The sequence below is a fragment of the Streptomyces sp. H39-C1 genome, from assembly GCF_027158125.1.
Lineage (GTDB): Bacteria > Actinomycetota > Actinomycetes > Streptomycetales > Streptomycetaceae > Actinacidiphila > Actinacidiphila fildesensis.
The window spans coordinates 1644-58269 of the sequence record NZ_JAPVLS010000058.1; the positions used below are offsets into that span (position 1 = coordinate 1644).

Sequence of the window (56626 nt, forward strand, 5' to 3'; positions counted from 1 at the left end):
GGACGAGGATACTCTAGCTCGGCGACGCCGTGTGCATGGTGACGACCACCCAGCAACTCTGGGTTCCGCCAATAACCTAGCTGTCGATCTGGCAGCGCTCGGTGAAATGGAAGCAGCACGGGAACTCGCTGAAGACACGCTGGCTCGACGACGCCGGACCCTGGGACCAGATCACCCCGCCACCCTAGATTCAGCACACAACCTCGCCGCTAGCCTCGGCTTGGAAAGTGGACCGCTGGACTCTAGTCGCCCAATGCATACTGCGCCGCGTTGGAGTCCGCGTCAGGGCCAAGCCGGTGGATCGCTTGGGAAGGTTTGATCTCGCTGCAGGAATTAGACTATTTCGTTCGGATCATCTGATCGTTGGTCCGGGTGTGCCGTTGACTGACGCGGCAGTGGGCGCGGATCGAGTCGTTGTTACCGGACCGGACGCCCAGGCGGGGCGGCGAGTGGCGGGACTCGGGCATGAGTATTGGCCGTACAGCGGTTAACCTCGGGCTTTCGCGACGAGGGATGTCAGGAGAACGATCGATGCGGGTGGAGGGCTTGTGACCTGGGTTGCTGTGTTTCGGTGCCCGAGTTGGGGACAGGAACCGCGGGGCACTTGGTAGGTGCTACGCGGAGGAGCCTCAGTCGTCGGTCTCTCGCATCCGTCGGTCCTCCTCGCGCCAGGATTCGAAGGTGGGCGGGTCGATCGTGAGCTGGGCGTTGAGGGGCGGCGTGATATGCCCGCTGACCAGGTGGACGAGGAAGTCGACCATGCTGAGGTCGTAGTCGTGCCAGCTTTGGGACCGAGTAAGGACAGCCACGGTCCAGTGGTTCGGATCGGCGTCCGTGCAGCGCCAGAGGAAGTCATCACCTCCCTCGTTTGTACCCCAGCGCAAGAGGTTGTCCGAGGGCGGATAGGAGCGTTCGTAGACCAAATGGTCAACGCAGGGGTAGCCGGCAAACGGCGGAGTCGCGATGCCCAGCGAGTCGCTGATCGCGCCCATCCCATAGACGGCAACGAAGTCCCGGTAGTCGTTCGGGAGACGCCATCCGAAGTTCGCGTGCACCTGGTCCCAGTCCACCATGTCGCCGCCCTCTGGCGGCGGAGGCAGGAACTGAAGCAGCCGCTGGACCGTGTGATGCATCACAACCTCCATGAAAGCTCCTGGCGTGCGGCACGGCCCTAGCCCAAGGACTGCCCGATCCGACAGACCGCTGAGCTGGGACAATAAGGCTTGTCAAGGATCGCCGCATAGGTTGCTCAGCATGAAGCAGCACGCAGTGTCTCGGCCGCATGGGTCAGCCGCTCAACGATCTCTCGACACAGCCCGCCGTGTTCGACGTTGACCGAACCGGAGAGGGCGGCTGTACGGATGTCCTCGTCGATGGCGATAACCCGGGCAAGGATGCTCTGCATCACCTTCTCCGAAGCGAGATCGCCCAAGAAGCCACTCGTGGCTTCGATTTGATCGCGAGCGGCTCCTGCCATCGAACCAGCAGGCCGAGCCGTTACCTCCTCGTGACTATCTGCAAATTTTTGCACAGGTGGTGAGGGTGGCTGCGGCGGCTCCGTCGCGCTCGTGGCGAGGGCGCGGGGTTCTGTACGGGCGCCCGTCGTGAGAGCAAAGGCGTCAGCGGTCATGAGTTGGCGGGTCGCTGCCTGGAGCTGGGGTTCCTCGGCCGGCCAACCTGCAGTTTTCAGGACTGCTTTGACTATCTGGCCAGTGATGGTGGCGGTGAGTCGGCGGTCCTCCGCCGCGGCGCGTGCGCGTATCTGCTGGTAGAGGTCGGTTGCGGCGGTGAGTCCGAATCGTCTGACGACGGGCAGTAGGGCGCGGGTGTGAGAGGCCACTGGGGGTTCTCCCATCGTCTGTGAGAGGCGTTCGGCCAGGGGCCATTCCTCGATCATTTGGTAGGCGGCGCGTGCGCTGATTTCCCAGCGTTCCTCGACGTACGTGTCGAATCGAGTGTGGGTGCGGCGGTAGAGCTTGCGGTTGCAGATGGCGTGGAGAGCTTTGCCGGCCAGCCAGGTGGCCGTGGCGAGGTTCTCGACAGCGCGCTCGCAGACGCCGAGCTGATGGCTCTCGTCAGGAGAGAGGTCTCCGGAAACGTCGACTCTCACCGGTGCGGCGATCATGTCGGCGGTGATGACCAGGTCGGCAGGGCGCCCGGTCGTCCGGTGCGGCGTTGGGCTGTTGCCGCCTCCCAGATGCTGCTCCTCGCGTCGGGTACGCAGTGCGGCTGCCCGGTCGTGGCCGCTCATCGCAACTCTTCCGTCTGGGGGAGGAGCAGCCCGCGGTCGATCATTTCGGTGACGAGCTCGTCGTAGGCGGATCCGCGGGCGGTGACGGGTTCGAGCATGGACTGCGCGTAGATCTGGCGGTTGGGGATGGTGGTGGTGAAGACGTTCCAGCCGTCTTCGCGGAGGTAGTTGCGGTACTGGCCGGTGGCCTTGGCGCTGGCAGTGGTGCGGTTCAGAAGCACCCAGGTAGGGGGCGGGTTGCCATCGGGGCGCAGAACGTCCACGTCGTCGATCAGTTCGCGCATCGGCAGGCGCTCTATGCGGTCGATGTCCGCCGTGGTCGGAGCGGTGCTGAGGATGGCGAGGTCGGTGACGCGCAGTACCGACTGGACGATGTTGCGATGGTCCTCGGCGTGTCCGCAGTCGACAACGCCGATCTGCTCGGGGCGCATGGCCGGAGGTACGTTCTTGTGGAACAAGGGGGAGGCCTGCTGCTGCACGGGGAAGGGGAATCCGCCGGAGCGCACGTCCCACTCCGCGAGCTGACGGCTGTAGTCGGCCTCGAACGCGACGACCGGATATCCGCGCTCGTGCAGGGCATGGGCGTGCCATCCGGCTGAGGTGGTCTTACCGCTGGTACGGGGGCTGATGTAGGCGATGATCACTGATGCTCCTGGGGTGCTGTGTGGATTGAACGGCCAGTTGGTGCGCGCGCCGTGGGCCACCGGCGGCGATCGCCGCGGGGTGAGTCGCAAGCGCGGGGCAGCTTCCATCGACGCTTTAGGGTGGACGATCAGCCCGTCGCCCTGGCGGACCTGGGCGTTGTGAGGGCCGCATTGGCGTGCTGGCCGTGCGGAGCAGGCGGTAGATCGTGGTCAGGGAGCAGCCGTGGTCGGCGGCCAGTGCGGGGACCGACTGCCCTGCCTCGTAGCGACTTCGGAGTGTGGCTATCAGCTGCTGGCGGGCGGCTGTGGCGGTGACCTTCCGCAGGTGGCGTGCTTGGAGCGGCGTCCGAAGGGTGGTGCCGGCTTCCTGCAGCAGGCGGCGGACCGTTCGGGCGGATCGACCGCATTGGGTCACGAGACCGGTGAGAGTCGCCCCCTGCTCGTAGCGGGTACGCAGTCCAGCGGCGAGAAGTGCGCGCCTCGCAGCGGCACCACGATGGCGGCGGGCTTCTTGCGGCGTGCGCATGACGGTTCCCGCGGTCCGCAAGCGGTTCACCACCGTGCCGTGGGACAGGCCCGTGTCCTCGACGAGCTCGCGGATGGTGGCGCCCGCGTCGTAGCGCGTGCGTAGATCGAGTCCTTCTTGACGCCGTTCTTCCTGGTATTGGGACAGGGGTGGGTTCATGCTGCGGATTCCCATTCGTTGACGGCTTCGGCGTGTGCGGCGACCAACTCGTCGTAACTGCGCTGATCGGCAGGGCTGATGAGGATGAGATGGCCGTCGGTGGCGACCCGCCACTCCGGGGCGACGCGGCCGGTGGTCGGGTTGAGGACCGCACCACCCGGGAGCTGCCAGTCGGGCGGGATCTCGTCGCCGCGTGGCGTGGGCACCAGGATCTGGCGGCCGTCGCGGACGATGACCAAAACCTTGCTGCGGTGCTCCGAGAGCTGTTCGAGTGCTTGCCGATAGGCCACGCGTTCGGCGGCGTGGAGGGCTTTGCGCTGTGCCGCGATGCCTGCGGTGGCGTAGTGCTGGGCGATGCCGTCCCATGCCCACGCCACCTGCACATCCGAGGCGGGGGCTGCGGTACGGGACTGGTCGATGCCGTCCAGGGCATGGGTTGCCAAGGTCCACGTCGCACCGGTTCGATGGACCACGCCGTGGGTTGACAGGCGTTGCAGGGTCCGGTAGGCGGTAGCGCGGGACACCGAGGCCGTGGTGATCAGTTCCTTGGCGGTCTGGCCGGGCCTGAGGTGAAGTGCACCGATGACCATCAGACTGGGACTACCGAGACCGCGGTGGGCGAATGCGTTGTGGCCCATGAGGCGGCTGATGACGGTGGAGTCGATGTCGGCCGTCACGGTTGTCTCAGGGGTGGACCACTCCTCAAGGTCCCGGTCGGGGGGGAACTGAGTGGTCCTGTGATGAGACTGCGAACGGACCGGCAGGTCCTTAGGTCCGGTGCCGAGGTACCAGGTGGAGCCTTCGGTGCCGTGACCTACACGTATGCGGCGGAGCCACCCGCCCGGCTTCAGTACGCCTTCGTAGGCTCTGCGCAGGGTCTGTCGGGATATCCCCGCTTCTTCCGCTGCCTGTCGTTCACTGGCGGCATGCTGGCGGCCGCCTGCGGCTTCGGCGAAGTTCAGATGGGCCCGCAGGACCCGTAGAGCGGTACGGCCACGTTCGCCGCGCCATGGGGTGGTCTCGATCCGGTCGCGCAAGAACGCGAGGTCTTCCTGAGCCTGTTGACGAGACTCCACCGCCACAGTGCTGTTGATCGCTGAGCAGGCGTTGTCCCATACGCGGTGGACGTAGTCGCGAGCCCGAGCGTGACCAGAGCGCAGCTCAATGGTCCGGGCGTGGTGGCCGCCCTGGTGGTCGGGCGGCATCAGCAGGTGCATCAGCTGGTCGAAGGTCCCGCCGATGCGAGCGACATGGCAGGCGATGGCCGCGGTGATCCGGTGGCCGTGATCGGCCTCGCTCTGCCGGTCCGGACGCAGCACGACGCTTCGCCTGTCGGCGCTGAGTTTGCTGTAGCTGCCCACCGCGTACTTGCCGGTGAGATCCCCGTGCAGGACCAGGTCAGCAGCAGCCTGGGGCAACTGATGGAGTCCGAGGGGGTGATCGAGCGGTGGACGTGTGCCGTGTGGCATGTGGGTCTGTCCCGCAAGGACGAGGATGCTCACCCAGGCCGGCTAAACCAGGGGTGGCATCCAGAACCGACCTCCGAACGGTGCCAGCGAAGCCTCCAGGATTGCCGTCCTGGAAGGGCTTCGGTGTGTCTGGCACCATGGGAGGTAGACGTCGCCAACGCGGCTCGACCGAGGGCGACGCTCAGGGCCAAGCAGAGTGACTGCCTCTGATTTCCTCTGAGCGGCGGGGTCGAATCGGGGTCGAATCAGAGCGATTGCCTCCGATTGCCTCCGATTGCCTCTGCAACCCGTCCTAGCAGGTCACAACCGGTTCTAACTCCATAGGTGCAGGTCAGAACGGTGTGGCCGATGAACCCGGCGTACAGGCCGACTCGTCCGCCGCCTGTACCGCCCGCGGGTCGGAGCACGCCTCTTCGAGGCGGATGCATTTCGGCGGGATCGGCGGGATCGAATCCGCTCTTTCGCACACGGGGATCGCGTTGGAGTCGGTGCGCGCGGTGCGAGAACGTGCGATCCCACAGTGGTGCTTACGATCGCACTTCTGACAATTTCCTTTCTGTATATGCGAGAAATTGACACCAATCGGGGCTGGCGGGGTCGTGTCTCGATTCCTGCCCGGTTTGCTGAAAGGTCATCACTGAGGCCGTGCCGGTCACTACGTTGTCTGTCGTGTGACGTTGTGGCCGTCGGGGGATGGCGGTCTTCCAGTTGGGGGTGGCGCATGTTCAAGTGGGCGCGGAACAAGGCATTGGCGGATCCCATTCCAGTGCCGTCCGATGCGGAAGGAGCCGACGGCTTGGGAAGCTGGGAGGTCTTCACGCATTTCGGCCGGGAGGTTTTCGCGGTGGCGCATGCGGACGACCAGGATGTGTTCGAGAACACGCTGGCCGAATTCCGTAGGAATCCGCAACGGGTGCGCCGGACGCGGGAGCTCGAGCCTGCTGTGGGCACGGGCGTGGCGCTGGTCTCCGCCGTCCCTATCTGCTGCCGGTGGTGTCGATGCTGTTGGGGGTCGTGGGGGAGCGGGTTTCGAACCGTGCGATCGACCTCATCGAGAGCACCACCCGCCGGAAGATCGCGCGCCTGCTCGAGAACCACCGCCGGGACCCGGCCGATCCCACCGACGCGGAGGGCGAGCCGGAACAGCTGGGCGCGGATGAGGAGCGTCAGCTCCATGCCGTGTTGCTGGGCTGGGGAGTCGGGATGCGCATGGAGGCGGACGCGGCCGGGCAGCTGGCGGACTCGGTGATCGAGGCGCTGCGCCGGCGGGGGAGTGAGGACCGGTGAAGGACCCGGCCGGCGCTGTCGCACCCGCGCCGCCACCCGGTTCCGGGGCCGGATCGCCGGCTCCCGAGGGCGAGGCGCCGACAGCCCCGTTACCCGAGCACATGTCAGGGCTCTTCTCGCCGACCCGGGCGCGGTACCTGCTGCTCGTGGCCGTGCTGCTGCTTGCCGGTGCCTTCGCGGGACAGATCATGCACAACGTGCTCCTGGGGAGCTCGTGGGGCGCCGCGATGTCCCGCTGCCTGGGGGAAGCGCCGACCGCCGGTACGCCGGCGGAATTCAGCGACTATCTGCAGAACTGCACCGGTCCGGCGGAGCAGCGTCGTGCGCTGGTGTCGCTGGCGGGGGCGTCGGTGGTGATGGCGCTGGGGGTGGCGTGTCTGTGGGTGCTGCCGCTGCGGCTGCTGCGCCGGGCGGGACCGATGAGCGTGGCCTCCGCGCAGTGGCAGGAGCACGCGGCGTCGGTGGCGGCGGAGATGAGGGTCAAGCGGGTGCCCGAGGTGATGTGGGGATCGGCGTGGCTCAACCAGCCCTTCACCGCGGGCCGCCCGGGCCGGATCAGGATCGTCCTGCCGCTCGGGGTGCGCGCTCTGCCACCGGCGCAGGCGGACGCGATCCTGCGGCACGAGGTCGCGCATGTCGCCGCGGGCGATGTGACGCTGGTCTGGCTGACCCGCGGGGTGTGGTGGGCCCTTCCGCCGGTGCTGCTGGTGCCGGCGGCCGGCATCGTGCTCCAAGTCTGGCTGCAGACACGAAGGAACCCGCTCGTCCCCACGTTCAGCCACGGCTTCCTCTGGGAGTACGCGCTGCGCGCGGGCTTGCTGCTGGCGGTCGCCGCCCTGGTGTCGCAGCTCGTACTGCGCTCACGGGAACACGAGGCCGATCTGCGGTCCGTACGAGGACGGCCCACCGCGGGACTGGAGGCGCTGCTGGCCGGGCAGCCACCGCGAACCCGGACATGGCTGCAGCGGGGCCTGGCCAACCACCCCGCGACGGAGAGCCGGCTCGCCGTTCTGCGACGCGCACATCTGCCGCTGCGCGTCTCACTGCTCGACGCCGCGGTGATCGGACTGCTCAGCGCCATGGCCATGGACGCGGTGACGAACATGGCAGAGACCGGGTTCACCGGCACCCCCCTGATTCCGTACGCCCGCCTGACCGGCGCGCTGGTCGCCGGATCGCTGCTGGCCGTCGGCTGGGGCGTCGCGGTCTGGCGCGGCATCCTGGCCGACCGGGCGGCGGCGCCGCTGCCGCGACTGGCCCTTCTGGTACTCGGCATCAGCATGGCGGCGGGACTGCTGGTGCAGCTCGAGCGGACCGGCACGGCTGCGAGAGGGTCGTTGTTCGGCTGGAGCCTGGTGGGCACGGTGCCGTTGCTGACACTGGGTGCGGGGACATTGAGCGTGGCGCTCGCCCGGCTGTGGGGGTGGCGGCGTGGGGGCCCGCACGGGTCTTCGTGGGGATGGGGGGCCGCTGTCGGCGCCAATGTCGCGCTGTTCGTCGGCGCGTTGCGGATCGGGCAGGACGGTGCCCTGTTCTTCGCGGCGCTGGGGTGGAGCCACGTGATCGACGTGATCGAGCTCAGCGGCCTTTACTCGGTGTCGGCGGCCTCGACGGCGCTGGGTCTCGGCGGTGTCGCCCTGCTCGCTCTCCGGTCGGCTCTGCGCCCCGATCACGCGATCGGTCCGCCCGCCCTCCCCGGACAGATGCCCGCACTGCCCGGACAGATGCCCGGCCTGCCCGGACGGATACCCGCACTGCCCGGACAGGAGCAGCGGATCAACCTGTACGCGGTCACGCTGGGCGGGGTCGCCGCCGCTGCGGCCGTGGCGACCCGCTGGGCCGTGGAACCACCGCTCGCCCGGCACAACGCCGTGTACAGCACCCAGTTCGACTGGTGGACCGCGGTATGTGCGGGGCTCGTCTGCCTGGTGGTGCTGCTGACCCTGCACGGTGCCGGCGGGCTCGGCGACGCCCTGTACGCGGCGCCGCTGGCAACGATCCTCGCGGCGGGCCCCTTGTGGGCGCGCCACGCCACTTCGTGGCATCACCCCTGGGGGGCGGCCGAGCACTACGCGATCGGGCCGTTGGCACAACTCGCCCTGTTCCTGCTCGTTCTGGCGGTCCCGGCCGCGCTCCTGCCGACCTACAGGATCCGGCAGCGCCGGGCGACCCTCCTGGGCGCCCTGCTGACCGCCGCCCTCACCACTGCCGCGGTCCTCGCGCTGCTCCACTCCGGGACCGGGCTGCTGGAGCTGACGTAGCCGTCCGGGCCGGGCGGCATAAAAACCGCGTGAATCCACGGCGGTTGGTCATTAGAGTCGGGCATGTCCAGGTGCGCAGGCCGGGGTTACTTCCAATGGTAATGGTGGTGTCGCGGGTTCGAGTCCCGTCGCCGGTTGTGAGACCGGTGTAGCTCAGTTGGTAGAGCACATTGTCACCTCAGCCGACTCTGATCTCTGGACGCTTGTTCTCTGCACCTCCCGGTGCGAAGGCGACGGTTACTTCTCTGGTTGAAACGCGTTCGCGCGTGGGGTTCACATCCCCTCGACCGCCGCCAGGACTGATCTCGGGAGGCAACAACACCGGCATGTCCGGTGTGTGGCGCCTCCCCTCCTTTGTGAGGGGTTTCTTCATGTCCCGTTTCAATACCCGTACGGCCAAGCCGTCCGTTGTCTCGCCCGTGACCAGCTCGGGGGAGCGGAGTGTCACGCATCAGGGTGGAGCCGGATATCTGCGTGATGCCAAGAGCGAGCTGTTCCTGCTCGCGGTCGCGAACTTCGTTGCGCAGGAGTCCTTCTACGAGACGGGCGGGCAGCGCGACGACCGTTTCAGCGCTCTGGTCCGGCAGCTCGCTGTCGAGGACCCGCTGTGGACGGCCGGGCTGCTCGGGTGGCTGCGGGGGGACGGCAACATGCGGACGGCGGCGATTGTCGGGGCCGCGGAATTCGTCAAGGCGCGGCTCGAGGACGGGAAGGGCGAGACGGCCGTTCCGGGTGTTTCCAACCGGGCTGTCGTCGATTCCGTGCTGCGGCGTCCTGACGAGCCCGGTGAGCTGCTCGCGTACTGGACCGCTCGGTACGGCCGTAATGTGCCCAAGCCGGTCAAGCGCGGTATCGCGGATTCGGTGCAGCGGCTCTACAGCGGGAAGTCGCTGCTGAAGTACGACACGGCGTCGAAGGGTTACCGGTTCGGCGACATCCTCAATCTGGTGCACGCCGCGCCGGACGCCGGAAAGGCGTGGCAGGGCGAGCTGTTCCGCTATGCGCTCGACCGCCGGCACAACCCCGACACGGCGGTGCCGCCGGCGTCCAATCGGACGCTGACCGCGCACCGCGCGCTGATGGCGGTGCCGGTCGCGGAGCGGCGGGCGCTGGTGACCGGGCCCGAGGGGGCGGCGCGACTGGCGGACGCGGGGATGACGTGGGAGGCGCTGGCGGGGTGGCTGCAGGGGCCGATGGACGCCGCCGCGTGGGAGGCCGTGATCCCGTCCATGGGATACATGGCGCTGCTGCGCAATCTCCGGAACTTCGACGAGGCCGGGGTGAGTGACGAGGTCGCCGAGGGGGTCGCGAAGCGGCTCGCCGACCCGGAGCAGGTGGCGCGGTCGCGTCAGCTGCCGATGCGGTTCTACTCGGCGTACAACGCGGCGCCGTCGCTGCGCTGGGGCTACGCGCTGGAGAAGGCGCTCACCGCGTCGCTGGCCAACATCCCGGTGCTGGGCGGCCGGACGCTGGTCATGGTGGACACCAGCTCGTCCATGGAGGCCGGTTTCTCCCGGGACGGCACGCTGATGCGCTGGGACGCGGCCGCGCTCTTCGGGATCGCGCTGGGCCAGCGGTGTGCCGGCGGCGATGTCGTGTCGTTCTCCAGCGCCCGCTACTACGTCAGCGACAAGCCGGGAGCGCGCACGAAGGCGTTCCCGCAGCCGCGGGGCGAGTCGCTGCTCAAGGCCGTCGGCCGGTGGAAGGACGGCGGCTGGTTCCTGGGCGGCGGCACGGACACCGCCGCCGCGCTGCGACTGGAGTTCAAGGGGCACGACCGGGTGGTGATCGTCACCGACGAGCAGGCCGGTACGGACACCCAGGAGGTCACCGCGGCGATCCCGGCCACGGTGCCGATGTACACCTGGAACCTCGCGGGCTACCGCGCCGGCCACGCGCCGTCCGGCAGCGCGAACCGCCACACGTTCGGCGGGCTCACCGACGCGGCGTTCCGCACGGTTCCGCTGCTGGAAGCCGGGCATGACGCCAAGTGGCCCTGGGAGAACAAGGCCTGACGAGACATCAGGCCTGGATGACGGCCCCCGTTCCGCTGACGCGGATGCGGGGGTCGTCCGCCCGCAGTTCGACGGTGAGGACGCCCGGGCGGCCGAGGTCGTCGCCCTGGTGGAGGGTGAGGACGGCGGGCGCGGTGACCAGCTTCCGGTCGCGGAGGTACGCGCCCAGTGCCAGGGCGGCCGCGCCCGTGGCCGGGTCCTCGACGACGCCGCCGACCGGGAACGGGTCCCGGACGTGGAAGACGGAGTCCGAGGCGCGCCACACCAGTTGGACGGTGGTCAGGTCGAGGCTGAGCATGAAGGCGGCCAGCCGCTCGAAGTCGTAGTCGAGCGCGGCCAGCCGCTCACGGGTCGCGGCGGCGAGCACGAGGTGGCGGGCGCCGGCGTAGGCGATCCGGGGTGCGAAGGCGGGATCGAGGTCGGCGGCCGGCCAGCCGAGGGCTTCGAGCGCCTCGGTGACGGCCGCGTCCGGGATCTCCTCGACCTTCGGCTCGACACTGGTGAGCGTGGCGCGCAGCGCGCCGGAGGCGTCTGCGGCGACCGTGACCGGAACCTCACCGGCGGCTGTCGAGAACAGCAGGTCACCGACACCGATCCGCTCGCCGAGGGCGACCGCCGTGGCGACCGTGGCATGGCCGCAGAACGGCACTTCGGCCTTCGGGCTGAAGTAGCGGACGGTGAGGGAGCGCCCCTGCGAGGCGGTGATGAAGGCCGTCTCCGAGTAGCCGACCTCGGCGGCGACGGCGAGCATCTCCGTCTCGCCGAGGCCGGCGGCGTCCAGGACGACACCGGCCGGGTTGCCCCCGGCCGGGTCGTCGGAGAAAGCGGTGTAGCGAAGCACCTCGGTGCCGTGAATCGACGTCATGACCTGCACCAACGACGACCACCGCCGCGATGTTCCCGCGCCCGTACAAGGACTTCGTCCGCACTTCGTGGGGGCCTTCGCGGGTCAGGCGACCAGCCGCAGGCGCAGCCGTACGAGCGTCGACGGGTCCAGGCCGAGGCCGTCGGTCAGGAAGCGGCCGAAGGATCCGTAGTCGTGCTCCGCCTGGTCCCGGAAGGCCGCGAGGTACTCCGTCCTGACCTCCTGGAGCGGGATGAGGAGGTCAGGGTTCCGCATCAGGCCCAGCTGCTTGACCTGGTCGCGCACGGCCCGGTCGGCGGCGGCGCGCAGGTCGTTGGAGAGCAGGTAGTCGGCGGTGGTCGTGGACTGCGGTACGCCGACGGCCCGCAGGACCGTGTCGATCAGTACGCCCGTACGGTCCTTGCCCGCGGTGCAGTGGACCACCACCGGGCCCGTGGAGTCCGCGATCCGGCGGATCGCGGCGCCGAGGGCGGCGCGGTTCGCCGCGGACGTGACGAAGCCGCGGTAGGCGGTCCGCATCCGCTGCGCCGCCCGGTCGCCGCCGAGGGCCGCTTCCTGGGCGGCCGGGTCGGCACTGCCGACGACCTGCGCGATGAACAGGTAGAGGCCGGTGTCGTCGACGGGCAGCGCGACCGGTACCGGTCCGGCCGGCAGCCGGTCGGCGCCGTCGACCCGGACCTCCGAGGGGCTGCGCAGGTCGATGACGGCGCGCAGTCCGAGCCCGGCGAGCGCGGTGACGCCGGCCGGCGGGAGCTTGGCCAGGCTCTCGGTCCGGTAGAGGGTGTTCCACCGGGTGGTGGCGCCGTCGTAGGTGCGGTAGCCGCCGGTGTCCCGGGCGTTGACGGTGCCGGGGACGGTGAGCACCCGGCTGTGCGCCGTGGCCGGTGAGGGTGCCTGGGATTTTCGGGCTGCCGGAGGGCTCGTCCCCGCCGCTTGGGCGGCGGGGACGAGCGGTCCTGCGAGGACGAGTGCGAGGGCGAGCGCGGTGGCGGCGCGTGCTCCGGTCCGCATACGGGGGTCCCTTCCTGGTCGGGAGCGGGACCGTAGCGCGAGGATCTTGAGAGCGGAACAGCCTTGCTGACGAATAGTCAACAAACCGCCGTCCGGCGGAGTCGGGCCGGTCAGCCGCGCCCGATGTACGGCATCGCCGTCGCCATCACCGTCGCGAACTGCACGTTCGCCTCCAGCGGCAGCCCGGCCATGTGCAGCACCGTGCGCGCGACGTCGGTCACGTCCATCACCGGTTCCACCGCCGTCGTGCCGTTGGCCTGCTGGACCCCGGTCGTCATCCGGGCGGTCATCTCGGTCGCCGCGTTGCCGATGTCGATCTGGCCGCAGGCGATCCGGTACGCGCGGCCGTCCAGGGACAGCGACTTCGTCAGACCGGTCATCGCGTGCTTGGTGGACGTGTACGCGACGCTGTTCGGGCGCGGCACATGCGCCGAGATCGAGCCGTTGTTGATGATCCGGCCGCCCTGCGGGTCCTGCTCCTTCATCGCTCGGAACGCCCCCTGCGCGCACAGGAACGCGCCGGTGAGGTTGACGTCGACGACCGAGCGCCACTGCTCGTATGTGAGGTCCTCCAGCGGCACCGGCGGCCCGAACATCCCGGCGTTGTTGAACAGCAGGCCGAGCGGCCCGAAGCCGCTCCGCACCGACGCGAAGAGCCGGTCGACGTCCTCGGGCCGGGTCACGTCCGCGGGCACGACGAGGGTGCGGCCGCCCGGCGGCGCCCCGGTGTCCCCGGCTGCCCCCGCGTCCCCGTCCGGCCGAGCCGCCGCCAGCCGGGCCGTCTCCTCCAGCGCTTCCTGACGGCGGCCCGCGAGCGCCACCGACCAGCCGGCCCCGGTCAGCGCCAGCGCCACCGCGCGCCCCACGCCGGATCCGGCGCCCGTCACCACTGCCACCTTCTGGATCTCACTCATGGCATCGCAGGGTATGCGGTGCGAGGATGGAGATCAGCGCAGCCCCGAAGGTGACCGCAGCCCCGAAGGTGACCACCGTCCCGCAGGAGGCCCTATGCCGATCGTCGACCCGCTGTCCGACAAGGAGATCGCCGACCGTCTCGCGGAACTCCCGGGCTGGGAACTCTCCGCGGACGGTACCGCTCTCGTCCGTACGTACCGGCTGGCGCACCTGGCCGCCGCGATCCTCGCGGTGCACATCGCTCAGGTGCAGGCGGAGCTGGACCACCACTCGGATCTCACCCTCGGGTACGACACGCTCGGCGTGTCGATCACCACGCATTCGGCCGGCAGCCGGCTGACGGCGAAGGACTTCGGTCTGGCCGCCCGCATCGCGGCCATCGCCCCGGCCCACGGAGCGCAGTAGCCGGCCCTCAGGGCGCAGAAGGCGACGGTCAGCCGAACCGGCGCAGCAGGGCGGACTCGGCGGCGGTGAACGCCTCGTCCGTCAGTATCCCGTCGCGCTTGAGGTCGCCCAGTTCGCGCAGCCGCCGCAGCAGCGCGTCCGGGTCCTCGGCGCGGTCGGAGACCTGCGCCGGGACGGCGTCCTCGGGCGACGGCACCGGCGGCTCGGCCCCCGGTCACGGCCCGGGACGATACGGATGACCTTGTCGTCGAACGTCCAGGTCCCGTCGTGCGTCAGCAACTCAGCCATGGACCCGATCCTCATTCTCCGGGCGCCGCGCACCGGGTCCTCCGGAGGATCCCGACGACCCTCACCGACCCGTCACTCGCCCGGGTACCGCACCCCGATCCGCTCGCGGACCGCGTCCAGGGTGCGCATGACGGCGAGCGTCCCCGCCAGCGGCACGAGCGGCGACTGGGTCTCGCCGGCCCGCAGGCACCGCATGACCTCGGCGGCCTCGTGCCGCAGGCTGTCGCGCTCCGGGACGTCGGTGACCTCGGAGAGCAGGTACTCCCGGGGCTCGTGGCCGTCGCGGTGGAGGGTGAAGCGGTCGGGGTGGAAGTAGCCGTGCGGGATCTCGATGCGTCCCGTGGAGCCGGTCACCGAGGCGGTGACGGGAGTGCCGGAGGTGATGGAGCAGCTGAGGAGGGCGACCGCGCCGCTGTCCCAGCCCAGGACGATGCCGGTGTTGTCGTCGACGCCCTCGGGCGTGAGGTGGGCGGTGGCCCGGACGGTGTCGGGCTCGCCGAGCAGCAGGTGCGCGAAGGAGACGGGGTAGACGCCGAGGTCGAGGAGCGCGCCGCCGGCCTGGGCGGGGTCCCGGAGCCGGTGGTCGGCGGCGAACGGGCCGGCGATCCCGAAGTCGGCGTGGACGGTGGTGATCTCGCCGATGGCGCCGTCCCGTACGAGCTCGGCCATGCGCAGGATCAGCGGGTTGCAGTACATCCACATGGCCTCCATGAGGAAGCTGCCGTGGTCGGCGGCGAGGGCGGTCAGCTCCGCGGCCTCGCGGACGTTGACCGTGAACGCCTTCTCGCACAGCACGGCGCGGCCGGCCTCCAGGCACAGCCCGGCGGCGGCGCGGTGCGCGGAGTGCGGGGTCGCGACGTAGACGACGTCGAGGCTGTCGTCCTGGGCGAGCTCGGCCCAGCTGCCGTAGGCGCGGTCGATGCCGTAGCGGTCGGCGAAGGTCTTGGCGGAGCCGATGCTGCGGGAGCCGACCGCGGCGACCTCGGCGTCCGGCAGGGTCAGCAGGGCCTCGGTGAAGGTGGCGGCGATGCCGCCGGTCGCCAGGATCCCCCACCGGATCGGCCGGCCCGCGCCTTCCGCGCCTTCCGCGCCGCCCACAGCGCCACCCGCGGGTCCGGACGAGCCGGAAACGCCTTCTATGCCGTGTCCGCCGTCTGCGCCATGCTCGTCGTGCCCGCTGTGCACCATGCGTCCGCCCCATCAGGTCTCGACCACGTGTGTATGCCTGAAAGGATAGGCAAGGATTCAACGATTATCGGGGGTGCCCCATGCAGGAAGCCGGTCCGAGCGCCGACGCGCGCATATCCGACGCGCAACGGCTCACCGCGCAGCGCCGTACCGGGTGGCTCGTCACGCTGGTGCTGGGCGGGCTGACCGCGCTGGCACCGCTCTCGATGGACATGTACCTGCCGGCCCTGCCGAAGGTCACCGACGCGCTGCACAGCCCCGCCGCGACCATCCAGCTCACCCTCACCGCCTGCCTGGCCGGCATGGCGCTCGGGCAGCTGGTCGTCGGGCCGATGAGCGACAAGTGGGGGCGCCGCCGGCCGCTCCTCGCCGGCATGGTGGTCTACGTCATCGCCACCGCCGTCTGCGCCTTCGCGCCCAGCGCCGAGCTGCTGATCGCCTTCCGGCTGTTCCAGGGCCTGGCGGGCGCCGCGGGCATCGTCATCGCCCGGGCCGTCGTCCGCGATCTGTACGACGGCGTCGAGATGGCCCGGTTCTTCTCCACCCTCATGCTGGTCTCCGGGGTCGCCCCGGTCATCGCGCCCGTCATCGGCGGCCAGGTGCTGCGGCTCACCGACTGGCGCGGCGTCTTCGGCGTTCTGACGGTGATCGGGGTGCTGCTCACCCTGCTGGTCTGGCGGCAGCTGGACGAGACCCTGGCCCCGGCGGACCGGCACAGCGGCGGCCTCGGCCAGACGCTCTCCGCGATGCGCGGGCTGCTCGCCGACCGGGTCTTCACCGGCTACATGCTCGCGGGCGGCTTCGCCTTCGCCGCGCTCTTCGCGTACATCTCCGCCTCGGCCTTCGTCGTGCAGGACATCTACGGCGCCTCCCCGCAGACCTTCAGCCTGCTCTTCGGCCTGAACTCGGTCGGTCTGGTCGCGGTCGGTCAGCTCAACGGCAAGGTGCTGATCGGCCGGTTCAGCCTCGACAAGGCGCTCGGCGTGGGCCTCGCGGTCATCACGCTGGCCGCCGTGGCGCTACTGGTCATGGCCTCCGGGATGTTCGGCCGGGTGGGACTGGTCCCGATGGCGGCGGGCCTGTTCGTCCTGATGTCGGCCATGGGCCTGGCGCTGCCGAACACGAACGCGCTGGCGCTGATGCGCACCAAGCACGCGGCCGGCTCCGCGTCCGCCCTGCTCGGCACGACCTCGTTCCTCATCGGCGCGGTCGTCTCGCCGCTGGTCGGGATCGCGGGGGAGCACACGGCGGTCCCGATGGCGGTGGTCCAGCTGGCCTGCGCGCTGATCGCCGTCGGATGCTTCGCCGGGCTGTGCCGCCCGTGGCGTCGTAGGGTGGATGCACCGTAGTCATCTGGAGGCAGGAATGTCCGAGCCGATCGACGGGAACCGCTGGGCGTTCAAGACCGCCGACAGCGTGCTGCACACCGGGTCCGAGAACGCGGTGGATCCGGAGGACCTGGTGATGCTCTCCGGCCGCGAACCCACTCCCGCCCGGATCGAGAGGGCCCGCAAGGAGCTGGAGGAGCATGGCGCCGCCGCTGTCGAGAGGTACCTGCCCTGAGGCCGGCCTCGACGCCGGGGAACTGCGGCGGCTCGTCCCCGGGCTGAGGACGGCCCTGGAGCCGTCGCCCGTCCACCCCTGGTGCGCGGGCGCGGTCGTGCTCGCCGGGCGCGGCCAGGTCGTCGCGCTGCACGAGGCGGTCGGCTGGGCGGTGCGGTACGCGGGCTACGACGCGGCCGCCGACCGCGGTGTGGAGCTGCCGCCGGAGCGGTGGGTGCCGATGCGGCCCGACACGGTCTTCGACCTGGCGTCCGTCAGCAAGCTCTGCACAGCCGTCGTCGCGGCGCGGCTCCTGGACCTCGACCGGCCGGTGGCCTCGTACGTGCCGGAGTTCGCCGCCGCGGGCACGGCGGACATCACCGTACGGCAGCTGCTCGACCACACCTCCGGCTTCCGCCCCGAGCTGCCGTTCTACGACCTGCCCACCCCGGCGGCCCGGCTGCGGCTGCTGTGGGACGAGCGGCCGCTGCACCCGCCCGGCACCGTCCGGATCTACTCCGACCTCAATCTGATCGCCCTCCAGCAGGTACTGGAACGGGCCACAGGAACGCCGCTGGACGTCCTGGTCAGGGACGGGATCACCGGGCCGCTCGGCATGAAGGACACCGGCTACAACCCGCCCGCCGCCCTGCTGCCCCGGATCGCCGCGACCGAGGACCAGCGGCGGCCCTGGGGCAAGCTCGACCGCGGCATGGTGCACGGCGTCGTCCATGACGAGAACGCCTACGCGGCGGGCGGGGTCAGCGGGCACGCCGGGCTCTTCTCCACCGCGTGGGACCTCGCCCTGTTCTGCCGGTCGCTGCTCGACGCCGGCGGGCCCTACCCCGGCTTCGAGACCGACCAGCCGGGCCTGATGGGCGAGCTGGCCGGCCACGGCGCCGTCGGGCACAGCGGTTTCACCGGTACGAGCCTGGTGATCGATCCCGCCACCGACACGTTCCTGGTGCTGCTCACCAACTCGGTGCATCCCAGCCGTACCTGGCGGGAGGGCAGCGCGCCCCGGGCCGCGGCCGCCACCTGCCTGGCCCGGAGCGTCCTGAAGGCCTCGGGGACCCCGGGGTCCTAGCGGAAGATCCCGGTGTGGCCCAGCGAGTAGCGGCCGGGCTGCGGGTAGACGGCCAGGCCGTGCGGGCCCGAGCCGACCGGGATCTTGGCGATCGTGTGGCCGTCGCTGGTGTCGATCGCGTAGACCTCGGCGTTGTAGCGCCCCGACAGCCACAGCACCTTGCCGTCCGCGGACACCCCGCCCATGTCGGGGCTGCCGCCGCCCGGGATCTCCCACTTGTGGATGAGCTTGTTGGTGGCGAAGTCCAGCACCGACACCGACCCCTCGCCGCGGTTGGAGATGTACATCGACTTGGAGTCACGGCTGACGTAGAGGCCGTGGCAGCCCTTGCCGGTGGGCATCAGATACGGCTTGGAGAACGTGTCGCCGTGCAGCACCCACATGCCGTCGGCCATCATGTCGGCGATGTACCAGGTCTTGCCGTCGGGGGACATCTTCACGTCCTGCGGCATCGCGCCGTCGAACGGCAGCCGCTGCTGGCCGACGATCTCCATCTTCTCGGTGTCGACCTTGAGCAGCTCCGCGGAGAACTCGCAGGAGACGATGAAGTACCGGCCGTCGGGCGAGAAGTCCGCGTGGTTGACGCCGTAGCAGGACACCGGGACGGTCTTCTTGACCTTCATGCTGTGCGCGTCGCGGAAGACCAGCTCGCGGTCGAGGGAGGCCATCACCACCGCGTACTTGCCGTTCGGGGTGAAGTACAGGTTGTAGGGGTCGTGCACCTGGACGGTGGAGCCGGCCCGGCCGGTCGCCGGGTCGATCGGGGTCAGCGAGTTGCCGACGTCGTTGTTGACCCAGAGCGTCTTGAGGTCCCAGGACGGGACGACGTGCTGCGGCTGCTCACCGACCGGGATCGTCTCGATGACCTTGTACGTCGCCGGGTCGATCACCGACACCGTGTTGGAGTTGGTGTTCGGCACGTACACCCGGGACGGGAAGTTCTTCACCACCGGGGAGAGCGCGTTGGGGCGGTCCGCCGCGTAGACGTCCTTCGGGTCGAGCACCGGCGGCATACCCGGCAGCCCCTGGGGCAGGATCTTGGCCGGGGCCGACCTGACGGCGGCCTTGGTGGCCGCCGGGGAGGGCGCGTGCTGTTCGGTGCCGTCCTTCCCGCAGCCGGCGGTGGCGGTCACGAGGGCGATGGTGGCGGCCAGCAGGACGGCGGGGCGCACACGGTTCACAGGACGCATCAGGTCAGTAGCTCCGTCGTGGTCACGGCGCGCAGCCCGCGCCGTTTCAGGTCGTCGAGGATCCCGGGCAGTGCGGCGATCGTGCCGGCGTACCCGAAGTGCAGGCTCACCACGGATCCGGGGCCGACGTCCTTGGCCACCTTGGCCCGGACGGCCCCGGTTCCGGGTTCGGTGAAGTCGAGGGAGTCCACGTCGTACGCGAGGACGTGCTCGTATCCCGCCTGCCGGGCGAGGCGTTCGACGAGCGGGGTGGCCAGCCGGGCCTGGGACGGCCGGAACCAGCGGCCGGGCGAACCGGTGAGCTTGCGCAGCCGGTCCGCGCAGCCGGTGATCTCGGCGGTCGCGGCGGCCGCGCCCATCGCGCAGATGTTGCCGTGGGTCTGGGTGTGGTTGCCCAGCTCATGACCGCCGTCGAGGATCCGGCGGGCGAGTTGCGGGTACTGGTCCAGCCACTCGCCGACGGCCAGCACCGTCAGCCGCGCCCCGGCCCGCTCCGCCTCGGTCAGCAGGGCGGTGGCGATGGCCGGTTCGCCCCGGCCGTGGAAGGTGAGCGCGACCTGGGGGCGGTTTCTGGGCCCGTGCTCGATCTGCGCGGGCAGGCCGGGCGGCAGCGGTGGCAGTGCGGGGTGAGCGGAGGAGGGTGCGGCGGGCGGGTGCTCGGGGGGCGCCTGGCTGGCCGCGGGGTCCGGGGAGGCCCCGGCGGCGGAGGGCCGGCCGTCCGCACAGCCGGTGAGCAGGGCTCCGGCGGCGGCGACCTGCAGCACGGTACGGCGGGTCATGGACATTGAGGACCACTTTAGGGCGCAATGCCCGATCTTTTGATGTTATTGGGGCGGCGCGGCGCGTGGCGGAGTCGGCTGACATGATGTGGACCCGCGGTACGCGAGCGGCCATTGGTGTGCCAGGGGTATGCCGCAGACAGGACGACGTGGGGGGCTACGTGGCGGGAACAACGGCAGTTCGGGAGGCCGGTTTCGGCACCGCGCTGCGAGAACTGCGCACCGCGCAGAAGTCGGCGAAGGGCGTGTCGCTCTACTCGCGCTACATCAACCGGCCCGCCGGCCGGGTGCTCGCCGCGGCTGCCTACCGGGTCGGACTCACACCCAATCAGGTGACTCTGGTCAGCATGGCCTTCACCTACGGCGCCATCGCGGCGGTCGCGCTGGTGCGTCCGTCCTGGACGCTGTCGGTCGCTGTCTACCTCGCGCTGGTGATCGGCTTCGCCTTCGACTCGGCCGACGGCCAGCTGGCACGGCTGCTGCGCCGTGGCAGTCCGGCGGGGGAGTGGCTGGACCATGTGGTGGACTGCGGGAAGATCACCGGCGTGCACGCCGCGGTGCTGATCTCGTTCTACCGCTTCTTCGATCTGCCGGGCGAGGGCTGGCTGCTGCTGCCGCTCGGCTTCCAGTTCGCCGCCGTGATGATCTACGTCGGCGGGCTGCTGACCGAAAAGCTCAAGCCGAAATCCGCGCCCGGATCCGTGCCGGCCGCCCCGTCGCGGATCAGGGCCGTGGGCCTGCTGCCCGTCGACTACGGGGTCTTCTGCGTGGTCTTCCTGGCGCTGGGCGGCGGACGGGCGTTCCTGTACGCCTACGCGTTCCTGGGCGGGGTGTACGTGCTGTTCCTGGGCGCGTTCCTGGCGAAGTGGTTCCGCGAACTGAAGGCCGTGGGCGCCCCGGCCGCCTGATCCCCCGCCGTCCGATCCCCGGCTCCGGGGAGTCGGGCCGTTCAACCGTGGCGCTCGGCGCCTTCCGGGGTGACGGGCTCGGTGAGTACGTCCAGCGCCCGGCGCAGCTGGGTGCTGGACGTGTGCACGGTGTACGGGAAGTACACGACCTCGACGCCGACCGCCGCGAAGTCCCGCTCCAGGCGGGCGCCCTTCTCGGTGCCGCGCCAGTCGTCGCCCTTGAAGATGACGTCGAAGCGCACCTGCTGCCAGGTCTCCACCTTGTCGGGGACGGTCTCGACGAAGGCCGCGTCCACGAAGCGCACGCTGCGGACGATCTCCAGCCGCTCGATCAGCGGAACCATGGGCCGGCGCCCCTTGGCCAATTCGGCCATTTCGTCGGAGACGACGCCCGCGACGAGATAGTCGCACTGGCTGCGGGCATGCCGAAGGATGTTGAGATGCCCCACGTGGAAGAGGTCGTAGACCCCTGGCGCGTAGCCGACACGGTGTGCCACGAAACGACCCCCAGCCGTACTGCCCCGCCCGGTAATGCCCAAGGCGATGGTGAGTCTCCGACGATAGCCGGACGTCGCAGATACTAAGCGACGATTTGCGAAACGAAGACCGGCTGGAATCGTCAACATGTAGCACCGGTGAACAGTTAGGGTGGACGCTTGGTCACTTCTGGGGGGAACGGGGCGCGCCGTGTCGGCTCTTGACAGCTTTCGCCACAAACGGCTGTTCTTGGTTTCAACCAATTACGCGCCGGAACACACCGGTATCGGGCCGTACGCCACGCAGATCGCCGAACACTGGGCCGCGGGCGGGGCCGACGTGGCGGTGCTCGCCGGTATGCCGCACTACCCCGCCTGGGAGACCGACCCCGCCTACCGGGGTGTCTGGCGGACCGAGGAGGAGCGCGGCGGGGTGCGGGTGTACCGTCGCCGGCACACCGTGCCACCGCGCCAGACCGCGGTGCGCCGCGCCCTGTTCGAAGCGTCGGTGCTCGTGCACGGACTGCTCGCGCCGCCGCGCGTCCGGCCCGACGTGGTCGTCGCGCAGCTGCCCAGCCTGGCCGGCGGCGTCCTCGCGGCGCGCACCGCCCGGCGGCACGGTGTCCCCTATGTCCCCATCGTGCAGGACCTGATGGGTGCCGCCGCCAAGCAGAGCGGCATCAGCGGCGGGGACCGGGCGGCCGCCGCCGCCAGCGCCGTCGAGGCGTACGTGCTCAAGCGCGCGACGCTGGTCGGCGTCATCCACGAGAGCTTCACCGACAAGGTCGCCGCGCTCGGCGTACCGCGTGAGCGGATACGCGTGGTCCCCAACTGGTCGCATGTGGCGCGCCCCTCGCGGCCCCGCGCCGAGATGCGCGCCCGGCTGGGCTGGCGGGAGGGCCAGACCGTCGTCCTGCACTCCGGCAACATGGGACTCAAGCAGGGCCTGGAGGTGCTGGTCGAGACCGCCCGGCTGGACCCGGCCGTCCGCGTCGTCCTCATGGGGGACGGCAACCAGCGCGAGCAGCTGCGCGCACTGGCCGGCGGAATGCCCAACCTGGAGTTCATGCAACCGGTCGACGACGCGGACTTCCCCGACGTCCTCGCCGCGGCCGACGTCCTCGCCGTCACCCAGCGCGCGTCCGTCCTCGACATGAGCATCCCCTCCAAGCTCACCTCGTACTTCGCCACCGGCCGGCCGGTCGTCGCCTCGGTGGCCGCCGAGGGCGGCACGGCGGAGGAGGTGCTGCGCTCCGGCGCGGGCGTCCTGGTGGCGCCCGAGGACCCGCACGCGCTGCTGAAAGCGGTGCTGACACTCGCCGAGGACCCGGAGTCGGCCGACGCGCTGGGGTCCAACGGACCGCGCTACGCCGACGCGCACCTCAGCCGCACCGCGGGCCTGGACCGGATCGACGCCCTCGTGGCCGAGGCCCTGGACACCGCCCCGCGGGCCCCGTCGGCGCCACCAGTACCATTCGCGGAATCCGCGCAGGCCGCGGAGCCCGCACATTCGGACACCTGATCCGGTGACGAACGCGCATAATGAGCGAGCGCATGGGGAGCGCGCGCCTGAGGGGGTTTCACGCACGTGATCGAGCAACATGACGAACCGGACCTGTTGCGCGACCAGTTCCGCCAGCTGATCCGCTACCGGGCACTGATCGTGGCCGGAGTGCTGATCGGGCTGCTCGGCGGCGCCGCGCTGGCGCTGTCGGGTGCGGACAAGTACGTCGCGACGAGCGAGATCACCGTCCGGGCCGCCTCCGTGAACCCGTTCGCCACCGGTGCCACCCCCGACAAGATCCTGAACATGGGCTCGGAGCGGCAGACCGCCGCCAGCGGCGTCGTCGCGGAGCGCGCGGCCAAGGCGCTGGGACAGCCGGAAGCGGCCACCGAACTGCTCGCCAACCTGCAGGTGACCAACCCCCCGCAGACCACGGCACTGGACTTCGCGTACACCGGCCACAGCCCTCAGGAGGCGGCGGCCCGGGCCAACGCCCTCACCCAGGCCTACCTGGACAACCGGCAGCAGCAGACCGCGTCGAGCATCACGATCATGGTCAACGGCTACAAGACCCAGCTGGACCCGCTGGTGAAGCAGTCCGAGGCGCTGCGCAAGTCGATCGAGAAGCAGAAGGACCCGTCGAGCGTCGCCACCAACACCAACGCGCAGACCAACCTGCTGGGCCGGATCTCCGAGCTCAACGGCAAGATCAGCGAACTGAAGGCCCTCGACACCACCTCGGGCAACGTGATCCGCACGGCCGTCCCGCCGACCTCGCCCGCCGGGCTCGGCCTGCCGATCTCCCTCGGCCTGGGCCTGGGCGTCGGTATCGCCATCGGCCTGCTCGCCGCCTGGGTGCGGCTGGTCTTCGACCCGGCGGCCCGCTCCGACAGCGATGTGGTGCGCGCGCTGCGGGCCCCCGTCCTCGGGACGCTGCCGCGGGTCCGCGACAGCCGTGAACCGGCTCCGCTGCTCGCCCTCGACAACACCGAGAGCCGGCTCGCCGAGGCGTACCGCTCGGTGGCCTTCCGGCTCGCGTACGACCAGCGGTTCGCCGACCGCCGGCGGCTGCTGGTGGTCGCGCCGCGCGGCTCCAGCGAGACCGCCACCGCCGTCTCGGTCAACCTGGCCGCCTCCTTCGCCGAGACCGGCATGGAGGTCCTGCTCATCGAGGCCGACCTGCGCACCCCGACGCTGGCCGACCGGCTGCGCTCCGGCGACGGCTCCCGCCCGGCCTGGGCCCGTACGCCCTCGGTGGGCGACGGCGGCTGGCCGGCCGGGCACCAGATCTCCATCGACGCCGGTGAGTCCGGCTCCTTCGACCTGGTGCCGGGCCGCCGGGTCCGCAACGTCGCCCGCGCGCTGACCTCGGTACCGGCCACAAGGCTCATCTCCGAGGCCGACGCCCCGAAGTCCGCGGTCATCGTCCACGCGCCCGCCGTGCTCGCCTACGCCGACGCCCTCGCACTCGTCGACCGGGTGGACGGCGTCCTGGTGGTCTGCGACCCGCGCGAGGTGCACCGGGCCGACCTGGAGCGGGTCCGCGAACTCATCAGCGGCGCCGGCGGCACCGTGCTCGGCGCGGTGCTGCACTCGTCGGGCAGCACCGGATTCACCCTGCCGTGGCGCCGCAACGAGGACCGTACGGCCCCCCTCCCCGTGGCGCCCGCGGAGGACACCGGCAGCGCCCCCGCGTCCACGGCGACGGACCTGCTGGAAGCCGTCCTCCCGGAACCCGAACGGTCGCCGGTGTCATGAGAGTCCCGGGGGCGAAAGCCTCCATAGCGTGCTCCGTCGCGGACCAGGGAGTGTCGGCGCTCACCAACATCCTGGTGCTGGTGGTCGCCGCGCGGCTGTCCAGCGCCGCCGGGTTCGCCGTCTTCTCCATGGTCTACATGGTCTTCACCATCCTGCTCGGCGTCGGCGTCAGCTACGTCGGCCAGGCGCTGGTGCTGGTCCGCGGCGAGGACCGGGTGATCCGGGCCGCCTGCCGCTCCGCGGCGGTCTTCACCGTCGTCGCGTCCACCGTCATCGGGTTCACGGCCGCGGCCGTGCTGGCCTTCGTGCCCGGCGACACCGCCGCCGCGCTCGCCGTGCTCGGGCTCATCCTGCCCATCGCCCTGACCCAGGACGGGATCCGCTACTGCTTCTCGGCGCTGCGGCTGCCGCACTACGCGCTGGCCGCCGACCTCGTACGGCTCGCCGTCGCGCTGCCCGCGCTGGCGGTGCAGCCGCACGGAGCCGGCCCCGCCCGGCTGGTGGCCGTCTGGGGCCTGTCGGCGCTGCCCGCGCTGCTCACCGCCATCGCCCTGCTCGCCCCGCTGCTCCGCGGCCTGCCCGCGGACCTGCGGACGTATGTGCGCCGCGGCCACCTCGGGCAGCGCTTCGTCGTGGAGTTCGGCGTCGGCAACGGATCCAGCCAGTTGGCGATCCTCGGCCTCGGGCTGTTCGCCACCCCGCTGGCGGTCGGCGCGCTGCGCGGCGCGACCACCCTCTTCGGACCGCTGAACGTCCTGTTCAACGCCTCGACGGCCTTCGGCCCGCCGCTGCTGAACCGGACGGAGAGCGTACGCGGCCAGGTCCGCGCCACCGCGGTGCTCGCCGCCGTACTGGCCACCGTCGCCGCGAGCTGGGCGACCGTGCTGTACCTGCTGCCGGACCGGATCGGCAGACAACTCCTCGGCGACACCTGGCCCAACGCCGCCCATCTGCTGCCGGCCAGCGGCAGCCAGTACACCGCGATGGCGGTCGGCACCTGCGGACTGCTGACGCTGCGGGTGCTGCGCCCGCGCACCACACTGCCGATCCAGGTGGTCTTCTCCCTGGCGGCGGTGGCGTTCATGCTCACCGGCTACGCGCTGGGCGGGGTCCTCGGCGCGGCCTGGGGCCTGGGTCTCGGCTCCGTCGCCAAGGCGGTCGCCACCTGGCTGCGGATCGGCTCGGTCAGCGCCTCGGCGGCGTCAGCGCAGGAGCTTGCGCGGGTCGGTGCGGAAGGAAGCGACCATGGCCAGGCACAGCACGGCGATCCCGATCCGGCCGGAGGCCTGGAGAAGTGAACCGCGCAGCAGGATGAAGGAGTAGCCGGCGATCAGCGGCACGATGATGGCCGTCATGTCGCCCGGCCGTCCGCCGTCCGCGGTGCGCAGCGCGTACCGCCGGTCGCCGCGCGCCGCCAGGTAGCCGACCCCCAGGAAGCCGCCGGTCATCCCGAGCGGTCCGAAATCCAGCCACAGTTCGGACCACAGCGGTGAGGAGAGGTTGGTGTTCTTGTTGCCCATCCACTCGCCGAGCATGATGCCGGTGTCCAGTGCCTTGTCGGGCCAGGCGGAGCGGGGCACGTAGAAGAAGACCGCGGCGGCGAGCTGGCGGCCGTAGGTGTGGCCCGCGCCGGAGTGCACCTCGGTGATCGCGTTGGCGAACATCACCGTCTGGTCGTAGTCCTTGCGCGCCAGCGGTTCGAGGACCGAATTGGTCTCCATGGGCTTGTAGTCGGCCGCGTCGTAGCGGAACCGGTCCATGAAGGGGAACACCAGCAGCGCCGCGACGACGCCCAGGGCCAGCGCGGAGCGGTACATCACGGGGCTGCGCGGGAACGCCGTGAACAGGAAGGAGAACAGCACGGTCAGGAACCAGAACCGGGCGTTGGATATCGGGTTGTTGACGACGATGTTCAGCCCGGCGGTGGCGATCCACAGCAGGATCGGCAGCGGCCGCCGGCGCGCGATGCGCGAGGTCACCAGCCAGCGGGTGAGGAAGAGCAGCGCCAGCAGCGCCGGTACCGTCCCGAAGCCGCGCAGCGTCGCGGAGCCCGCGTGCGAACCGGCGGTGGCCACCCCGGTCTCCGCGAGGGTGTCGCTGATCTCCTGGCGGCTGCTGAACAGCACCGCGGGCCCGCCGAGTTTCATGACGTAGTAGCTGCTGGCCACGAACGCCAGCAGCACCAGCAGATACAGCCGGCGCGGGCTCACGGAGGCCGCCGGGCGCTCCTTGCGGCCGGTGCGCACCGGGCGGTGCCGGGCCAGCAGGACGCCGACGTCGAAGGCCACACAGCCGACGAGGGTCAGTGCGAGGGCCGCCGACAGATCGCTGCGCGGGCCGACCAGCGGCGTCGGGACGCGGCCCAGGACGAGCTGGGCGAGCGAGGCGACGCCCATGGCCGCGTAGACGAACAGCCAGAACGACCCCTGGATGAGCCGCCGGCGGCGGGTGGTGAGGATCATCGACGACAGCCGGGCCCCGGCGTAGCAGGTCAGTGCGATCTGCAGCCAGTACGCCTCGTCGTGCACGCCCGCGCCCGGCTGGAGGGCCACGGTGGCGGGCAGGAAGACGACCAGGCCGAGCACCAGCGGCACGGCCAGGGCACGGGACAGCACGGCCCGGGGGGACACCGCGGGCACCTCGGGCCGCCTGGTGCGCATCTCGGCCACCCGTGTGTCGACAACCGCCATGGCTGCAGTCCCCCTTCCCCGCTACCCCGTCAGCGTCGCACGTCCGCGTACACCTTTTGCAGGTGGTCCACGATCGCGTCGATGGTGAAGGAGTCATGGATCAGCCGCCGGGCCGCGACGGAGGCCGCCGCGTGCACCGCCGGGTCGAGCAGCTCCAGGATCGCACCGGCGATCCGGGCGCCGTTCTCGGCACTGTTCCCGCCGCCGGTCTCCTCGCGGCTGTCCACGAGCCGGCCCGCGCCCGCCGCCTCGATGTCGGGGGCCAGCCCGCAGGTCTTCGTGACGACCACGGGTGTGCCCACGGACATGGCCTCGGCCGCGGACAGCGAGAACGATTCCTGGATCGACGGGATGACGTAGACGTCCGCCCGCCGCAGCTGCTCGTACACCGCGGTCCTGTCGAGCGCGCCGACGTACTCCACCGACCCGTCGACCCCCAGCGCGCGGGCGCGGGCCAGGGTCGCCTCCAGGCCGCCCGTGTCGGGCCCGGCGAGCACGAAGCGCGCCTCCGGGTGCTTGCCGAGCACGCCGGGGACGGCCTCGATGAAGTCCTCGGGCCGCTTGGCGGGGTGCACCCGGGCCAGATACAGCACGGTGGGCGGCCCGCCGTGCGAGGAGGCCCGCAGTTCCGGGCGGTACTCGCCCTGCGGTTCGACGCCGTTGGCCAGCCGTATGGTGTTGGTCAGTTCGACCGGTTCCACCACGGCGTTGACGTTGCGGCGCTCGGTCTCGGTGAGGCACAGCACCGCGTCGGCCCGCCGCAGCACCCGCCGCACCCCGAACGCGTCGGAGATCTTGGCGGGCAGCCGCTCGGTCGGGTCGATCATCCCGTGCGTCTGCAGGACCAGTGGCCGGCCGCACTGCAGGGCGGCGAGCGCGATCGGCAGGGTGACGAGGTCCCGCATGAGGTGGACGTGCACGACGTCCGCCGACTTCACCAGCCGGCGCGCCCTGGCCAGCAGTGACGGGGAGGTGATCCCCGCGACGCCGAACCGCCGGATGAGGTGCCGGGCCTGGAACAGCTGCGCCGGTACCCCTTCCACCTCGGTCGGCAGCGGCCCCTCGAACTCGTCGCCGAGGGTGACCAGCCGGGCGTCGACCCCGCGCTCGATCAGCCCGCGCGAGAGGCTGAGCGCCACCCGCGTCGGACCGCCGAAGGCGTGGCTGGGTGTGTGCAGCGTGACGGCGTGCAGGACCCGCATACCCCGTTCACTCCCCCTTCGAGAAGAGCCAGACGGAGCAGCCCGTGCTGGTGAAGCCGCGTGCGCCGGCCGGCACGGTGACCAGCGCCTTGCTGCCGGAGACCGCCTTGCCGTCCGCGCCGGTGAGCTTCCAGGAGCAGCCCTTGGACGGGGTCGGCGCGTGATAGGTGCCGGGGGTGATGACGCTGCCGGCCTTCGCCTTGCTCCCGACGGTGAAGGTGCCGTCGGTGAAGCCGTGTTCCGCCGCCGCGAGTACCGGCTTCTGGTCGGGGCAGAGTGCGGTGACGGCGTCGTGCGCGCCGGAGATCTGGCCGAGGACGATGCCGCTCGCCGCCGCGTCGGGGTCCCGCTTGGCGATGAACTTGATCTTGTCGCAGGACTCCTGGCCGAGCTCCAGCACGGCCGCCGGGTCCGATCCCTTCGGCACCCGGCCGGTCAGGTACTGCTTCTGCTGCTTGGTGAAGGAGCCCGTCGCCGGTGTCAGTTCCGCCGCCGGGACGGTGGGTCCGGGCGTGGTCGGAGCGGCGGTGGCGGTGGGGTTCTGGTCGAGGCCCCCGGAGGCGGGGGCGGAGGCGGTCGGAGGCGCGGCGGCCTTCGGGTCGCTGCTGGAGCAGCCGGTCAGGAACACCACCGCCACCGCCGTCGTGATGACGGCGGCGGCGGTGGCCCGGAGCGGGTGGATCATCCGGTGAGCCCCAGGGTGCGGTGCTGGGCGATCTGCGCGGGAGTCAGAACGCTCGGGTAGATCGCGGTCTCGTCGATGGAGCCGGCGAAGTAGTTGCTCGCGGGCTGGCTCGGCCAGCCGTTGAGCTGGTCGCCGCCGACGTGCCAGTAACCGGTGTAGTCCTGGCTGGCGGTGTACGCGCTGTTGCTGGACACGAGGTTTCCGTCGACGTACAGCCGCATGCCGTTGGAGCCCTGGGTACCGACCACGTGGTGCCACTGGCCGTTGTTCAGGCCGGTACCGCTGGCGATGGTGCGGGTCCCGTTGAGGTAGGCGCCGAAGATCAGCTGACCGTTGTTGGTCATGTAGATGTGCTTGTCGTAGTTGGAGCTGAGCCGGCCGTTGGTGTTGCTGCCGAAGCCGACGAGCTTTCCGCCCTGCGTGGTGGTCGTCTTGAACCACGTCTCGACGCTGTACGAGGCCGGGCGGGGGTAGGAGCGGTCGCTGTACGAGTACTGGCTGGTGCCGTTGTACGTGACCGCCGTGCTGTTGCCCTGGACCGCGGCGGGGACGACCCGGCGGGTCGAGTACCCGACGTTGTCGCCGGCCGCCTGGTTGCCCGAGGCGTCCGCGAGGTAGCCGGCCGTCTCGTCGTAGCGCCAGTACAGGTTGGCGCCGTCGGCGATCACCTTGGCGGGGTACGACTCGGCGGTGGCCGCGGCGACGGTGGTCGCGTTGGCCGACTTGGCGCTGACGTTGGTGCCGTCGCTCGCCGACACCCGGTAGGTGTACGACGTGCCCGCCACCACGTTGGTGTCGGTGAAGGTGAGCTGCGGCCGCACCCACGGGAGCGAGGAGGCGCTGACGGTGTAGACCGGGGTGGCACCGTTGTTCCGGTACACGTTGTAGGTCAGGTTGCCGTCGTCGAGGTCCAGACTGGTCTGCCAGCGGACCTGGACCTTGCCGGGCTCCACGCTCGACGCGACGACCTGCGGGATGCTGGGCGCCCCGGTGTCAGGACCGTTCGAGAAGCGGGTCAGACCCTGCTGGGCCTTGAGGTTGGTGGTGGTGAAACCGCCACCGGCCCAGAGGTAGTCCTTGCCGCCGCCGGACGCGACGATCAGCACACGCGGGCCGACCAGCTCGCCGAGACCGTCATTGGTGTCGGGGAACCAGGGCAGCAGCGTCGGGCTGTCGACCGACTCGGCCAGCAGGTGGTGGCGGGTGCCGTCCGGGTACTCGCCCATGGTCGAGCAGTCGTGGGCGTGCGAACCGCTGTAGATCACCGACTGGTAGAGCGCCAGGTTCTGGGTGGCGCCCAGGCAGGTGTCCCGCCAGCGCTGGTTCCAGTCGCTGTAGTTGAAGGCGATGCGGCCGTCGAACACACCGCCGCCGGTGCCCTCGTTGGCGACGTAGAAGCCGGTGCTGTCGGTGATGATGTCCTTGACGACCGACGTGTTGTCGATGAAGCCGTTCGGGTAGTTCTTGGTGACGGCTCCGGTGGTGGCGTCCACCACCGCCAGGGCGTGCGAGTTCGCGCCGTTCACGGTGTAGAAGTCACCGCCGACGATCACATGTGTGCCGTCGGCCGCGACCTCGACGGCGCGCGCCGTCTCGTCCGTGTCGGCCGTCCACGGCTTCAGGGCGCCCGCGGTGGTGACCGCGGCCAGGTGGCCGCGGGTCTGGCCCTCGACGGACTGGAAGTCGCCGCCGAGGTAGACGGTGTCGGCGGTCGCCGTCAGCGCGCGCACGGTGGCGGTGACGTTGACGTGGAAGTCGTTGCGCGGGGTGCAGGTGGCGATGTCGATCGCCGCCAGGTTGCTCACCCCGACGCCGTTGACCGCTCCGAAGGAGCCGCCCGCGTAGAGCGTCTTGCGGTCCGGTGAGACGGTGAGCGCGCGGACCGTCTCCGTGCCGCCGGTGAAGGACAGGTGGCACCCGGTGGGTGCGCCCGTCGTGGTGTCGAACGCGGCGAAGTTGACCGCGGGCTGCTCGTTCTCGCCGGCAGCCGAGCCGGGCGGCCGGATGGCCGAGAACGTACCCCCGGCGAAGACCACTCCGTCCGCCTGGGCGAAGGCCCAGACGATCCCGTTGGTCTGCCAGGTCGAAAGGTCGTCCGCCGTGATGGCGACCGGCGGAGTCAGTGCCGTCGCGGACTGCGACGTCATCACTCCCAGTGTCGCGGCCGCCAATGCAGTGGCAACCGAGAACACCCCCAATTTACGCATGCGTAGCCCCCCAGGCCCCTAGCGTTTGCCCGTGGCTCGTACAGCCGACGGTGCAGGGCAGAGTAGGGCGCTCGGTAGGCCCCAGTCTGCAGTTTTGGCGAGATTTAGCGATCTATGCGCACAGTTGCGCCCGCCAACTGATCGGATACGTGCTGAATGTCGGCATCCACCATGATCCGAGCCAGTTCTTCCACCTTGACCGATGCTTTCCAGCCAAGGAGGTCGTGGGCCTTGCTCGCATCCCCGATGAGTGCGTCGACCTCGCTGGGCCGCTCGTACTTGGGGTCGTAGCGAACATATTCGGCCCATTCCAGTCCCGCATGGGCGAACGCGGTCTCCACGAACTGCCGCACCGTAGCAGGCTCACCGGTGGCGACCACATAGTCGTCCGGCTCGTCGCGCTGCAACATCCGCCACATCGCGTCCACGTACTCCGGCGCGTAGCCCCAGTCGCGGACCGCGTCGAGGTTGCCGAGGTAGAGCCGGTCCTGCAGGCCGGCCTGGATCCGGGCGACCGCCCGGGTGATCTTCCGTGTGACGAAGGTCTCGCCACGGCGCGGGGACTCGTGGTTGAACAGGATCCCGTTGACGGCGAACATTCCGTACGCCTCGCGGTAGTTCACCGTCGACCAGTAGCCGAAGACCTTGGCGCAGCCGTAGGGGCTGCGCGGGTGGAACGGCGTGCTCTCGTTCTGCGGCGGCGGCGCGGCGCCGAACATCTCCGACGACGAGGCCTGGTAGACGCGGGTGCTGATACCGCTCGCGCGGACCGCCTCCAGCAGGCGCAGCGCGCCGAGACCGGTCACGTCGCCGGTGTAGAGCGGCGCGTCGAAGGAGACCCGGACGTGCGACTGCGCGCCGAGGTTGTACACCTCGTCGGGCTGCAGGTCGCGCAGCAGGTTCACCAGGGCGACGCCGTCCGACAGATCGGCGTGGTGCAGCACGAGGGAACGATTCGCCTCCTGCGGGCCCTGGTAGATGTGGTCGATCCGCTCGGTGTTGAAGCTGGACGACCGGCGCACGAGACCGTGCACCGTGTAGCCCTTGGCGAGCAGCAGTTCGGCCAGGTACGAGCCGTCCTGGCCGGTGACGCCGGTGATGAGTGCGCTCTTGCTCACGCGGTCCCCCCTTAGGGATCCGGATATATTGCTGTTTCGTACGGAAAGCTGGGCTCAGACCCGAATGGGTGATGCCACAGGGCATAATCCGGTGTCATGAAGGCTACGAGGGAACTGCTCCCGCCCAGCGCCCGGATCTTCGTCGCGGGACACCGCGGACTGGTCGGCTCGGCGGTCACCCGCCGGCTCACCGCCGACGGCTACCAGGTGATCACCCGCGGCCGGGACGGACTGGACCTGCGCGACGCCGCGGAGACCGGGAAGTTCCTGGCGGAGGTCCGGCCCGACGCGGTCGTACTCGCCGCCGCCAAGGTCGGCGGGATCATGGCCAACAGCACCTATCCGGTGCAGTTCATCGAGGACAACCTGCGGATCCAGCTGAGCGTCATCGCCGGCGCACACGCGGCGGGGGTCGGCCGGCTGCTCTTCCTCGGCTCGTCCTGCATCTACCCCAAGCTCGCCCCGCAGCCGATCCGCGAGGACGCGCTGCTCACCGGCCCGCTGGAGCCGACCAACGAGCCGTACGCGCTCGCCAAGATCGCCGGCATCGTCCAGATCCAGTCCTACCGGCGGCAGTACGGCGCCTCGTACATCTCGGCGATGCCGACCAATCTCTACGGTCCCGGCGACAACTTCGACCTGGAGACCTCGCACGTCCTGCCGGCCCTGATCCGCCGCTTCCACGAGGCGAAGCGGGACGGGCGCGAGAGCGTCGAGCTCTGGGGCACCGGCTCCCCGCGGCGCGAGTTCCTGCACGTGGACGATCTCGCCGCCGCCTGCGCGCTGCTGCTGCGCACCTACGACGGCGACGAGCCGGTCAACGTCGGCTGCGGCGACGACCTGACGATCCGCGAACTCGCGCAGACCGTCAGGGACGTCGTCGGCTATGAGGGTGCCATCGCCTGGGACTCGACCAAGCCCGACGGGACCCCGCGGAAACTGCTGGACGTGTCCCGGCTGACGGATCTCGGCTGGAAGCCGACGATCCCGCTGCGGGACGGCATCGCCTCGGTGTACACCCAGTGGCGGTCCGAGGCGTGAGGGGTTGGCGGATGGAGGAACGAAGGGCACCGGTCTAATACGCTCCTCGTCCGTCGACCACGGCACGGAGCGTGCGGGCCATCACGTCGACATCACTGGTGAACGACCAGTTGTCGACGTACTGCAGGTCGAGTGCGACCGTCTCGTCCCAGGACAGGTCGGAACGTCCGCTGACCTGCCAGAGTCCGGTGATACCCGGCTTGACGGCGAGCCGGCGCAGCTCGATCTCGTCGTAGCGGGCCACCTCCTCCGGCAGCGGCGGGCGCGGCCCGACCAGTGACATCTCACCGCGCAGCACATTGACGAGCTGCGGCAGTTCGTCGAGCGAGCAGCGGCGCAGCAGCCGGCCGACGCTGGTGACCCGGGGGTCCCGGCGCATCTTGAACATCAGGCCGTCGTTCTCGTTGGCGGCCGTCAGTTCGGCCTTGCGGGCCTCGGCGTCCACGACCATGGTGCGGAACTTCCACATGGTGAAAGGCGCGCAGTTCTGGCCGTGCCGGACCTGCTTGTGGAAGGCCGGGCCGGGTGACCCGAGCCGGATGGCGGCGGCGATCAGACCGAACAGCGGTGCCAGCACCAGCAGCCCGGCGGCGGCGCCGGCCCGGTCCATGGCCGACTTGAGCTGGATCTGGACTCCGCGCCGGGTGGGCGGGGCGATGTGGAGCATCGCCAGCCCGGCGGGCGCGGCGAGCTGGACGCGGCGCATGGACACGTCCACCAGTCCCGGCAGGACCGCCAGCGGCAGTCCCGCGTCGTGCAGCGCCCAGGACAAACGTTTCAGCCGCTCTCCGGCCATCCGCGGTCCCGGTGCCACCAGCACGAGTTCCGCGCGGTGGTCCCGGGCGGCGCCCAGCACGAGCGCGGAGTCGCCGCTCGGGGCGCTGGGCATCACGGAGCCCAGCCGGGCACTGACCGGCGCGCCGCATTCGAGGTTGGCGTTCCCGACCGGGACGACACCGACGACCACATAGGCGTGGTCGGTGCGTCCGGCCAGGTGGCCGACGACATGGTCCGCGGCGCTCGGCTCGCCGATCACCAGGACCTTGCGGACCGCGTGCGCCTCGCGGCGGGCCGCCGCGAGATGCCGGTGCGTCATCTTGCGGCAGGAGGCGGTCAGCAGCAGTCCGGGCGCGAGCCCGAGCAGCGCCAGTGAGGGCTCGGAGATCTCGCCGACGGCGGTACGCGCGACGGCCAGCACTCCGAGCAGGATCAGCCAGTCGTACAGAACCGGCAACGCGGCCCGGGACTCGCCCAGGGAGCGCGCCGCATAGCGGTGCCTGCCCGCCTGCACACACAGCCAGGCCACCGCGGCCACCACTGCGCATGCCCATGGGTACGGCTGACGCGTCGCCTGGAACACGAGCGCCACGGGCAGCGCGATACCCACCAGGTCGACGGCGAGCGCCACCGGTAGGTACCACGTCGGTTTGTCACTGAGTCCGCGCGGAGCCTTGCTCCGCACGGGTTTCGGTTCGGCTTCGATCAGACCATTGGGTACTTCGACACGCCGCATGGACCCCCCAGGCACATCGCGACCGACTGAGCGCGGTTGCCACTTCCCCAAGCAGCAGTGCGCCGTGATAAACCGGAACGCTAGGCCAAAAGGGTGGTCATCCGCTGCGGTTTACGTATATTCGAGCCGTTGTTGTGTCCAAGTTAATAGCTCAGCTGCACAACGTGGCCATACGGAGTATGGCGGGCGTCCACATCATGGTTACCACCGGGGAGGGACACCTTCCGGAACGTACCGTCCCGGTACCGGACCGCATGCGGAGGGTAAGCGTCCGGCGCCCAGGACGGCGCCCCTTACAGTTGTCGCTTGTGTCCACCTTGCAAGCCCCCGATGACCTGCGCGCCGCGCTGAACGGCCTGCTCGACGGTCTGCCGCCGAACCGGGCGGCCCAGGCGGTCGACCGGCTGATCGCAGCCTACCGAGGCGCCACGCCGACCGACGCCCCGATCCTGCGGGACGCCTCCGACGTCGCCGCGTACGCCGCGTACCGGATGCCCGCCACCTACGCCGCCGTGCGCTCCGCGCTCGCGGAGTTCCAGGCGCGGGCGGGCACCTGGGCCCCGGCCACCCATCTGGACGTGGGCGGCGGCACCGGAGCGGCGACCTGGGCGGTCGCCGACACCTGGCAGCAGGACACCCACACCAGCACCGTCCTGGACTGGTCGGACGCCGCCCTCACCCTCGGCCGCGAACTGGCCGCGGGCGCCGACTCCGCGGCGGTACGGGACGCCGAATGGCGCCGGGCCCCGCTGGGCGGCGCCGTACGGCTGCCCGAGTCCGACCTGGTCACCGTCTCGTACGTGCTCGGCGAACTGGACGCCGCCGCCCGGGTCTCCGTCGTCGCCGAGGCGGCCCGCGCGGCACTGGGCGCCGTGGTGATCGTCGAGCCCGGCACCCCGGACGGCTACGCCCGGGTCATCGCCGCGCGCGACCAGCTCCTCGGCGCCGGGTACACCGTGCTCGCCCCCTGCCCGCACAACGGGACCTGCCCGATAGAGGGCACCGACTGGTGCCACTTCGCGGCCCGGGTGAACCGCTCCTCGCTGCACCGCCAGATCAAGGGCGGCTCACTGCCGTACGAGGACGAGAAGTTCAGCTACGTCGCGGCCGCCCGCTTCCCGGCCGCGCCCGCGGCCGGGCGCGTCGTGCGGCACCCGCAGATCCGCAAGGGCCAGGTGCTGCTCGACCTGTGCACCCGGGACGACGGACTCTCCCGCAGCATCATCACCAAGAAGCGGCACGGCGACCTCTACCGCGCCGCCCGCGACGCGGACTCGGGCGACCCCTGGCCGCCCGCGGCAGACGCGACGGACTCCTGAGCCGGCCGGCTCAGAGCCAGCCGTAGCGCCGGAAGGCCCGGTAGACCACCGCGGACAGCACGGCCGTCACCCCGACCATCAGCGGATAGCCGAAGGTCCACTTCAGTTCCGGCATGTGCTCGAAGTTCATCCCGTAGAAACCGGCGATCATCGTCGGGATCGCGAGGATCGCGGCCGCCGCGCTGATACGCCGCATATCGGTGTTCTGCTGCACGGCGAGCTGGCTGAGATTGGCCGACAACAGCCCGTCCACCAACTCGGTGTAGCCCGCCAGCCGCTCCCGGACATGGGACAGATGGTCGGCGACGTCCCGCAGATACCGGCCCACCTCGGGCCCGATGACGGGGTGCGGGTCCTCCGCGAGGCGCTGCAGCGGCCGCGCCATCGGATGGACGGCCCGCTTGAACTCGATCAGCTCGCGCTTGAGCTGGTAGATCCGCTCCGCGTCGTCGCCGTGCCCGGCCGAGAACACATCGGACTCCAGCTGGTCCACATCCAGCTCCACCCGGTCCGCGACGTCCAGATAGTCGTCGACGACCTGGTCCGCGATCGCGTGCAGCACCGATGCCGGACCCTGCGCCAGCAGGTCCGGCCGCGCCTCCAGGGAGCTGCGCACCCGCGACAGGCCCGGCGCGCTGCCGTGCCGGACGACCACGACGAAGTCCTTGCCCAGGAACATCATGATCTCGCCGGTGTCGACGACCTCACTGGTCGCCGTCAGCTTCTCGTGCTCCACGAAGACGATCGTCTTCAGCACCAGGAAGAGCGTGTCGCCGTAGCTCTCCAGCTTCGGCCGCTGGTGCGCCTTGACGGCGTCCTCCACGGCGAGCGGGTGCAGGCCGAACACATCGGCGATCTCCACGAGGTGCTCGGCGTCCGGCTGGTACAGCCCGATCCAGGCGAAACCGCCCGGCCGCTCCCTCGCCGCCGCCAGCGCCTCACGCGGCGGCAGGGTCGCGGAGCGCTTGCCGTCCTCGTACACCGCGCAGTCCACGATCACGTCCGCGGTGCACTTGCGGGGCGCGGGCAGCGCGCCGCCACTCTCGTCGAGGGTGTGCCACTTGCCCCCGCTCCCGCTTCTGCGCCACTGCCGACCGGTCATCGTGCCCTCCTCGGTACGTATCCGAGGAAGTATCGCCGATCGGGCAGGTGGCCCGTCCGTCCGCCCTGCCGCGCGGCCCCGGTCAGGCTCCCGGCGTCCCGTGCAGGACCGCCATCGCCGCGTTGTGCCCGGGGATCCCGCTGACGCCGCCGCCGCGCACCGCGCCCGCGCCGCACAGCAGCACGGCGGGGTCCCCGGTCTCCACGCCCCAGGGGCCGGTGCCGGGGGCGGCGTACGGCCAGCTCAGGTCGCGGTGGAAGATATGGCCGCCCGGCAGGCCGACCTCGCGCTCCAGGTCCAGCGGGGACTTCGCCTCGATGCAGGGCCGGCCGTCGGCGTCGAGCGCCAGGCAGTCGGCCAGCGGCTCGGCCAGTACCGCGTCGAGCTGGGCGAGGGTGGCCTTGAGCAGCGCCTCCTTCGTACCGGACGGGTCGGCGGCGAACAGCCGGGCAGGGGCGTGCAGGCCGAAGAGGGTGAGGGTGTGCGCGCCCTGGCCGGCCAGGGCGGGGGAGAGGATCGACGGGTCGCTCAGCGAGTGGCAGTAGATCTCGGACGGCGGGGCGGCCGGGATCCGGCCCGCCGCGGCCTCCTCGTACGCGGTCGCCAGCTCGCCGTACGACTCGGCGATGTGGAACGTGCCGGCGAACGCCTCGCGCGGGTCCACGGAACGGTCCCGCAGCCGCGGCAGCCGCCGCAGCAGCATGTTGACCTTGAGCTGGGCGCCTTCCGGCCGGGACGGTTCGGGCTCGCCGAGCAGTCCGGCGAGGGTGTGCGGGGCGGCGTTCACCAGCACGTGCCCGGCGCCCACCCGGCCCCCCTCGAAGGAGACCTCGGCGCAGCCGCAGTCCGTCGCGATGCCCGTCACCTCGCAGCCGGTGACGATCTCCGCGCCGGCCGCCAGGGCGGCCCCGGCCAGCGCGTCCGTCAGCGCGCCCATACCGCCCACCGGCACGTCCCAGTCCCCGGTCCCGCCGCCGATGACGTGGTAGAGGAAGCAGCGGTTCTGCCGCAGCGTCTCGTCGTGGGCGTGGGTGAACGTGCCGATCAGCGCGTCGGTCAGCACGATGCCCCGGACCAGTTCGTCCTCGAACACCGCCTCCACGGTCTCGCCCAGCGGACGTTCGAACAGCGCCTCCCAGGCCGCCGGATCGTCCACGATCCGCTCCAGCTCCGCCCGGGACGGCAGCGGCCCGGTCAGCGTCGGGAAGACCCGCTCCGCCACCTGCCGCGTCATCGTGTAGAACCGCTGCCACGCGTCGAAGTCCCGCTCCGAGCCGGTGCGGCGCACGAAGCCCTCCCGGGTCCTGGACGGATCCTGCGAGTCGACCAGCAGGCCTCCCCCAACCTCCGGCCGGGGGGACCCCCACCCGTACGGCGTGTACGAGGAGATCCGGCGGCGGCGCACCGCGAAGCGCAGCCCCAGCTCCTCCGTGATCTTCTTAGGGAGCAGGCTGACCAGGTACGAGTAGCGCGACAGCCGGGCGTCGACCCCCGTGAACGCCTGGGCGGACACGGCCGCGCCGCCGGTGGCCGGCAGCCGCTCCAGCAGCAGCACGCTGCGGCCGGCGCGGGCCAGGTAGGCGGCGGCCACCAGACCGTTGTGGCCGCCGCCGACGATCACGGCGTCGTACGAGGAACGCTTCGGTACGCGGGACGATGCGGTGGTGGAGGACATGCAGGCACGGTAGCTACCGCAGCTCCTGGGTGCAGCACTTCACGCTGCCGCCCGCTTTGTGGAGCTCCGACAGATCGACCGCGACCGGTTCGAAACCGCGCTCGCGCAGCGGTGCGAACAGGCCGGTGGCGCCACGCGGGAGGACCACATGGCGTCCGTCGCTGACGGCGTTCAGCCCGAGTGCGGCGGCGTCCGCCGCCGTCGCGAGCAGGGCGTCGGGGAAGAGCCGGGCCAGTACCTTGCGGCTGCCGGGCGAGAACGCGTCAGGGAAGTACATGACCTCGCCCGCCGCGTCGTCGAGAACGGCGAACGCGGTGTCGAGGTGGTAGTAGCGGGGGTCGGTCAGTTCCAGCCCGATGACGGGCCGGCCGAAGAACTCCTGGGCCTCGGAGTGCGAGAGCGGGCTGCTGCGGAATCCCATTCCGGCCAGGATCCACTGCGAGGTGACGGCGAAGTCGCCCTCGGCCTCGTTGATGTGCTGCGGCTCGCGCACCTCGGTGAATCCGTTGCGGCGGAACCACGCCAGATGCGCCGGCGCCTCGTCGGTCCGCTCCGCGTTGAAGAACCGGGCGCCGAGCACCCGGCCGTCCACGACGGTGGCGCCGTTGGCGGCGAAGACCATGTCGGGTAGGTCGGCCACCGGGTCGAGGACCTCGACGGTATGGCCCAGGGAGCGGTAGCGGTCCCGCAGTTCCTCCCACTGGAAGAGCGCGAGTACGGGGTCGACCGGCTTGGCCGGGTCCATCCACGGATTGATCGAGTAGGTCACCCGGAAGTGCTCGGGCGGGCACATCAGGTACCGCCGGGGTGTGGCGGTGCGGACTGTGCGCAATGCGGGCTCCTCGTCGTTTGAGGCTCCGGCGGAACGCCGATGGGGCTGCGTACGCGCATCGGGGTCACGTACGCGCACAAATCGTCCACCCTCGGCGGCCGAAACGCATCGAACCATTTGGGTGGTTCGCACGATCGTTTTCATACACGGCGGCCTATCGCACCGGCCCTGTCCCACGCCGCGACCGTCAGCGGCGGGGGAGTACGAGCGGTTCGCCGGTTCTGGGGTGGGCGAACACCTCGACCGGATGCCGGTACACCGTGCTCAGCAGTTCCTCGGACAGGACGTCGGCGGGGGCGCCGTCGGCCGCGATCCGGCCGTCCGCCAGCACCGCGATCCGGTCGGCGTGCGCGGCCGCCAGGCCCAGGTCGTGCAGCACCACGACCACGGCGCGGCCCCCGTCGGCCTGGGCGCGGCGGCTCCAGAACCTGTTGACGAGCGGCTTGTTCACGCCCAGCCTCCCCGTCGGTTGCGGATACGGCGCAGCAGCCAGAAGAAGAACGGGCTGCCGACGAGGGCGGTCAGAACACCGAGCGGCAGTTCCGCGGGGGCCGCGAGGGTGCGGGCGGCGAGGTCGGCGGCGACCAGCACCAGCGCACCGCCGAGCGCGCTGCCGGGCACCAGACCCCGCCGGCCCCGCCCTCCGGGCGGACGACGCTACTTCGAAGACACTCCCTACGCGCTCAGCGGGTAGGCGGCACCGAGGTCGGCGAAGACGGCGCTGTTCAGGGCGAAGGCGGTGCGGCACTCGTCCACCACGCGCTGCTTCTCCAGGTCGTCGACGGCCAGGGCGTCCAGCAGCTCGCGGTACTCGCGCTTGAACGCGGCCGGGTTGCCGATCCCCTCGAAGACGTAGAAGCGCACACCGTCGCCCTTGCGTTCGAACCCCCAGGTCTTCTCCGCGATGCCACGGATCACCTGTCCGCCGGACAGGTCCCCCAGATAGCGGGTGTAGTGATGTGCGACATACCCCGCGGGCCACGTCCTGGCGACCTCGGCGACCCGCTCCGCGTACGCCGCTGTGGCGGGCAGCGGCACCGAGCGCTGCTGCCAGCCCGCGCCGAGCAGATGGTCCAGGTCGCGCTCCAGCTCCGCGACGCGCAGCAGTTCGGCGCGGACGAAGGGGCCGGCGACCGGGTCTGCGGCCAGCGACTGCGCCGCGTCCTCCAGGGCCCGGTAGACGAACCACAACTGCTCGGTGTAACGGGCGTACGCGTCCACGCCGAGCCGTCCGCCGAGCAGGTCGCTCATGAAGGTCGAGTTCTCGGCCTCGGTGTGCTGAGCGTGGCTGGCGGTGCGGATCACAGTGGAGAACGGGGACGGCGTCAAGGGAACCTCCTGCTTCGGGCGTGCCGCGATCCTTGCAACTTAGGTATACCTAAGTCAAGAGGATGCCGACAGCCTGTCGGGAACAACGCTACTCCAGTCCTTCCACCCCGGCTGTGCGTTCATTCCGGACAAGAGGCAGGATGATGCCCACCACCCGCGTACCGTGGACCATGGACGCGGGGGCGAGGGAAGGAGCCCGATGGCAGGCAAGAGCAGGTTGTCCGAGTGGCTGCGCCGCCGATCGGCAGGCTCGGACACCGATCCCGGATCTGCTCCCGCCCTGGCCCGCGAGGATCTGATCAAGGCCGCGGCCGCCGCAGGCTTCCCCGTCGCACCGGCCGCGCACCCCTCCGGATACGGCTGTTCGTGCGACCGCGTGGGCTGTCCCACCCCGGGCATGCACCCGGTCTCGTTCGCCTGGCACACCCAGGCCACCACGGATCCGCAGAAGATCGACCACTGGCTGCGCACCCAGCCGCTCGCGAACTTCATCTCCGCCACCGGCGCCAGCCATGACGTCCTGGACGTGCCGGCCGACGCGGGCGGCATCGCGCTGGACCGGCTCGCGGCCGAGGGCGGGGACGCCGGTCCGGTCGCCGCCTACGGGGACGACCGCCTGCTGTTCTTCACCGCCACCCGCGGTACCCCCGTCGACGAGGACGAGTGGTGGCCCTGCGAGCTGGACTGCCATCCCGAGACCGTCGACGAACACCCCGGTCTGCGCTGGCACTGCCGCGGCAGTTACGTCCTGCTGCCGCCCGCCAAGCTGCCCACCGGCGGCGCCGTGACCTGGCTGCCCGGCCGCGGTCCCGACCGCCCGCTGCCCGACCCGCTGCCGCTCCTGGAGGTCCTCATGGACTCCTGCGCCCAGGTGGAGTACGTCCCCGAAACGGTGGGCTGGCGGCTCTGACCGCCCGAGGCCGGCTCCGCGCGGGACCCGGCCACCGGTTCAATCGCCCTTGGCGGAGACCAGACCCAGCAGACGGCTCAGGAAGACGACCTTCCCCTGGGCGTCGTTCGCCGGCGGGACCGTGACGGCCTGTTCCGCCACCCGGATCAGCGTGACCGAGTTCTTCGGGGTGCCGGTCATCAGCGCCTTGGTGTCCGGGTCGTCGACCTTCAACGGCTTGCCCGGCGTGGTCAGCCGCGACTGGTGGCGGGAGGCGAAGAACACCAGCGCCCCGCCGTCCGTGGTCCGCAGCCCCACCGGGGGGAACTCACCCGCGCCCACCGGCTGGTCGGCGTACTCGGTGACCGCGGCCGAGGTGCCCGCGCCCTTGCGGCGCTGCTGGCGCACCTGCGAGGTCTGGGTGCCGTCGGCGAAGGCCAGCGTCGCCGCGGTGCCGGTCTGCAGATACGAGGTGTACGCGGCGCTGAGCCGGCCGGGCTCGACCAGCAGCCCCGAGCCGTCCAGCGGCACCGGCTCGGCGTAGCCGTCCTGGTCCAGCACGAACTTCGGCATCCGGTCGGCGGCGACCACCGCCAGGTACGAGGCCTTCCACGGGTCGCTCACGGCGGAGCGCTGGAAGAGCAGCAGCCAGTGGGCGCCGTTGCCGGCACTGCTGACGGCGTCGGCGGCGAACCACTTGGGCCAGCCGCGCTGCTTCGGTATCAGGTAGCGCGCGTCGGTGAGCTTGAGCGGCACCGCCGCCGGATTGCCCTCCGGGTGGTTGGTGTGCCGCGCCGTCAGACCCGCGTTGTCCATCGCGCCGAGCGCGCCGGTCTCCGCCTTCGCCAGCGTCGCCGGATCGTAGCTCCGCTTGGCGTCGTTGTTGAGCTGGGTGAAACGGGCGAGGGCCTTGGCGGCCTCAGCCTTCGTCACCGCCGGTACGAGCGCCTGCTCCCCGTGCACGGTCACGCACCCCGTCACCGGCATCAGCACGAGCAGCAGAACTGCGGCTGTCAGGGACAACCTGCGGCGGGTCATTGGGCGTCGGCTCCTTCGGGGCTGCTGCGGTCGGCGCAACCCTACCGGGGGCGAGGAAGAAGGCCATCGTCGGTACGAGATACAGCGCCCACACCGTGACCTGGACGACGGTCGGATCCGGCTGGAAGTTGAGGACGCCCTTCAACAGGGTGCCGTACCAGCTGTCCTGGGGGATCGTGGAGCTGATGTCGAAGGCCACCGAGCCGAGGCCGGGCAGCCAGTCGGCCTCCTGCAGATCGTGCACGCCGTAGGCGAGCACGCCCGCCGCGACCACGACCAGCATGGCGCCGGTCCAGGTGAAGAACTTCGCCAGGTTGATCCTCAGCGCGCCGCGGTAGAAGAGCCAGCCGAGCACCACCGCGGTGGCCAGGCCCAGCGCGACGCCGATCAGCGGCTGCGTCGACCCGTCCTCGGAACCGGCGGCCTGCACCGCGGCCCAGACGAACAGCGCGGTCTCCAGGCCCTCGCGGCCGACCGCCAGCAGCGCGGTCGCGACGATCGCGGTGGTCCCCATGGCGAGCGCGGCGTCCAGCTTGCCGTGCAGCTCGCGCTTGAGATGCCGCGCGGTGCGCCGCATCCAGAAGACCATCCAGGTGACCAGGCAGACGGAGAGGATCGACAGCGAACCGCCCAGCGCCTCCTGCGCCTTGAAGTCCAGCGACGAGGAGCCGAACTGCAGCAGCGCGCCGAAGGCGGCACTGATGACGATGGCCACGGCCACACCGGCCCACATCGGCAGCAGTGTGTCCCTGCGCCCGGACTTCACCAGGTACGCGATCAGGATGCAGACGACCAGGCTGGCTTCGAGCCCTTCGCGCAGCCCGATCAGATAGTTACCGATCACCGCCGGTCACTTCCCTTCGAAGAGGCCGCGGCCCCACCAGTCGGCGCTGTCGCGGACGCCGGGCGGGCAGGCGAAGTGCGCGGAACCGACGTGCTGGATGTACTCGTTGAGGGCGTCGGTCGCAGCCAGCCGTTTCTGCACCGGGATGAAACCCGAGCGCACATCGCGCTGGTAGGCCAGGAAGAACAGCCCGGCGTCGAGCCGGCCCAGACCGTCCGTGCCGTCGGTGAAGGAGTAGCCGCGGCGCAGGATCGTCACCCCGGAGTTGCTGTCCGGGTGCGCCAGGCGGACGTGCGCGGTCGGCAGCATCGCCTTGAGGTTCGGGGTGTCGTGCTCGCGCTGCTTGCCGGCCGGCGCGCCCTCGCCCTTGTTCCGCCCGAAGATGTCCTCCTGCTCCTTGAGCGGAGTGCGGTCCCAGGTCTCTATGTGCATCCGGATGCGCCGGGCGACGAGGTAGGAGCCGCCGGTCATCCAGGCGGCGCCGTCCTTCGCGGCCGCCCACACATGCTCGTCCTGGGTGGCCCGGTCGCTGCCCGCCACGTTGTGCGTACCGTCCTTGAACCCCATCAGGTTGCGCGGGGTCTGCTCGTCCGGTGTCGTCGAGGACGTCTTGCCGAAGCCCAGCTGCGACCAGCGCACGGCGACCTTGCCGAAGCCGATGCGCGCCAGGTTGCGGATCGCGTGCACGGCCACCTGCGGGTCGTCCGCGCACGCCTGGACGCAGATGTCGCCGCCGCTGCGGGTCGCGTCCAGGTTGTCGTGCGGGAACGCCGGCAGGTCGACGAGGGCGGTGGGACGCTGCGCCTTGAGGCCGAAGCGGTCCTTGCCGTCCTTCTCGAACAGCGTCGGGCCGAAGCCCACGGTGATGGTCAGCCGGGAGGACGGCAGGCCGAGCGCCTCGCCGGTGTCGTCCGGCGGGGCCTCGGGCAGACCGCGGACGGCGCCCGCGCCGACCGGCTTGCCGGCCGTCATCGCGGCGGCCGCCGCCGTCCACTCCTTCAGCAGCGCGACGAGTTCGGCGCGGTCGTCGGTCTTCACGTCGAAGGCCGCGAAGTGCAGCCGGTCCTGGACCGGGGTGGTGATACCGGCCTGGTTCGTGCCGTGGAACGCGATGACATTGCCCGCGGAGCCGGCCGGCTGCACGTCGTTGCCGGTGCGCACCGCCGCCGCGGCACCCCCCGCGGCGGCCGCGCCGAGCGCGATGCCGGCGCCGGTCCAGCCGATGACGGCCCGCCGGGAGACCGGGCCCCTGGCCCGTTCCGCCGTGGTGTCCCGGTCCGCCCCGTCCTGCTGGGGGGCGGCCGCTTCGGTGGTGTTCTCGTCAGACATGGAGGACTCCGTTACTTCGCGACGGCCGCGGCGAGCTTGGAGAGCGGCTCGGCCAGCGCGTTGACGCCGTCCGAGAGCTCCTTGCGCTGGGCCGCGTTCACGGTGTCGTACGAGACGAAGGTGTCGCCGGTGCGGTACTTGGCGAGCAGCGTGTTGATCGCGGTGAACTGCTTGTCCAGTTCCTTGGCCAGCTCGGGGTTGTTCTGCGAGGCGACCGGCTTGAGCAGCTCGTACGCCTTCTGCGCGCCGTCGACGTTGCCCTTGAAGTCCGAGAGGTCGGTGTGGCTGTAGCGGTCCTCCTCACCGGTGATCTTCCCGGTGGCGACCTCGTCCAGCAGCTCCTTGGCGCCGTTGGCCATGCTGGTCGGGGTGATCTCCGCCGTGCCGACCCGCTTCTGCCAACCGGTGAGGTCGGTGAGGAGCTGCGCGGCGAGCGTCTTGTCCTCCGCGGAGATCGCCTTGGTGGCCCACAGCGACTTCTCGAGCTTGTGCCAGCCGGTCCACTTCTGGCCGGGCTCCAGGCCGTCCTCGCGGGTGTCCGTCTTCGGGTCGATGTCACCGAAGGACTCGGCTATCGGCTCGGTGGACTCCCAGCCGGTACGGGACGGGGCGAAGGCCGCCTTGGCGCCCTCGATGTCGCCCTTGATGACCGCGTCGGTGAAGACCTTGACCTTCGGGATCGTGGCGTCGGCCTCGCTCTGCGCCCACTTGCGGTACTCGGCGACGGCCGTGTCCAGCCGCGGGTCGTTCTTCTTCGGCGCGCCGGCGCCGGTGACACTGACCTTGGTGCGCAGGCCGTCGCCCTTCATCCCGGGCTTGCAGGTGACCTCGTAGTCGCCGGCCTTGAGCTCGGCGGAGATGTCGGCCTTGGTGCCGGGGCCGATGTTCTCCCGCTCGGTCACGATCTTGTCGCCCGGGGCGTAGACGTACAGCTCGTTGACCTTGGAGCCCTTGTTCTCGAACGCGAACTTCACGTGCCCGGCCGGGAAGCTGGTCTTCGAGACCTTGCAGGAGTCGTCGGTCGCGGTGACCTGGATCGCGTCGGACGCCTTGGCGTCCGTCTTCTCGGAGCACCCGCTGACAGCGGCGAGCGCGGCGACGACCGCGACGGCGGTGACGACGGAGAGACGGGCTGCGGACATACGGGGCTCCAGGCTGTTCAAGGACGCTCGAGATGGGTTCTGGCCGGTGAGGCTGCCCTAACTTATCTGAGCCTTGCCTTTGTAGTACCCGCGGGGTCGCATGAAGTCCAGTGATTCGGGTCTCACCGGTCGCATGCGGGGGCGCGTCGCGGCGCGCCCCCGCTCCCGTCATGGCAGCGTGAGCACCTCTGCGCCGGTTTCGGTGACGACCAGGGTGTGTTCGAACTGGGCGGTGCGCTTGCGGTCCTTGGTGACCACCGTCCAGCCGTCCTCCCAGATCTCGTAGTCGTGGGTGCCCAGCGTGAGCATCGGCTCGATGGTGAACGTCATGCCCGGCTTGATCACGGTGGTGGCGTGCGGGGCGTCGTAGTGCGGCACGATCAGCCCGGAGTGGAACGACGTGTTGATGCCGTGCCCGGTGAAGTCCCGGACCACCCCGTAGCCGAAGCGCTTGGCGTACGACTCGATGACCCGCCCGATCACATTGATCGCCCGGCCGGGCTTGACCGCCTTGATCGCCCGGTTCAGCGACTCCTCGGTGCGCTCGACCAGCAGCCGCGACTCCTCGTCGACGTCACCGCACAGGTACGTGGCGTTCGTGTCGCCGTGCACCCCATGGATGAACGCCGTCACGTCCAGGTTCACGATGTCGCCGTCGCGCAGCTCGGTCGAGTCCGGGATGCCGTGGCAGATGACCTCGTTGATCGACGCGCACAGCGACTTCGGGAAGCCCCGGTAGCCGAGGTCCGAGGGGTAGGCGCGGTGGTCGCACATGTACTCGTGCGCGACGCGGTCCAGCTCGTCCGTGGTCACCCCCGGAGCGATGTGCTTGGCCGCTTCGACCATCGCCCGCGCGGCGATCTGCGACGCGATCCGCATCTTCTCGACGGTTTCGGCGTCCTGCACCTCCGGCCCGGTGTACGGAGTGGGCGCGGGCTTGCCCACGTACTCGGGCCGGGGGATCGAGGACGGTACCGGGCGCGGCGGGGAGAGCTTGCCGGGAACGAGAAGCGACTGACCAGACATGCCGACGAGTGTATCGGCGGGCGATCGGGCAGGCTGGCGGCAGGTACTCGTACATCAGGAGGCAGTCATGGCGCTGTTCAGGGCGAAGAAGCCGGCCGGCAAGCCGGGCGAATGGTTCTACTGCCTGGAGCACAAGAAGGTCGAGGAAGGGCCCGACTGCCCGGCCAAGGACCGGTTCGGCCCCTACGCCACCCGCGCCGAGGCCGAGCACGCGATGCAGACGGCGGCCGACCGCAACCTCCAGTGGGAGACGGACCCCCGCTGGCACGACAAGGAGGCGGGCCCGGACGACGAGCCCGGCCCGTCCGGCCCCTGACGGCTCCGCGTCCCGGGCCCCGGATTCCGGGCCCCGGCTCAGACCGCTGAGGCCGCCGCGGACGCCGGCGACCCGGCGGGCGTGGCGGGCGCGGCGGCGGGTCCGGCCTGGGCCGTCCGCATCCGCACGGCGTGCTCGTTGGTGCGGGCGTCGTACGACATCAGCTTCGGAAGGGCCAGCGCCAGCAGCCCCACCGCCGCCACACAGGCCACTCCGCCGCTCCAGACCGAGGCACGGGCGCTGGTCAGCGCCGCCATGCCACCGGCCCTGACCTGGCCGAGCTGCGGCCCGACCGAGTACGACAGCAGCTCGATGCCGGCCAGCCGGCCGCGCAGCTCATCCGGGATCGTCTGGTTCCACATGGTCATCCGGCCGAGGGCACTGACCATGTCGCAGCCGCCGGCGACCGCCAGCATCAGCAGGACCAGCCAGATGTTGCCCATCCACCCGGCGACCGCCATCGCCAGCCCCCAGCCGATCGCCGAGATCACCACCAGCCGGCCGTGCCGGTGGATCCGCGACGTCCAGCCGCTGGTCATGCTGACCACCAGCGAACCGACCGACCCGGCCGCGTACATCAGGCCCAGCGCCCAGGGCGCGTGCAGGTCGTCGGCGAGGAACGGGAAGATCGCGGTGGGGAAGGCGAAGAACATCGCCGCCATGTCGATCGCGTACGTGCCGAGCAGTTCCTTACGGCTCCAGGCGTAGCGCGCGCCCTCCGCGATACCGCGCAGCGACGGCTTGTCGGCGTCGTGCGCCGCGGGCGACGGCCGCAGCCCCATGGCCAGGCCGACCGAGACGACGAACGTCCCGATGTCGATCGCGTAAGCCCACGACAGCCCGGCGAAGGCGATGAGCACCCCCGCCAGCGACGGTCCCGCGATGGCGCCGACCTGCCAGCGCAGCGCGTTCAGCGACGCCGCGGCCGACAACTGGTCGTGCGCGACGATCCGCGGCACGATCGAGTCCAGCGCCGGACGCTGCAGCCCGGTCAGGGCGCTCGACATCGCCGCCACCACGTACAGCGGCCACACCATCGGATGCGGCAGCAGGGTGTTGGCCAGCAGCAGTGCGGACAGCAGGCCGAGCGCGGCCTCGCTGTAGAGGATCAGCTTCCGGCGGTCCATGGCGTCGGCCAGCGCGCCCCCGTAGAGCCCGAACACGATCAGCGGCACCAGCTCGACGGCGCCGATCGCGCCGACGGCGACCGCCGACCCGGTCAGCTCCTTGATCTGCACCGGCAGCGCGACGAAGGTGAGGAAGCTGCCGAAGACCGTCACGACCCCGGCCATCCACATGAGGCGGAAGTCGCGGGAGGAGCGCCACGGGGCCAGGTCGGGGAGCAGAGCTCTCAGCCGGGACGGTGGCGGACCGGGTGCGGGGCCGGGATCGGGGCCGGGGCCGGGGCCGGAGTCGGCGTCGGGGTCGGGGTCGGGGTCGGAAAGGCTGTCGTTCACGGGTTCGCATGCTCCGCTTCCGGGCCGCGCGGGGCAAATGGTTTTGGGCCGGGTCCGGATCTTCGCGGGCGGTGCTCGAGGACCGCTGACGTCACCGCTACCAGCGGGCCGGCGGCGGTGACGTCAGCTGTTCGGCCAGCCGGGTCAGCCGGTCGCGGAACGAGCCGTGGGGGCGGGCGGCGGGCAGGCTGTTCTCCCCGGCCGCGGCGGCGACCAGGTGCTGCAGCAGGTCCATCCCCATCGGCGCGGGTGCGGCCCCTTCCGCGGGTGCCGTGCCGTCCGGCGGCTCCGCTTCCGGCGGTACGGTCAGCGCGTCGTGCGCCAGTTCACGCAGCCCTGGGTCCCCGGCGTCCATCGCCAGCACCGTCGCGCCGGCCCGGCGGGCGTCCGCCACCCGCTCCAGCAGCGCGGCTCCCGGCGCCTCCGGGCTGACGACGAACACCGTCTCCCCGCGCCGCGCGGCCTCCAGCCGCCGCAGTCCCACGGCCAGATGCGCGGGCGCCCCCGCCGGAATCCGGAACCGCACCAGCGTCGGGGACAGCCCGGTCAGCCCGCTCCACGCCGCCTCGTCGTCCAGGTGCGCCGCCAGGTGCCAGGGCTCGTAACCCCGGGTCCCCACCAGCAGCAGCCCGCCGGGCCGCCGGTGCACCGAGGCCCGCAGCGACCCCGCGAAGGACCGCGTGGTCTGGAGCCACTCGGTCCCCGCCAGTACTTCCCGCAACAGCGCCACCCGTACCGCGTCCATGCCGGGCATCCTGCCGGACCGGCGGTACCGCACGGGTCCGCTCGCCGCACTTCCCCCGTAACGAGTGGCGGTTCGCGGGGCGTGGCAGGATCGCCCGCATGACTTCCCCTGACGATGTGAACAACGCCCCCGGGACCGCTCCCGCACCCGCCCCCGCCAAGGCGCCGGTCAAGGACCCGTGGGATCTGCCGGACGTGTCCGGCCTGGTGGTCGGCGTCCTCGGCGGCACCGGCGACCAGGGCCGCGGGCTCGCGTACCGGCTGGCGAAGGCCGGGCAGAAGGTGATCATCGGATCGCGGAACGCGGAGCGCGCGCAGACCGCCGCCGACGAGCTGGGGCTCGGTGTGGAGGGCGCGGACAACGCGGAGTGCGCCCGGCGTAGCGACATCGTGATCGTGGCGGTGCCGTGGGACGGGCACGCCAAGACCCTGGAGTCGCTCCGCGCGGACCTGGCGGGCAAGCTCGTCGTCGACTGCGTCAACCCGCTGGGCTTCGACAAGCAGGGTGCCTACGCGCTGAAGCCCGAGGAGGGCAGCGCCGCCCAGCAGGCCGCCGCGCTGCTCCCGGAGTCCCGGGTGACCGCGGCCTTCCACCACCTGTCGGCGGTACTGCTCTCCGACCCGGAGATCGCGGAGATCGACACCGATGTGATGGTGCTGGGCGAGGTCCGCGCGGACACCGACGTCGTCCAGGCGCTGGCCGCCCGCATCCCGGGGATGCGCGGCGTCTTCGCGGGCCGGCTGCGCAACGCGCACCAGGTCGAGTCGCTGGTCGCCAACCTGATCTCGGTGAACCGCCGCTACAAGGCCCACGCCGGGCTGCGCGTCACCGACGTGTAGGGGCGCGACGGGCGGGTCGCGGGGCACGGCGGGGTGTGGGGGACAATCGTCAGGACCGTATGTCACCGGTTTCCGGACAGGAGCTCCTCCCCATGCCCCGCCTTGCCGTCTACGCCCTCGCCGTGTTCCTGCTCACGGTCGCCGCGGCCGTCGTCTCCTTCGCGAACGGCAGCTGGACCGGCATCGTCTGGGTCCTGCTGGCCGGCCTGTCCAGCAACATGTGCTGGTACTACGTGCGCAAGGCGAAGGCCGACGCCAGGGCCGCTCAGTCGGAGACCCAGAACCTGAAGAGCGTGTAGCCGTACCTGGTCGCGCCCTCCGGGACGTCGAACCAGCCCATCACGGTGTAGACGAAGTCGAAGAACGCCACGTTCACCTCGGGGATCCACAGACACCCGAAGACCGCCAGCAGACCGAACTGCGCGAACGGCTCCACCTGCCGGCGGAAGTTGTACGACAGCCACGGCTCGATGATCCCGTAGCCGTCGAGCCCGGGTACCGGCAGCAGGTTCAGCACCGCCGCCGTCACCTGGAGCATCGCCAGGAACGCGAACGCCGCCAGGAAGCCGACCGGCCAGGAGTCCGTCGCGCCGAAGGCGAACGGCAGCATCAGGACGATCGCGAAGAGCACGTTCATCAGCGGCCCGGCCGCCGAGATCAGACTGTGCTTCCAGCGCCCCTGGATCCGGCCCCGCTCGATGAAGACCGCGCCGCCGGGCAGCCCGATCCCGCCCATGATCACGAAGAGCACCGGCAGCACGATGCTGAGCAGCGCGTGGGTGTACTTCAGCGGGTTGAGGGTCAGATAGCCCTTGGCACCTATCGTGATGTCCCCGCTGTGCAGCGCCGTGCGGGCGTGGGCGTACTCGTGCAGGCACAGCGAGACGACCCACCCGGAGACCACGAAGAGGAAGACGGCGAAGCCGGGGCTCGACGAGAAGCCGGACCACACCGCCCAGCCCGATACGGCCATGACCGCCGCGATCCCCAGGAAGATCGGGCTGACCCGGTGGTCACTGCGGGTATCTGTGCTGCTCATACGGGGATCATGTCGCCGGGCGGCCGTAATTTACAAGCCTGTCCCGTGATTGAGGGCAAGATGGGGGCGTGCGTTACGCGATCCTCGGCACCACTCAGGCATTCCGCGACGACGGAACCCCCGTCCCGCTCGCGGGGCTGCGCCTGCGCGCGCTGCTGACCGCGCTGGCCCTGCGCCCCGGGCGGCTGATAACCGCGGAGGCCCTGATCGACGAACTGTGGGCCGACGATCCGCCGGCGAACGCGTCCGGCGCGCTCCAGGCGCTGGTCGCGCGGCTGCGCCGGGCCATCGGCCATGACGCCATCGGTTCCGCCGACGGCGGGTACCGGCTGTGCGCCGCCCCCGAGGCGGTCGACGCGCACCGCTTCGAGCGGCTGGTGGACGAGGGCGGCCGGGCGCTGGCCGACGGCGACCCGGTGAAGGCCTCCGATCTGCTGGAGGACGCCCTCGCGCTGTGGCGGGGAGCGGCGTTCGCCGATCTGCCCGACCGGGACACGCTCGCGGTGCGCTGCGAGGAACTGCGGCTGGAGGCGGTCCGGCTGCGCCTCACCGCGGGGCTCGCGCTCGGCCGCGCGGCACAGCAGCTGCCCGAACTCGCCGGGCTCGCCGCCGCCCATCCGCTCAACGAATCGCTCCGCGCCCTGCACATCCGGGCGTTGCGCGATGCGGGCCGCACCGCCGACGCGCTCACCGCGTACGAGGACGTCCGCCGCGACCTGGCCGACGAGCTGGGCACCGACCCGAGCGCCGAACTGCGCGCGCTGCACACCGAACTGCTGAACCCGGCGCCGGACGGTGCTCAGGAACCGCCGTTCACCGCCGGTGCCGAGCCCGCTCCCGAGCCGCCGTCCGCGCCCGTCGCCCGCCGCTCCGGCAACGCCCGCGCCCGGCTCACCAGCTTCGTCGGCCGGGCGGCCGACCTCGTGTCGATCCGCGAGGACCTGGCCGCGGCCCGGCTGGTCACCCTCACCGGCCCCGGCGGGACCGGCAAGACCCGGCTGTCGCAGGAGACGGGCGACCTGCTCCGCGACCGCTGGCCCGACGGCGTCTGGTACGCGGAACTCGCACCGGTCAGCGATGCGCGGACGGTGCCCGAGGCGGTGCTCACCTCGCTCGGTCTGCGCGAGACGCTGCTGCACCCGACCAGCGCGACGGAGCAGGCGCTGCAGGCGGAGGGCAAGACCAAGGACCCGGCCAGGATGCTCGCGGAGTACTGCGTGAGCCGCAGCCTGCTGCTGGTGCTCGACAACTGCGAACACGTCATCGGCGCGGCGGCCGCCCTCGCGGAACAGCTCCTCGCGCACTGCCCGGACGTCACCATCCTCGCCACCAGCCGCGAACCGCTGGGCGTCCCCGGTGAACGGGTCAGGCCGCTGGACCCGCTGCCGGACCCGTTCGCGCTGCGGCTGCTCGCCGACCGCGGCGCCGCCGCCCGGCCCGGGTTCACGGTGGAGGACGATCCGGTCGCGTGCGTCGAACTGTGCCGCCGGCTCGACGGGCTGCCGCTCGCCATCGAACTGGCCGCCGCCCGGCTGCGCAGCCTCACCCCGCGCCAGCTCGCCAACCGGCTCGACGACCGGTTCCGGCTCCTCACCGGCGGCAGCAGGACCGTACTGCCGCGCCAGCAGACGCTGCGCGCGGTCGTCGACTGGAGCTGGGACCTGCTGGACCCGGCGGAACGGACCCTGCTGCGCCGGCTGGCGGTCTTCGCGGGCGGCTGGACGCTGGAGGCCGTCGAGGAGGTGTGCTCCGGTGACGGGATCGACGCCGCCGACGCCGCGGCCCTGCTCGGTTCGCTCGTCGACAAGTCGCTGGTCCTCGCCGACCTCACCGACGACGGCGCCCGCTACCGGATGCTGGAGACCATCGGCGAGTACGCGGCCGAGCGGCTCGACGAGTCGGGTGAGCGCGCGGCGGTCGAGCGCCGCCATCTCCGCTGCTTCCGCGAGTACATCCGCACCACCGACCCCAAGCTGCGCGGCGCCGACCAACTGCTCTGGCTGGCACGGGTGGAGCGCGAGCACGAGAACCTGCGGGTCGCGCTCCGCCGTGCCGTCGAGCTGGGCGACGAGCAGGAGGCACTGCAACTCGTGCTGTGCTGCGGCTGGTTCTGGGAGATGCGCAACTACCACACCGAGCAGCTGACCTGGCCGGCCGCGGTGTCGGCGCTGGGACCCGACCCCTTCGACGAACCGCCCCTGCTGGAACCGGTGGAGCACGGCCCGCTGGAGACGCCGCCGCCGATGGGCCCGGCGCAGCTCGACGAGGCACGGCGCTGGGTGCGGATGATGCAACTCGTCGCCAACGACGCGGACATGGAGAACCGCTGGGGCGAGCCCGACGTGGCCAGGGCCGGCCGGGCGATCATCGAGGCCTATCCGCCGCATCTGCCGCAGACGGCCCGGCGGCCGGGACTGATGAGCCCCTTCGCGGCCTTCCTGTCCGGGGACTTCGAGCGGCTGCCGGAGCTGGCGGACAACCTGGTGCGGAGTTGCCGGGAGTTCGGCGGGCCCTGGGAGCTGGCGTTCGCGCTGCAGATCCGCGCCAAGATGCTCAACGACGTGTCCGAGAAGCTCGAACAGTCGATGGCCGACGTACGGGAGAGCCGGGAGCTCTTCCGGCAGGTCGGCGACCGCTGGGGGATGGCCGAGGCGCTCGCCGCCGAGGCCGAGGCGACCGCGAACGGGGGTCAGTGGGAGCGCTCGGCCGAGTGCTGCCGTGAGGCGATCGGGCTGGCCCGGGAGCTGGGTTCGTATCAGCAGGTGCCGCTCCTCAAGGTGCGGCTCGCCGACATGATCATCAACATCGGGGACGTCGAGGCGGGCGAGGCGATGCTCCGGGGGGCGATCGAGGACGCCGACGAGCTCGGTCCCGTCGCGGGCGGCTCCGCCTTCTACGGACGGGTCCTGCTCTGCGCGCTGCTCGCCCGCCGGGGCGAACTCGACGAGGGCCACGCCCTCGTCGACCGGATGCTGGCCGTCCCGCCGACCGGCGTCCCGATGTTCGTCCAGGGAATGCTGCGCGGGATCAAGGGCTGGCTGACCTGCCGCAGCGGCGACCCCGAAGGGGGCATGGTGCTCCTGCGGCAGGGGCTCGACGAGCTGAGCAGCAGCGTGCTGACCGAGGTCATCGCCCCGCGGATCGGCATGCTGCTGATTCCGGTGGCGGTGACGATCCTGGTCGCCCAGGCGTCCGCCGCACCCACCCCGCAGGTCAAGGAGACGATGGCGGCCCGGGCCGCCACCATGCTCGGCGCGCACGACCGGCTGCGGCCCACCGTCCCCTCCCCGCTGGAGAAGCTGGAACTGGCGGAGGGCCAGCGGGATCTGCGGGCGCTGATCGGCGACGCCGCGTACGAGACGGCATACGCGGAGGGCGATGGCCTCTCCGCTCTGGAGACCATCGCCCTGATGCGTGACGGGGACTGACACGGAGGCCGGTCCTGACCGGGCCGGCGGGTGCCGGTCAGGTCTTGTTGCGGAACTTCCGGACGGCCAGCGGCGCCGTCACCAGCGTGATGCCGACCGACCAGGCCAGGGTGACCAGGACCGAGTGGGCGACGGGCCCGCCGTTCATCAGGTTCCGGGCGGAGTCCGCCAGGTTGGACAGCGGATTGACATCGGTGAAGCTCTGCAGCCAGCCCGGCATCGTCGTCGTCGGTGCGAAGATCGACGATCCGAACTGCAGCGGCATCAGGACGAGCATGGCCACCCCCTGTACGGCCTGCGCGGTCTTCATCGTCAGCCCGAGCAGGATGAAGATCCACATGAGTGAGGCTCCGAAGACCATCGAGAGCGCGACCGCGGCCAGCAGATGGAACACGGACGTCGAGATCGACAGGCCCAGGATGAATCCCATGACCAGCAGAATCGTGGTGGCGACCAGCATCCGGCCGATCTCCACGATGATCTTGGCGATCAGCACCGAGGAGCGGGCGATCGGCATGGTGCGGAAGCGGTCCATCACACCGGTGCTGAAGTCCTGGTTGACGCCGGTGCCGACGGCCATCGAGATGTTCATGCCCATCATCGCCATCAGGCCGGGGATCACGTAGTTCACGTAGTCCTGCTGATGGCCCTTGCCGGAGATCGCGCCGCCGAAGACGAAGACGAACAGCAGCGTGAAGATGATCGGCATCAGCACGGCGTCGAACATCGACTCCGGGTCTTCCTTGATCTGCAGCATGTTGCGGCGCGCGAGCGCCCCGATGTGCCGCAGATTGGCCCGGAACCCTATCCGGCCCTCATGGGACTGCGCCTTGGCGGGCGCGGTGGTGGTGATGACTGCGGCGCTCATGCCGCTACCCCCTGTTCTGCGTCGGACTTCTCGGTGGCGGACCCGGACTGCTCGCCGGAAACGGACTGCCCGGCGCTGCCGGGCTGCCCGTCCTGGTCCGGCTTCTGGCCGGTGATGGAGAGGAACACCTCGTCCAGGCTGGGGAGATGGGTCCCTATCCCGGCGATGCCGAAACCGCGGGTGCCCAGCAACCCGACCACCGCGGTCAGCTGCTCGTCGCTGAGGATCGGCACATTGAGCACGCCCTCCTCGCGGTCGACGGTGGAGCCGGCCACCCCGTCCAGCCCCGCGTCCGCGAGCGCCGCCGACATCGCGGGCAGCGTCACCGTGTCGATCGGCCGGATCTGCAGGGTCCGCCCGCCGACCTTGGCCTTGAGCTCGTCCACCCGGCCGTTGGCGATCACCCGGCCGCGGTCGATGACCGT

53 protein-coding genes and 1 pseudogene (1 of these 54 running past the window's edge) are annotated in these 56626 nt (G+C 70.9%); 19 read left to right on the forward strand and 35 right to left on the reverse strand.

All coding sequences use genetic code 11. The features are described from left to right. A partial coding sequence (locus tag O3W51_RS48975) for a tetratricopeptide repeat protein (RefSeq protein WP_443048358.1) occupies positions 1-319 on the forward strand: 319 nt, incomplete at its 5' end. Positions 320-629: 310 nt separating this feature from the next. On the opposite strand, the gene O3W51_RS31270 is transcribed toward O3W51_RS48975, so the two are convergent. The 5 genes from O3W51_RS31270 to O3W51_RS31290 all read right to left on the reverse strand — a co-directional run bounded on the left by O3W51_RS31270 (position 630) and on the right by O3W51_RS31290 (position 4998). Continuing rightward, positions 630-1145, reverse strand: a complete 516-nt coding sequence (locus tag O3W51_RS31270) for a hypothetical protein (protein WP_269287829.1) — start codon at positions 1143-1145, stop codon at positions 630-632. A gap of 104 nt (positions 1146-1249) precedes the next feature. Next, complete coding sequence (locus O3W51_RS31275; RefSeq protein WP_269287830.1) at positions 1250-2251, reverse strand: hypothetical protein; 1002 nt, start codon at positions 2249-2251, stop codon at positions 1250-1252. After that, on the reverse strand, positions 2248-2895 hold the full coding sequence (locus O3W51_RS31280; protein WP_269287832.1) for a plasmid partition protein: 648 nt from the start codon (positions 2893-2895) through the stop codon (positions 2248-2250). Before O3W51_RS31280 ends, O3W51_RS31275 begins: the two co-directional genes overlap by 4 nt. A 115-nt stretch (positions 2896-3010) precedes the next feature. After that, on the reverse strand, positions 3011-3595 hold the full coding sequence (locus O3W51_RS31285) for a helix-turn-helix domain-containing protein (protein ID WP_331284103.1): 585 nt from the start codon (positions 3593-3595) through the stop codon (positions 3011-3013). Then, positions 3577-4998 (reverse strand): transcriptional regulator, encoded by a 1422-nt coding sequence (locus O3W51_RS31290; protein WP_269287833.1) that lies wholly within the window; start codon positions 4996-4998, stop codon positions 3577-3579. Before O3W51_RS31290 ends, O3W51_RS31285 begins: the two co-directional genes overlap by 19 nt. Before the next feature lie 1044 nt (positions 4999-6042). Between O3W51_RS31290 and O3W51_RS31295 the strand changes: the two genes are divergently transcribed. The 3 genes from O3W51_RS31295 to O3W51_RS31305 all read left to right on the forward strand — a co-directional run bounded on the left by O3W51_RS31295 (position 6043) and on the right by O3W51_RS31305 (position 10612). Continuing rightward, positions 6043-6336 (forward strand): hypothetical protein, encoded by a 294-nt coding sequence (locus O3W51_RS31295; RefSeq protein ID WP_269287834.1) that lies wholly within the window; start codon positions 6043-6045, stop codon positions 6334-6336. A gap of 101 nt (positions 6337-6437) precedes the next feature. Beyond that, positions 6438-8597, forward strand: coding sequence for a hypothetical protein (locus O3W51_RS31300; RefSeq protein WP_269287835.1), 2160 nt, complete (start codon positions 6438-6440; stop codon positions 8595-8597). A 371-nt stretch (positions 8598-8968) separates the two neighbouring features. Then, complete coding sequence (locus O3W51_RS31305; protein WP_138357615.1) at positions 8969-10612, forward strand: TROVE domain-containing protein; 1644 nt, start codon at positions 8969-8971, stop codon at positions 10610-10612. A 7-nt stretch (positions 10613-10619) separates the two neighbouring features. On the opposite strand, the gene O3W51_RS31310 is transcribed toward O3W51_RS31305, so the two are convergent. The 3 genes from O3W51_RS31310 to O3W51_RS31320 form a co-directional block, all read right to left on the reverse strand. Next, positions 10620-11477 (reverse strand): PhzF family phenazine biosynthesis protein, encoded by an 858-nt coding sequence (locus O3W51_RS31310; RefSeq protein WP_269287836.1) that lies wholly within the window; start codon positions 11475-11477, stop codon positions 10620-10622. Positions 11478-11561: 84 nt separating this feature from the next. Further along, complete coding sequence (locus O3W51_RS31315) at positions 11562-12488, reverse strand: tyrosine-protein phosphatase (RefSeq protein WP_138357613.1); 927 nt, start codon at positions 12486-12488, stop codon at positions 11562-11564. Positions 12489-12598: 110 nt separating this feature from the next. Then, positions 12599-13402 (reverse strand): SDR family oxidoreductase, encoded by an 804-nt coding sequence (locus O3W51_RS31320; protein ID WP_138357612.1) that lies wholly within the window; start codon positions 13400-13402, stop codon positions 12599-12601. Between the two features lie 94 nt (positions 13403-13496). Between O3W51_RS31320 and O3W51_RS31325 the strand changes: the two genes are divergently transcribed. Then, positions 13497-13808 carry a 4a-hydroxytetrahydrobiopterin dehydratase gene (locus tag O3W51_RS31325; protein ID WP_138357611.1) on the forward strand — a complete coding sequence of 104 codons (312 nt, stop codon included), beginning with the start codon at positions 13497-13499 and terminating at the stop codon, positions 13806-13808. A 28-nt stretch (positions 13809-13836) separates the two neighbouring features. On the opposite strand, the gene O3W51_RS31330 is transcribed toward O3W51_RS31325, so the two are convergent. Beyond that, positions 13837-14004 carry a hypothetical protein gene (locus O3W51_RS31330; RefSeq protein ID WP_381586773.1) on the reverse strand — a complete coding sequence of 56 codons (168 nt, stop codon included), beginning with the start codon at positions 14002-14004 and terminating at the stop codon, positions 13837-13839. A gap of 164 nt (positions 14005-14168) precedes the next feature. Next, entirely contained in the window at positions 14169-15194 is a 1026-nt protein-coding gene (locus tag O3W51_RS31335) for a Gfo/Idh/MocA family protein (protein WP_244809149.1), read from the reverse strand. Between the two features lie 170 nt (positions 15195-15364). On the opposite strand from O3W51_RS31335, the gene O3W51_RS31340 reads away from it, so the two are divergent. Genes O3W51_RS31340 through O3W51_RS31350 form a run of 3 tightly spaced genes read left to right on the forward strand, consistent with a single transcriptional unit; the run spans position 15365 to position 17913 of the window. Beyond that, on the forward strand, positions 15365-16633 hold the full coding sequence (locus O3W51_RS31340) for a multidrug effflux MFS transporter (RefSeq protein ID WP_138357609.1): 1269 nt from the start codon (positions 15365-15367) through the stop codon (positions 16631-16633). A gap of 16 nt (positions 16634-16649) precedes the next feature. After that, the gene (locus tag O3W51_RS31345; RefSeq protein ID WP_138357608.1) at positions 16650-16847 is read left to right on the forward strand and encodes a hypothetical protein; all 198 of its coding nucleotides are present in this window, start codon (positions 16650-16652) and stop codon (positions 16845-16847) included. Then, positions 16813-17913 (forward strand): serine hydrolase domain-containing protein, encoded by a 1101-nt coding sequence (locus O3W51_RS31350; protein ID WP_198357973.1) that lies wholly within the window; start codon positions 16813-16815, stop codon positions 17911-17913. Before O3W51_RS31345 ends, O3W51_RS31350 begins: the two co-directional genes overlap by 35 nt. On the opposite strand, the gene O3W51_RS31355 is transcribed toward O3W51_RS31350, so the two are convergent. After that, a complete protein-coding gene (locus tag O3W51_RS31355) occupies positions 17910-19103 on the reverse strand; it encodes a YncE family protein (RefSeq protein ID WP_138357606.1) in 1194 nt (397 codons plus the stop codon). The two genes, O3W51_RS31350 and O3W51_RS31355, sit on opposite strands and share 4 nt — an antisense overlap. Beyond that, positions 19103-19888, reverse strand: coding sequence for a polysaccharide deacetylase family protein (locus O3W51_RS31360; RefSeq protein WP_164294705.1), 786 nt, complete (start codon positions 19886-19888; stop codon positions 19103-19105). The genes O3W51_RS31355 and O3W51_RS31360 overlap by 1 nt, the downstream gene beginning before the upstream one ends. 209 nt (positions 19889-20097) lie before the next feature. On the opposite strand from O3W51_RS31360, the gene O3W51_RS31365 reads away from it, so the two are divergent. Next, the gene (locus O3W51_RS31365) at positions 20098-20790 is read left to right on the forward strand and encodes a CDP-alcohol phosphatidyltransferase family protein (protein ID WP_239070119.1); all 693 of its coding nucleotides are present in this window, start codon (positions 20098-20100) and stop codon (positions 20788-20790) included. Between the two features lie 41 nt (positions 20791-20831). Here the strand turns inward: O3W51_RS31365 and O3W51_RS31370 are convergent, their stop codons facing one another. Further along, complete coding sequence (locus tag O3W51_RS31370) at positions 20832-21287, reverse strand: adenylyltransferase/cytidyltransferase family protein (protein ID WP_138353807.1); 456 nt, start codon at positions 21285-21287, stop codon at positions 20832-20834. Between the two features lie 229 nt (positions 21288-21516). Between O3W51_RS31370 and O3W51_RS31375 the strand changes: the two genes are divergently transcribed. The 3 genes from O3W51_RS31375 (at position 21517) to O3W51_RS31385 (ending at position 25826) form a co-directional block, all read left to right on the forward strand. Beyond that, entirely contained in the window at positions 21517-22788 is a 1272-nt protein-coding gene (locus O3W51_RS31375; protein ID WP_269287840.1) for a glycosyltransferase family 4 protein, read from the forward strand. Positions 22789-22854: 66 nt separating this feature from the next. Beyond that, the gene (locus tag O3W51_RS31380) at positions 22855-24528 is read left to right on the forward strand and encodes a polysaccharide biosynthesis tyrosine autokinase (RefSeq protein ID WP_269287841.1); all 1674 of its coding nucleotides are present in this window, start codon (positions 22855-22857) and stop codon (positions 24526-24528) included. Further along, on the forward strand, positions 24525-25826 hold the full coding sequence (locus O3W51_RS31385) for a hypothetical protein (protein ID WP_138353805.1): 1302 nt from the start codon (positions 24525-24527) through the stop codon (positions 25824-25826). Before O3W51_RS31380 ends, O3W51_RS31385 begins: the two co-directional genes overlap by 4 nt. Here O3W51_RS31385 and O3W51_RS31390 read toward each other — a convergent pair. From O3W51_RS31390 to gmd, 5 genes are all read right to left on the reverse strand, one after another. Then, positions 25731-27188: an O-antigen polymerase gene (locus O3W51_RS31390; RefSeq protein WP_269287845.1), complete on the reverse strand. Its 1458-nt coding sequence runs from the start codon at positions 27186-27188 to the stop codon at positions 25731-25733. The genes O3W51_RS31385 and O3W51_RS31390 overlap by 96 nt on opposite strands. A gap of 59 nt (positions 27189-27247) precedes the next feature. Continuing rightward, the gene (locus O3W51_RS31395; RefSeq protein WP_138353804.1) at positions 27248-28420 is read right to left on the reverse strand and encodes a glycosyltransferase; all 1173 of its coding nucleotides are present in this window, start codon (positions 28418-28420) and stop codon (positions 27248-27250) included. Between the two features lie 7 nt (positions 28421-28427). Continuing rightward, positions 28428-29105 (reverse strand): hypothetical protein, encoded by a 678-nt coding sequence (locus O3W51_RS31400; RefSeq protein WP_198357974.1) that lies wholly within the window; start codon positions 29103-29105, stop codon positions 28428-28430. After that, on the reverse strand, positions 29102-31312 hold the full coding sequence (locus O3W51_RS31405; protein WP_138353802.1) for a LamG-like jellyroll fold domain-containing protein: 2211 nt from the start codon (positions 31310-31312) through the stop codon (positions 29102-29104). Before O3W51_RS31405 ends, O3W51_RS31400 begins: the two co-directional genes overlap by 4 nt. Before the next feature lie 104 nt (positions 31313-31416). Further along, a complete protein-coding gene (gene gmd, locus O3W51_RS31410; RefSeq protein WP_138353801.1) occupies positions 31417-32430 on the reverse strand; it encodes a GDP-mannose 4,6-dehydratase in 1014 nt (337 codons plus the stop codon). A 96-nt stretch (positions 32431-32526) separates the two neighbouring features. Between gmd and O3W51_RS31415 the strand changes: the two genes are divergently transcribed. Then, positions 32527-33471: a GDP-L-fucose synthase family protein gene (locus tag O3W51_RS31415; protein WP_138353800.1), complete on the forward strand. Its 945-nt coding sequence runs from the start codon at positions 32527-32529 to the stop codon at positions 33469-33471. A 34-nt stretch (positions 33472-33505) separates the two neighbouring features. Here O3W51_RS31415 and O3W51_RS31420 read toward each other — a convergent pair whose 3' ends face one another. Beyond that, on the reverse strand, positions 33506-34984 hold the full coding sequence (locus O3W51_RS31420; RefSeq protein ID WP_138353799.1) for a sugar transferase: 1479 nt from the start codon (positions 34982-34984) through the stop codon (positions 33506-33508). A gap of 254 nt (positions 34985-35238) precedes the next feature. On the opposite strand from O3W51_RS31420, the gene O3W51_RS31425 reads away from it, so the two are divergent. Beyond that, complete coding sequence (locus O3W51_RS31425; RefSeq protein ID WP_138353798.1) at positions 35239-36303, forward strand: small ribosomal subunit Rsm22 family protein; 1065 nt, start codon at positions 35239-35241, stop codon at positions 36301-36303. A 10-nt stretch (positions 36304-36313) separates the two neighbouring features. Here O3W51_RS31425 and corA read toward each other — a convergent pair whose 3' ends face one another. The 6 genes and pseudogenes from corA to O3W51_RS31455 all read right to left on the reverse strand — a co-directional run bounded on the left by corA (position 36314) and on the right by O3W51_RS31455 (position 41241). After that, positions 36314-37405 carry a magnesium/cobalt transporter CorA gene (gene corA, locus O3W51_RS31430; RefSeq protein ID WP_198357976.1) on the reverse strand — a complete coding sequence of 364 codons (1092 nt, stop codon included), beginning with the start codon at positions 37403-37405 and terminating at the stop codon, positions 36314-36316. Positions 37406-37487: 82 nt separating this feature from the next. After that, positions 37488-39080, reverse strand: a complete 1593-nt coding sequence (locus O3W51_RS31435) for a phytoene desaturase family protein (RefSeq protein ID WP_198357977.1) — start codon at positions 39078-39080, stop codon at positions 37488-37490. A gap of 13 nt (positions 39081-39093) precedes the next feature. Next, the gene (gene ddaH / locus O3W51_RS31440; RefSeq protein ID WP_343241175.1) at positions 39094-39912 is read right to left on the reverse strand and encodes a dimethylargininase; all 819 of its coding nucleotides are present in this window, start codon (positions 39910-39912) and stop codon (positions 39094-39096) included. 187 nt (positions 39913-40099) lie between these two features. Next, positions 40100-40363, reverse strand: a complete 264-nt coding sequence (locus tag O3W51_RS31445) for a hypothetical protein (RefSeq protein WP_198357978.1) — start codon at positions 40361-40363, stop codon at positions 40100-40102. Continuing rightward, a pseudogene (locus O3W51_RS31450) lies at positions 40360-40554 on the reverse strand (iron chelate uptake ABC transporter family permease subunit); the annotation flags it as partial. The pseudogene O3W51_RS31450 and the gene O3W51_RS31445, both read right to left, overlap by 4 nt. 33 nt (positions 40555-40587) lie before the next feature. Continuing rightward, positions 40588-41241 (reverse strand): biliverdin-producing heme oxygenase, encoded by a 654-nt coding sequence (locus tag O3W51_RS31455; RefSeq protein WP_138353795.1) that lies wholly within the window; start codon positions 41239-41241, stop codon positions 40588-40590. Positions 41242-41440: 199 nt separating this feature from the next. Here O3W51_RS31455 and O3W51_RS31460 point away from each other — a divergent pair, with 199 nt between their 5' ends. Further along, entirely contained in the window at positions 41441-42151 is a 711-nt protein-coding gene (locus O3W51_RS31460) for a bifunctional DNA primase/polymerase (protein WP_138353794.1), read from the forward strand. 39 nt (positions 42152-42190) lie between these two features. Here O3W51_RS31460 and O3W51_RS31465 read toward each other — a convergent pair whose 3' ends face one another. The 5 genes from O3W51_RS31465 to map form a co-directional block, all read right to left on the reverse strand. Continuing rightward, entirely contained in the window at positions 42191-43168 is a 978-nt protein-coding gene (locus tag O3W51_RS31465) for a hypothetical protein (RefSeq protein ID WP_269287842.1), read from the reverse strand. Continuing rightward, the gene (efeU, locus tag O3W51_RS31470; RefSeq protein ID WP_138353792.1) at positions 43050-44012 is read right to left on the reverse strand and encodes an iron uptake transporter permease EfeU; all 963 of its coding nucleotides are present in this window, start codon (positions 44010-44012) and stop codon (positions 43050-43052) included. Before efeU ends, O3W51_RS31465 begins: the two co-directional genes overlap by 119 nt. A 6-nt stretch (positions 44013-44018) precedes the next feature. Then, positions 44019-45341 carry an iron uptake transporter deferrochelatase/peroxidase subunit gene (efeB, locus tag O3W51_RS31475; RefSeq protein ID WP_198357979.1) on the reverse strand — a complete coding sequence of 441 codons (1323 nt, stop codon included), beginning with the start codon at positions 45339-45341 and terminating at the stop codon, positions 44019-44021. Positions 45342-45352: 11 nt separating this feature from the next. Next, positions 45353-46483 carry an iron uptake system protein EfeO gene (efeO, locus tag O3W51_RS31480; protein WP_138353790.1) on the reverse strand — a complete coding sequence of 377 codons (1131 nt, stop codon included), beginning with the start codon at positions 46481-46483 and terminating at the stop codon, positions 45353-45355. 168 nt (positions 46484-46651) lie between these two features. Further along, positions 46652-47509: a type I methionyl aminopeptidase gene (map, locus tag O3W51_RS31485; RefSeq protein WP_138353789.1), complete on the reverse strand. Its 858-nt coding sequence runs from the start codon at positions 47507-47509 to the stop codon at positions 46652-46654. A 67-nt stretch (positions 47510-47576) separates the two neighbouring features. Here map and O3W51_RS31490 point away from each other — a divergent pair, with 67 nt between their 5' ends. Then, on the forward strand, positions 47577-47825 hold the full coding sequence (locus tag O3W51_RS31490) for a hypothetical protein (protein ID WP_138353788.1): 249 nt from the start codon (positions 47577-47579) through the stop codon (positions 47823-47825). 38 nt (positions 47826-47863) lie between these two features. On the opposite strand, the gene O3W51_RS31495 is transcribed toward O3W51_RS31490, so the two are convergent. Then, the gene (locus O3W51_RS31495; protein ID WP_187145287.1) at positions 47864-49180 is read right to left on the reverse strand and encodes an MFS transporter; all 1317 of its coding nucleotides are present in this window, start codon (positions 49178-49180) and stop codon (positions 47864-47866) included. A gap of 199 nt (positions 49181-49379) precedes the next feature. Then, a complete protein-coding gene (locus O3W51_RS31500; RefSeq protein WP_138353787.1) occupies positions 49380-50027 on the reverse strand; it encodes a hypothetical protein in 648 nt (215 codons plus the stop codon). A 98-nt stretch (positions 50028-50125) separates the two neighbouring features. On the opposite strand from O3W51_RS31500, the gene npdG reads away from it, so the two are divergent. Both npdG and O3W51_RS31510 read left to right on the forward strand, forming a co-directional pair. Continuing rightward, positions 50126-50866 carry an NADPH-dependent F420 reductase gene (npdG, locus tag O3W51_RS31505; protein WP_138353786.1) on the forward strand — a complete coding sequence of 247 codons (741 nt, stop codon included), beginning with the start codon at positions 50126-50128 and terminating at the stop codon, positions 50864-50866. 92 nt (positions 50867-50958) lie between these two features. Continuing rightward, positions 50959-51165, forward strand: coding sequence for a hypothetical protein (locus O3W51_RS31510; RefSeq protein ID WP_138353785.1), 207 nt, complete (start codon positions 50959-50961; stop codon positions 51163-51165). Here the strand turns inward: O3W51_RS31510 and O3W51_RS31515 are convergent. After that, complete coding sequence (locus O3W51_RS31515; RefSeq protein ID WP_138353784.1) at positions 51132-51905, reverse strand: site-2 protease family protein; 774 nt, start codon at positions 51903-51905, stop codon at positions 51132-51134. The genes O3W51_RS31510 and O3W51_RS31515 overlap by 34 nt on opposite strands. Positions 51906-51973: 68 nt before the next feature. Between O3W51_RS31515 and O3W51_RS31520 the strand changes: the two genes are divergently transcribed. Continuing rightward, the gene (locus tag O3W51_RS31520; protein WP_198357981.1) at positions 51974-55333 is read left to right on the forward strand and encodes an AfsR/SARP family transcriptional regulator; all 3360 of its coding nucleotides are present in this window, start codon (positions 51974-51976) and stop codon (positions 55331-55333) included. Between the two features lie 37 nt (positions 55334-55370). Here the strand turns inward: O3W51_RS31520 and O3W51_RS31525 are convergent, their stop codons facing one another. Then, a complete protein-coding gene (locus O3W51_RS31525) occupies positions 55371-56201 on the reverse strand; it encodes an ABC transporter permease (RefSeq protein WP_138353782.1) in 831 nt (276 codons plus the stop codon). Continuing rightward, a protein-coding gene (locus O3W51_RS31530; protein WP_138353781.1) for an ATP-binding cassette domain-containing protein crosses the window boundary here: on the reverse strand, positions 56198-56626 show its 3' portion. The gene runs 639 nt beyond the window's last position; 429 of the gene's 1068 nt are visible here — the last part of the coding sequence; its start codon lies off the right edge, out of view; it ends in the stop codon at positions 56198-56200. Before O3W51_RS31530 ends, O3W51_RS31525 begins: the two co-directional genes overlap by 4 nt.

Coding starts and splice junctions, on each gene's coding strand:
- O3W51_RS31320 (WP_138357612.1), bottom strand. CDS start 13,402: ATGAGTGAGATCCAGAAGGTGGCAGTGGTGACGGGCGCCGGATCCGGC.
- O3W51_RS31390 (WP_269287845.1), bottom strand. CDS start 27,188: ATGCGCACCAGGCGGCCCGAGGTGCCCGCGGTGTCCCCCCGGGCCGTG.
- O3W51_RS31490 (WP_138353788.1), top strand. CDS start 47,577: ATGGCGCTGTTCAGGGCGAAGAAGCCGGCCGGCAAGCCGGGCGAATGG.
- O3W51_RS31350 (WP_198357973.1), top strand. CDS start 16,813: ATGGCGCCGCCGCTGTCGAGAGGTACCTGCCCTGAGGCCGGCCTCGAC.
- O3W51_RS31500 (WP_138353787.1), bottom strand. CDS start 50,027: ATGGACGCGGTACGGGTGGCGCTGTTGCGGGAAGTACTGGCGGGGACC.
- O3W51_RS31285 (WP_331284103.1), bottom strand. CDS start 3,595: ATGGGAATCCGCAGCATGAACCCACCCCTGTCCCAATACCAGGAAGAA.
- O3W51_RS31305 (WP_138357615.1), top strand. CDS start 8,969: ATGTCCCGTTTCAATACCCGTACGGCCAAGCCGTCCGTTGTCTCGCCC.
- O3W51_RS31360 (WP_164294705.1), bottom strand. CDS start 19,888: ATGTCCATGACCCGCCGTACCGTGCTGCAGGTCGCCGCCGCCGGAGCC.
- O3W51_RS31515 (WP_138353784.1), bottom strand. CDS start 51,905: ATGAGCAGCACAGATACCCGCAGTGACCACCGGGTCAGCCCGATCTTC.
- O3W51_RS31345 (WP_138357608.1), top strand. CDS start 16,650: ATGTCCGAGCCGATCGACGGGAACCGCTGGGCGTTCAAGACCGCCGAC.
- O3W51_RS31315 (WP_138357613.1), bottom strand. CDS start 12,488: ATGCGGACCGGAGCACGCGCCGCCACCGCGCTCGCCCTCGCACTCGTC.
- O3W51_RS31435 (WP_198357977.1), bottom strand. CDS start 39,080: ATGTCCTCCACCACCGCATCGTCCCGCGTACCGAAGCGTTCCTCGTAC.
- O3W51_RS31400 (WP_198357974.1), bottom strand. CDS start 29,105: ATGATCCACCCGCTCCGGGCCACCGCCGCCGCCGTCATCACGACGGCG.
- efeO (WP_138353790.1), bottom strand. CDS start 46,483: ATGTCCGCAGCCCGTCTCTCCGTCGTCACCGCCGTCGCGGTCGTCGCC.
- O3W51_RS31405 (WP_138353802.1), bottom strand. CDS start 31,312: ATGCGTAAATTGGGGGTGTTCTCGGTTGCCACTGCATTGGCGGCCGCG.
- O3W51_RS31275 (WP_269287830.1), bottom strand. CDS start 2,251: ATGAGCGGCCACGACCGGGCAGCCGCACTGCGTACCCGACGCGAGGAG.
- O3W51_RS31465 (WP_269287842.1), bottom strand. CDS start 43,168: ATGACCCGCCGCAGGTTGTCCCTGACAGCCGCAGTTCTGCTGCTCGTG.
- efeB (WP_198357979.1), bottom strand. CDS start 45,341: ATGTCTGACGAGAACACCACCGAAGCGGCCGCCCCCCAGCAGGACGGG.
- O3W51_RS31395 (WP_138353804.1), bottom strand. CDS start 28,420: ATGCGGGTCCTGCACGCCGTCACGCTGCACACACCCAGCCACGCCTTC.
- O3W51_RS31325 (WP_138357611.1), top strand. CDS start 13,497: ATGCCGATCGTCGACCCGCTGTCCGACAAGGAGATCGCCGACCGTCTC.
- O3W51_RS31415 (WP_138353800.1), top strand. CDS start 32,527: ATGAAGGCTACGAGGGAACTGCTCCCGCCCAGCGCCCGGATCTTCGTC.
- O3W51_RS31460 (WP_138353794.1), top strand. CDS start 41,441: ATGGCAGGCAAGAGCAGGTTGTCCGAGTGGCTGCGCCGCCGATCGGCA.
- npdG (WP_138353786.1), top strand. CDS start 50,126: ATGACTTCCCCTGACGATGTGAACAACGCCCCCGGGACCGCTCCCGCA.
- O3W51_RS31355 (WP_138357606.1), bottom strand. CDS start 19,103: ATGCGTCCTGTGAACCGTGTGCGCCCCGCCGTCCTGCTGGCCGCCACC.
- O3W51_RS31310 (WP_269287836.1), bottom strand. CDS start 11,477: ATGACGTCGATTCACGGCACCGAGGTGCTTCGCTACACCGCTTTCTCC.
- corA (WP_198357976.1), bottom strand. CDS start 37,405: ATGACCGGTCGGCAGTGGCGCAGAAGCGGGAGCGGGGGCAAGTGGCAC.
- O3W51_RS31270 (WP_269287829.1), bottom strand. CDS start 1,145: ATGGAGGTTGTGATGCATCACACGGTCCAGCGGCTGCTTCAGTTCCTG.
- map (WP_138353789.1), bottom strand. CDS start 47,509: ATGTCTGGTCAGTCGCTTCTCGTTCCCGGCAAGCTCTCCCCGCCGCGC.
- O3W51_RS31340 (WP_138357609.1), top strand. CDS start 15,365: ATGCAGGAAGCCGGTCCGAGCGCCGACGCGCGCATATCCGACGCGCAA.
- O3W51_RS31525 (WP_138353782.1), bottom strand. CDS start 56,201: ATGAGCGCCGCAGTCATCACCACCACCGCGCCCGCCAAGGCGCAGTCC.
- O3W51_RS31425 (WP_138353798.1), top strand. CDS start 35,239: ATGCGGAGGGTAAGCGTCCGGCGCCCAGGACGGCGCCCCTTACAGTTG.
- O3W51_RS31385 (WP_138353805.1), top strand. CDS start 24,525: ATGAGAGTCCCGGGGGCGAAAGCCTCCATAGCGTGCTCCGTCGCGGAC.
- O3W51_RS31420 (WP_138353799.1), bottom strand. CDS start 34,984: ATGCGGCGTGTCGAAGTACCCAATGGTCTGATCGAAGCCGAACCGAAA.
- O3W51_RS31510 (WP_138353785.1), top strand. CDS start 50,959: ATGCCCCGCCTTGCCGTCTACGCCCTCGCCGTGTTCCTGCTCACGGTC.
- O3W51_RS31300 (WP_269287835.1), top strand. CDS start 6,438: ATGTCAGGGCTCTTCTCGCCGACCCGGGCGCGGTACCTGCTGCTCGTG.